The sequence below is a fragment of the Streptomyces sp. CNQ329 genome (assembly GCF_000482585.1).
In genome coordinates, this window is sequence record NZ_AXVU01000036.1 from 1 (window position 1) to 57,377 (window position 57,377).

Here is a 57,377-nt window from a genome sequence, read left to right on the forward strand (position 1 = left end):
GCCCGGCGACCGCCCGCCCCCGGCGCCGCCGTACCCCGACCCGCCGCGCCTCACGCATACCCGCAGCCCGGTGCGGTACCCCGGACGCGCTGCGCGGGGGGCGGGGCACATCTGGAACCGCCGATCCACCACCCGTCGGGTCGATCCCCGCGGCTGCAAGGAGCAGATCGCGCGGGACTCGCGCATGAGGCCGTCGTCGGGTCCATCCCCGCGTGTGCAGGGAGCAGCGACGCGGAGCTGATGGCCCGGCACGCCCGCCAGGGTCCATCCCCGCGTGCGCGGGGAGCAGCAAGGCGCCGTTCTTGACCTGGAACAACGCCCAGGGTCCATCCCCGCGTGCGCGGGGAGCAGTCAGGCAGGAGCAGGCCGAGGACGAAAGGGCCGGGTCCATCCCCGCGTGCGCGGGGAGCAGTTGATCCACAGTTGGGCTGCGGGGCTGGACCCGGGGCCATCCCCGCGTGCGCGGGGAGCAGTACCGGGTAACAACTAACGACTCACGACGCTCGGGGCCATCCCCGCGTGCGCGGGGAGCAGATCTACGAGGACGGGCAGCCCGCGATGCTGTGGGGGCCATCCCCGCGTGCGCGGGGAGCAGCGTCGGCAGCTCGTTCAGCAGGTTGTTGTCGAGGGTCCATCCCCGCGTGCGCGGGGAGCAGACTCGCTGGCCTGCATCTTCATCGATCAGGGAGGGCGTCCTGAGCAACAAACAGAGATTCGGACATTTCCACCATCTGGCCGCAGGGACTCTCTGTTGCAGACAGGTTCGCGGGGACGGACTCTGCACGCTACGGCACGAGTTCAGCCTCAACCAAGTAGCAGGATCACCCACCGAACCCCAGCGCCCCGCCCGGCACCCACCGGCCAGGCGCCGCCCCGCACGACGGTACGGCCCTTGTGCCGTCGTGCGGGGTCCGGTCACGCTCCGCGCAGGACCGCGCCCGTCTCCTCCGCCGCCCGGGCCACCGCGGCGTCGCGGGCGGCGCCCGCTTCCTCGGCGGTCAGCGTGCGGTCGGCGGCGCGGAACCGCAGCGCGTAGGCGAGCGACTTGCGGCCCTCGCCCACCTGCTCGCCGGTGAAGACGTCGAACAGCCGCACCGACTCCAGCAGATCCCCCGCGCCCGCGCGCAGCGCCCCGGCGACCCGCGCCGCCGGCACGTCCGCCGCCACGACCAGCGCCACGTCCTGCGTGGCCACCGGGTACGTGGAGATGCGCGGCGCCTGCACCGGCCCGCCGCCGGCGATCTCCAGCAGATCGAGCGAGACCTCCATCGCGCACGTGCGCTCCGGCAACTGCAGCGCCTTGACCACCCGCGGGTGCAGCTCCCCGGCGTGGCCGACGACCCGCCGCTCGCCGTCGATGACCGCGAAGAGCGCCGCGCACCTGCCCGGGTGCCACGGCGCGTGCCGGTCGGCCTCCACCGCAAGCTCCACGCCCGCCTCCCGGGCCACCGTACGGGCCGCCTCCACCGCGTCCGCCCACTCGGCGGGACGGCCCGCGCCCCACCAGCCGGCCCGTTCGCGGGCACCGGCGAGGATGACGGTGGCGCGGCGCGGCTGTTTGGGCAGGGCGGCGTCGGGCCGGGCGATTTCCTCGTCGGTGGGCCGCCGGTCGACCGGCAGCCGGACCGGCGCGGTCTCGTGGCCGGAGGGCCGGAAGACCAGTCCGGTCTCGAAGAGCGCCAGGTCCGCGGCGCCGCGTCCGTGGTTGCGGCGCAGCGCGGCGAGCAGGCCGGGCAGCAGCGTGGTGCGCAGCGACGGCTCCTCGTCGCTGAGCGGGTTGTCGAGGGTGACGGTACGGCGGCGGGCGTCGTCCGGCTCCAGGCCGAGGGCGTCGAGGGCCGCCTCGCCGAGGAACGGGTAGTTCAGCACCTCGACGTAGCCCGCCCCGGCCAGCGCCCGGCCGGCCCTGCGGTGCAGCCGCTGCCGGCCGGTCAGGCCGCGGCCGGCCGGCGGCCGGGGCAGCGTCGACGGCAGGTTCTCGTAGCCTTCGAGCCGGATGACCTCCTCGGCGAGGTCGTTCGGCGAGGCCAGGTCGGGGCGCCAGGACGGCACGGTGACGGTCAGCTCGTCGGCGCCGTAGACGTCGCAGCCGACCTCCTGCAGCCGGCGCACCACGGTCTCGCGGCCGTACGTCACGCCCGCCACCCGGTCGGGGTGGTCGGCCTTCATCCGTACGGTACGCGGCCCGCCGAGCGCGGTGATCTCGGTCACGCCCGCCTCGGCGGAGCCGCCCGCCAGCAGCACCAGCAGGTCCACGGCGCGCTGCGCCGCGGCCGGGCCCGCATGCGGGTCCACGCCGCGTTCGAAGCGGCGCGACGCCTCGGAGGTGAGGCGGTGACGGCGGGAGGTACGCGCGATGGAAACGGGGTCGAAGTGCGCGGCCTCGATGACGATCTCGGTGGTGCCCGCCACGCTGCCGAGCAGGTGGTCGCGCACCGCGGCCTCGGCGATCTCGGTGTCGGCGCCGCCCATCACCCCGGCCAGCCCGATGGGGCCGCGGTCGTCGGTGATCAGCAGGTCCTCCGGGTCGAGGGTGCGCTCGACGCCGTCGAGGGTGGTGAGCTTCTCGCCGGGCGTCGCGCGGCGGACGCCGATCGGGCCGTCGAGCCGGGCGCGGTCGTAGGCGTGCAGCGGCTGGCCGATCTCCAGCATCACGCAGTTGGTGACGTCCACGGCGAGCGAGATCGGGCGCATGCCGGCCTTCTGCAGCCGGCGCTGCAGCCAGATCGGCGAGCGCGCCTCGGGGTCGACGCCGGTGACGACGCGGGCGGTGAACCGGTCGCAGCCGCGCAGGTCCTCGACCTTGACCTTGTAGCCGTAGTCGTTCGGCGCGGGCACGTCCAGCAGCGCCGGGTCGCGCAGCGGCAGGCCGTAGGCGATGGCGGTCTCGCGGGCGACGCCGCGCAGGGACAGCGCGTAGCCGCGGTCGGGGTTGACGGCGATGTCCAGGACCTCGTCGTTCAGCTCCAGCAGCTCGATGGCGTCGGTGCCCGGCTCGTACTCCGGCGGCAGCACCAGGATGCCGTCGTGGTCGTCGCCGATGCCGAGCTCGCGCGCCGAGCAGATCATGCCCTCGGAGACCTTGCCGTACGTCTTGCGGGCGCCGATCTTGAAGCCGCCGGGCAGTTCGCCGCCGGGCAGGATGACGACGACCTTGTCGCCGGCGGCGAAGTTGCTCGCCCCGCAGATGATGTTCTGCGGGTCGCCCGTCCCGTTGGCGTCGCCCACGTCCACCTGGCAGTAGCGGATCGGCTTCTTGAACTCCGTCAGCTCCTCGATCGCCAGCACCCGGCCGACGACCAGCGGGCCCGTCAGGCCCGCGCCGAGCCGCTCGACGGTCTCGACCTCCAGCCCTGCGCTGATCAGCTTCGCCTGAACGGCGCGGCCGGTCTCGCCGGCCGGCAGGTCGACGTACTCCCGCAGCCACGAAAGCGGGACTCGCATCAGATCTCCATCCCGAACGGCCGGGTGAAGCGCACGTCACCTTCGACCATGTCTCGCATGTCCTCGACGTTGTGGCGGAACATCAGCATCCGCTCGATCCCGAACCCGAACGCGAACCCGCTGTAGCGCTCCGGGTCGATTCCGCAGGCGACCAGCACCTTCGGGTTGACCATGCCGCAGCCGCCCAGCTCGATCCAGCCCTCCGAACCGCAGGTGCGGCAGGGCCGGTCCGGATTGCCGACGGACTCGCCGCGGCAGACGAAGCAGACCATGTCCATCTCGGCGGACGGCTCGGTGAACGGAAAGTGGTCCGGGCGCAGCCGGGTCCGCATGCCCTCGCCGAAGAGCGAGGAGACCATGTGGTCCAGGGTGCCCTTGAGGTCGGCCATCGTCAGGCCCTCGTCCACGGCCAGCCCCTCGACCTGCATGAAGACCGGGGTGTGGGTGGCGTCCAGCTCGTCGGTGCGGTAGACGCGGCCGGGGCAGATGACGTAGACCGGCGGCTCGCGGTCGAGCATGGAGCGGATCTGCACGGGCGAGGTGTGGGTACGCAGCACGACGCCGGACTCGCCGTCGCGCGGCCGCTCCTCCGCCCCCTCCGGCCGCGGGCCGCGGACGAAGAAGGTGTCCTGCTCGCTGCGCGCGGGGTGGTCAGGCGCGATGTTGAGCGCGTCGAAGTTGAACCACTCCGCCTCGACCTCGGGGCCCTCGGCCACCTCCCAGCTCATCGCCGTGAAGATGTCCTCGACCCGCTCGGAGAGCGTGGTCAGCGGGTGCCTGGCGCCGGCGGGGAAGCGGTCGTAGGGCAGCGTGACGTCCACCGCCTCCTCGACCAGCACGCGCGCGTCCCGCTCGGCCTCCAGCTCCTCCTGCCGCCGCTTGAGGGCCTGGCCGACCTCGCCGCGGGCCCGGCCCACGCGCTTGCCCGCGTCCGCCTTGGCGTGCGGCGGCAGAGCGCCGATCTCCCGGTTGGCCAGCGCCAGGGGTGAGCGGTCGCCGGCGTGGGCGGTCTTCACCTCGCGGAGCTGTGCGAGGTCGCCGGCCGCGGCGATGGCGGCCAGCGCCTCGTCGCGTACCCGGTCGATCTCTTCAGGTTTCAGTGCCTCGACCTCGACAGGGTCGTACGACTTGTTCGGTGCCGACATCTCTTCCCGTGCTTCCGGTTGGCTGGCTGCGCCCCGACCCGGCGGCCGTGGCGGGGTCGGCGAGCGAGGTCGCCGAAGGGCCGGGGGTCGAGTCTAGAGCCTGTCTCACAGACCCTGACGCGCGTGGACGTGGGTGGGGGCCCGCGGGCGGCGGCCGCTGCTCAGGCGAGGTGGGCCGGGGCGCCGACGGGCAACGTAAATCGGAAGCGGGCGCCGCCGCCGGGGGCGGGGCCGACCGTGATGACCCCGCCGTGGGCCTCCACGATGCCCTTGACGATGTACAGCCCCAGGCCGGTGCCGCCGCGCTTGCTGCCCCGCCAGAAGCGGGTGAAGACGCGGCTCATCGACTCCTCCGGGATGCCGGGGCCTTCGTCGCTCACGGTGACCTGGGTGCCTTCCCTGCCGTGGTTGAGAGTGGCGGGTGCCACCTCGATGGTGACAAGTCCCTCGCCGTGCCGCACGGCATTTTCCAGCAGGTTGCCCAGCACCTGGTCGACCTTGTCGGGATCGGCCCACAGGTCGGGCAGCTCGCCGGGTACCAGGGTACGGAAGCGGGCCGGGTCCTGGCCCGCGGTGGTCTGCGCCTCCACGTGCCGGTGCACCGCGGCGACCACGTCGACGCGCTGCTTGCGCACCTCCAGCCGGCCGGAGTCGATCCGGGAGATGTCCAGCAGCTCGGCGATGAGCCGCGTGACGCGGTTGGCGTCGGCGTGCACGGTCTCCAGCATCAGCCGCTTCTGGTCGTCGGTGAACCGCTCCCACTTCGCCAGCAGCGTGGCGGTGAAGCCCTTCACGGACGTCAGCGGCGAGCGCAGTTCGTGCGCGACGGTGGCGATCAGCTCCGCGTGGCTGCGCTCGCTGCGCCGCCGGGCCTCCGTGCCGCGCAGGGTGAGGACGAGCTTGCGCACCGGGCCCGTGGGCCCGTCGCGTACGTAGCGGGCGGCGACCAGCACCTCGCGGTTCCCGGGCAGCAGCAGATTGCGCTCCGGGTGGCCGGTGCGGATGGCCAGGCCCCCGTAGGGGTCCGTCAGCCGCCACCAGCGGCGGCCCTTCAGGTCCTCCAGGGGCAGCGCCTCGGTGAGCGGGCGGCCGAGGACGGCGGCCGGCTCCAGGGCGGTGATCCGCGCGGCGGCGGCGTTGAAGCGCACCACGACGCCGTCCTCGTCGGCCACGACGAGACCGTCCGGCAGATCGTCGGGCGCACAGCCGAGGTCCATGGCCTCGGGCCCGTCATCTGCACTCTCCACCCCGTGAACCCCCTCCCGCAGACCGGGCGTTGGCCTGCCCGTACGGTCGACTCGCGGACCTAGAGCGGTCACCTTACCGGGCGGAGCCGACGGGACGGCACCCGCCGATCGGGCGGTGCGCCCGGGCCGAGGCGTAGAGGCACACGGCGGCGGCGGTGGCCAGGTTGAGGCTCTCGGCGCGGCCGTGGATCGGCACGCGCACGACGGCATCGGCGAGCGCCCTGGTCTCCGGGGGCAGCCCCCATGCCTCGTTGCCGAAGACCCAGGCGGTGGGGGCGGCGAGGGCGCCGTCGTCCAGCTCGTCGTCGAGGTCCCGCTCGCCCGCCCCGTCCGCGGCCAGCAGCCGCACGCCGGCGGCGCGCAGCGCGGCGGCGGCGCGCTCGGCGGGCACGCCGGTGACGACGGGCAGGTGGAAGACGCTGCCGGCGGAGGCCCGTACCGCCTTGGGGTTGTACGGATCCACGGAGGCGTCGGTGAAGACCACGGCGTCGGCCCCGGCGGCGTCGGCGCAGCGCAGTACGGTGCCGGCGTTGCCGGGGTCGCGGACGTGCGCGAGGACGGCGACGAGGCGGGGGCGGGCGGCGACGACACCGGCCAGGGGCACGTCGAGGAACCGGCAGACACCGACCAGGCCCTGCGGCGTCACGGTCTGCGAGAGCCCGGCGACGACCTCCTCCGCGGCGGTGTGCACGCGCACCCCCGCGCCGCGGGCCGACCCGACGATCTCCGCGTGCCGCTCCCCGGCTTCGGGGGTGACGAAGAGTTCCACCAGCGCCGGGCCGTCGCCGCCTGGCCCTCCGGTCCCGTACGCCACCGCCTCCCGGACGGCCTGCGGCCCCTCGGCGAGGAACCTGCGCTCCTTGGCCCGCCCGCTGCGCCGCAGCAGCTTGCGGGCGGCGGTGACGCGGGCGGAGCGCGGCGAGATCGGCTCGGGGGTGCCCATGGACGGCGGGATGACCTTTCGTACGGCAGGTGCTGGCGGCGGAACGCCCCGCACGGACGGCAGAACCCGCAGGCCGGCGCGGCCTGCGGGTTCTCGGTACGTACCGCGCGAGCGCGGCGGCTCAGGCGGCGGACTTCGGCGCGTTGACGTCGCTGGGGAGCGCCTTCTGCGCCACCTCGACGAGCGCGGCGAAGGCACCGGCGTCGTTCACGGCCAGGTCGGCCAGCATCTTGCGGTCCACCTCGACGCCCGCGGCCTTCAGGCCCTGGATGAAGCGGTTGTAGGTGATGCCGTTGGCGCGGGCAGCGGCGTTGATCCGCTGGATCCAGAGCTGCCGGAAGTCGCCCTTGCGCTTCTTGCGGTCGTTGTAGTTGTAGACGAGGGAGTGGGTGACCTGCTCCTTCGCCTTGCGGTAGAGGCGGGAGCGCTGGCCACGGTAACCGCTGGCCTGCTCGAGGATCGCCCGGCGCTTCTTCTGGGCGTTGATTGCCCGCTTGACGCGTGCCACTTGTTCACTCCTTGGGGCTGGGTCGCGTCGGCTGCGCGACCCGGAACGGCTGGGTCCCGGTCTCTTGAGTCGTCCTGCGCCCTGCCGGTGCAGGGCGGCGGCTCACCTGCCGAGAAGCTTCTTGACCTTCTTGGCGTCGGCCTTGGACAGTTCGACCGTGCCGGCGAGGCGCCGGGTGAGAGTCGACGGCTTGTGCTCCAGGTAGTGGCGCCGGTTGGCACGCTGACGCAGCACCTTGCCGGAGCCGGTCACGCGGAAACGCTTCTTGGAACCACTGTGGGTCTTGTTCTTCGGCATCTCGCCGTTCACTCCTCGTCTTCGGCGCCTCCCGCCGCCCCGTAAAAGGGCATGCGGAAGCGTCAGACTGCTTCGTCCTACGTCTTCGGACCCGGGGCGGGTCCGCGATCAGGCCTCGGCGCGCTCCGCCGGAGCGTTGTCGTCGCCCCTGCGCTCCGCCTTGCGGGCGGCCTGGGCCTCCCGGGCTTCGGCCATCGCCTCGGTCTTCTTCTTGTGCGGACCGAGGACCATGATCATGTTGCGGCCGTCCTGCTTGGGGTTGGACTCCACGAAGCCCAGCTCCTGCACGTCCTCCGCAAGCCGCTGCAGCAGCCGCCGGCCCAGCTCGGGACGGGACTGCTCACGACCGCGGAACATGATCGTGATCTTGACCTTGTCACCCTGCTTGAGGAACCGCTCGACGTGACCCTTCTTGGTGTCGTAGTCGTGCGGGTCGATCTTCGGCCGGAGCTTCATCTCCTTGATGACCGTGTGCGCCTGGTTCTTGCGCGCCTCACGGGCCTTCATGGCCGACTCGTACTTGAACTTCCCGTAGTCCATCAGCTTGCACACCGGAGGACGGGCGTTCGCCGCCACCTCGACCAGGTCGAGGTCGTACTCCTGGGCAAGCTCCAGAGCCTTGGCGAGCGGGACGATGCCCACCTGCTCGCCGCTGGGGCCGACAAGTCGCACCTCGGGGACGCGAATCCGGTCGTTGATGCGGGGCTCGGCGCTGATGTGGCCTCCTCATTTCCACCACGCGACTGCCTGGCGGGCAACCACGTCACGTTCTCTTCCGCGGACCACCCGGCGCGGGGCACGAAAAAACCCCGGACAAGGACACAAGTGCGACTCCTGCCGGGGAGCACCACCACGGAGCCAGCCGCGGGGCGCTTGGGACCGGTGACCCGCCGACCGGGGGCCGGAAGGTGGGAGATCGGAGCCTCCACTTGCGGGCCGGTCGCTCCTCTTTCCTGCGTGGTGCGTCCGGCCGGTCGCTGTCCAGCATACCAGTGCCCGGCGAGACCCTGCACCTTTGTGCCCGCCCCCGCGGCGCGGCACGGGCGGTGGTCAGCCGATGACCGGACCCGTGTACGCCTCGCCCGGCCCGCGGCCCGGCTCGTCCGGGTGCTCGGAAGCCTCGCGGAAGGCGAGCTGCAGCGACTTCAGCCCGTCGCGCAGCGGCGCGGCGTGGTACGAGCCGACCTCCGCGGCGCCCGCCGTGACCAGCCCGGCGAGCGCGGTGATCAGCTTGCGGGCCTCGTCCAGGTCCTTGTGCGCGGCGCCTTCCTCGGCGAGCCCGAGCTTCACCGCGGCGGCGCTCATCAGGTGCACCGCCACCGTCGTGATCACCTCCACGGCGGGGACATCGGCGATGTCGCGGGTCATCGCGTCGAAGTCGGGTCCTGCGTCGGCGCCGGGACCGGTATCGCTCATGGGGGCTCGCTTCCTCGTACGGGACCGGAGGCCACCCTAACCAGGGCCCGCGCCGCGGTCCGGGGCCGGGGGCGCGGGCGCCGGTTCAGCGCAGCGTCAACGGCTCGCCGGGCAGCGGGGTGCCCGGCGGCAGCAGGGCCAGGTCCAGGCCGCGGACCAGCCGGGCCCGCAGGGTGGCGTCGGCGGCCAGCGCCTCCGCGACGCCGCGGGCGACCTCGGCGGGGGCGGCGCCGGGGTCCGGGACGAGCGCCAGGGTGCCGTCGGCTTCGCCGGCGCGGGCCAGGGACGCGGCCCGTACCGCCGCGACGCCGGCGACCACGGCGGTCACGGCCGCGACGACGCCCGGGTCGGCCAGCGGATCGGTGCTGCCGCGGCCCTCGGCGGCGGCGAGCAGCGCCGGGCCGGTCAGCTCGTACGGCACGGGGCCGGCGACGTCGAGGACGACGGTGTCGGCGCGCTCCGCGACGGCGGCGCGTACGGCCTGGGGCAGCGGCACGGCCACGGGGCGGGCGGCGGGGTCCCAGCGGGCGAGCGCGGCGGTGGAGGTGAAGGCGGGCAGCGCGCGCCGGCCGCCGGGGACTTCGAGGGTGGGCACCGCCATGTCGCTGCTCTTCTCCCGGCGCAGGCCGTCGTCCCCTTCCTCGGCTTCGCCGAGCAGCGCGACGACGGGGACCAGCACCCGCGTGCCGGCGAGGGCCGCGAGCACCCGGGATCCGGCCCCGGGATCGTCGGGGGCTTCGGCGTACGCGGTCAGGGCGGCGGCGACGCGGGGCTCGGCCGAGCCGTCGTCGCCGGCGAAGCCGGGATCAGGAATGTTCTTCAGCGACACCCGATGAGCCTAGCGGTGGCCCGTGGCCGGCCTGCGGGCGCGGTCCGCCGGGCGGGGGCGCGGGCGGCGGCGGTCCGGCCGGCGGTGCCGCGAAGGGCGAGGGTGCGGGGCCGCGCCGGGCGCCGGCCGCACGCGCTCGCGGGCCGCGCCACAGGAACCACGCGCCGGCGATGAGCCCCACGCCCACGACGCCCGCGGCGAGCGCGAGGCCGTTGGGCCCCTCGTCCTCGGCGGTGACGAGCACGGGCGCCGAGCCGAAGCGCTTCTCGCCGTACGCGGCGGCCTTCGGCTCCTGCGGCGCGGCCTTCAGCTCGCGCGCCGCCACGACGGCCGCCGCCGCGTCCACCCGGCCCGCGCCCAGCTCGTCGCTGCGCCCGCCCGCGGGCGGGTCCTGCGCGGTGTCCCGCAGCAGGTCGCGGATCTGCCAGGGGGTGAGGTCGGGGTTGGCGGCGCGGACCAGCGCGGTGACGCCGGAGACGAACGCGGCGGCGGCGCTGGTGCCCCAGCCCTCGTAGTAGCTGCGGTCGGGGTCGGCGATCGCCACGTCGACCCCGGGGGCGGCGACGGTGGCGTACCAGCGTCTGGTGGAGAAGTCCGCGCGCTCTCCGGAGCGGTCGACGGCGGTGACGGCGATGACGCCGGGGTAGGCCGCCGGGTAGGAGATGCGGTCGCCCTTCTCACCGCTGTTGCCGGCGGACGACACCACGGTCACACCCTTGCGCAGCGCGTACTGCACGGCGGCGTCCTCGCCGGGCTCGGGGTGCGCGGACTTGCTGTCGTCACCGAGGGAGAGGTTGATGACGTCGGCGCCGTTGTCGACGGCCCAGCGGATGCCGTCGGCGAGCGCGCTGCCGCGGGTGTCGCGGGCCTTGCCCCGCTGGGCGTCGCCGTCTTCCAGGATGACCCGTACCGGCAGGATCTTCGCCTCCGGCGCGACGCCCGTGACGCCCTCGGTGGCGCCGGGGCCGTGGCCGTGCGCGGCGATGATGCCGGCCATGGCGGTGCCGTGCCGGGCCCAGGAGTCGTCGCCGCGCCGGGCGCCGAAGCCGACGAAGTCCTTGCCGTCCAGCACCTGTCCGGTGAGGTCGGGGTGGCCGGCGTCCACGCCGGTGTCGAGTACGGCGACGGTGATGCCCTCGCCGCGGGTGGTGTTCCACGCTTCGGGGGCGCGGACGTCGTCCAGGCCCCACTGGAGCGGCTGGAGGCTGTCGGCGTGTGCGGGGGTGGGGCCGGTGCCGAGCAGGGCGGCGGCGGTCAGCGCCGCGAGGAGCGCGGCGGCGCGGCGGCGTCCGGGGAACGGCCGGGTCACCGCGGGGACTCCGTCGCCTCGGCGGAGGTCTTGCGCAGGCCGCGCTCGACGCGGTCGGCGATGCCCTCGGCGTCGTGGCCGAGGCCGGCCTGCGCGGGCGCGGTGGTCGCGGTCGGGTGGACGGCCTCGTTGGCGGGCTGGGGGTCGGTGACGGTGCGGCCGTCGCCGAAGCCGGTGACGGCGTACACGACGACGGGCGCGTCCGAGAGCACACGCACGGTCCAGGTCGCACGCTGTGCGTCGCCGAAGCCGGCGGCGGGGCCGGTCTCCGTGCCGTAGGCACGCGGCAGCATGTCCGGCCGGGCGTCCAGCTTCCGGTCCTCGAAGCGTTCCTCGAACCGGCCCATCTTCCCGGCGCCGGCCGCGGTGAAGACCAGGCCGACGGTGGTGACGCTGCTGCGGGTGGCGTCGGCGTACGTGGCGCGCAGCAGCTTCTCGCAGCCGACGCGGCGCAACTCCCGCGCCAGCGCCGGGTCGAGGCCCTGCTTGCAGTCCGCGGGCGGGGCGACGGCGACGCGTACCCAGACGCGGTCGGCGCCGCCGGGGCCCGCGCCGTCGCCTTCGAGCCGGGGCGGGAAGAGGGTGTCGACGGGGGTGGCGTGCCACAGGCCGCGGGCCGTCTCGTACGCGCCGGGCCGGGCCTCGGCCGCCGGCCCGTCGCTGAGCAGGCTGCCGGTGGCGGCGCCGGCGACGAGCCCGACGCCGGTGACGAGCGCGACGGCGGCGGCCACCGTGCGCGCGACGGTCCGCCGTTCGGCAGGCGGCTCCGGCTCGGGGCGCGGGACGTCGGAGGGGAGCACGGATGCCATGTGCAGGGGGGCGCCTACGGGCTTGGGGGGGACGGCGGGCCTGGGCGGGGCGTACGGCCGCGGCGGGTGGCGCGGCGGGCCGGACGCCGACGGCGCGGACGGCGTGCGCGACGCGGACCCGGTGGTCCCAGTGGATGCGGCGGACCCGGCGGACGCCGCGGAGAATCCAGACGGTGCGGGCGCCGGGGACCGCGAGGTGGTGGCGGACGTGGCGGCCGGCGGCGCGGATTCGGCGGCGGGCGCGGGCCGCGGGGGCCGTACGGACCCGGCGGCCGGGGCCGGCCCGGCGGCCCGTGCCGCGGACCCGGCGGGTCCCGCGGGCTGCCCCGGCCGTGCGGCCTCGGTGCTCTTGGGCGCCTGCGCCGCGGGCGGCGGTTCCGGCGACGGCGGGGCCGCGGGAGTCTGCTCTGCGTCGGTGCTCAACAGCCCCCTCACTCCCCTCCTGTGAGTAGCCCCGGATGACCTGCCGACAGGCGCTCGCGACACTCTACTGGGCTCCCGCGACGGACGGTGCGCCGCCCGAGCACCTCCTCCTGTCCGTACCCACTACCGCCTCCCGGCCACGCGGTGGCAGGCTTCCCCCATGCCGGACCACACCGCCCTCCGCCCGGATCACGCGGCCCTGCGCGCCCGCTACGACCGCGCCACCGCCCACCTCGACGCACCCTTCGCCGCCGTCGACACCGAGGCTTTCGACGCCAACGCGGCGGGGCTCGTGCGCCGCGCCGCGGGCAAGCCGGTGCGGGTGGCGAGCAAGTCGGTCCGCAGCCGGACGCTGCTGGAGCGGGTCCTGGCCAAGCCGGGCTTCGCCGGCGTCATGTCCTTCACGCTCGCCGAGTCGCTGTGGCTGGCGCGCTCCGGCTTCGGGGACATACTGCTGGCCTACCCGTCCGCGGACCGCGCCGGCTTCGCCGAGCTGGCCGGCGATCCGAAGCTCGCCGCGGCGGTGACGGTGACGGTGGACGACCCGGCGCAGTTGGACCTGGTGGACGCCGCCCGCGGGCGCGGGCGCGAGGAGATACGCGTCTGCCTGGAGCTGGACACCTCGCTGCGGCTGCTCGGCGGCCGGGTGCGCGTCGGTGCCCGCCGCTCGCCGCTTGCGGACGCGGCGGCGCTGGCGGCGGCGGCCCGCGCGGTGGTGCGCCGGCCGGGCTTCCGGCTGGTGGGGCTGATGGCGTACGAGGGACACATCGCCGGCGTCGGGGACGACGTCCGCGGGTCGCCGGTGCGGTCGCGCGGGGTGCGGCTGATGCAGGCGGCGGCGCGCCGGCAGCTCGCCGCGCGCCGGGCGGAGGCGGTGGCGGCGGTGCGCCGGCTTTCGGACCTGGAGTTCGTCAACGGCGGCGGTACGGGCAGCGTGCAGTCCACCGCCGCGGAGGACGCGGTCACCGAGATCGCCGCCGGCTCGGGGCTCTACCAGCCGCGGCTGTTCGACAACTACACCGCGTTCGACGGCCGCCCCGCCGCCGTCTTCGCGCTGCCCGTGGTACGCCGCCCCGGTGTCGGCGTCGTCACCGTCCTCGGCGGCGGCTACCCCGCCTCGGGACCCGCCGGCCGCGACCGGCCGCCCGTGCCGTACCTGCCGGAGGGATTGCGCTACGACCGGCAGGAGGGTGCCGGCGAGGTGCAGACACCGCTGCTCGGCCCGCCCGCCGACGACCTGCTGATCGGCGACCGGGTGTGGTTCCGGCACGCCAAGGCGGGCGAGCTGTGCGAGCGGTTCGACGCGCTGCACCTGATCGAGGGCGAGCGGGTGACGGAGACCGTCCGGACGTACCGCGGCGAGGGCCGTACGTTCCTCTGACGCGGCCCGCGCCTACAGCGGCGTGACGTACGCGCCCGCGATGCCCCCGTCGACCAGGAACTCCGCGGCATTGACGAAGGACGCGTCGTCGCTGGCCAGGAACGCCACCGCCGCGGCGATCTCCTCCGCCTCCGCGAAACGGCCCGCGGGAATGTGCACGAGCCGCCGGGCGGCGCGCTCCGGATCCTTGGCGAACAGCTCCTGCAGCAGCGGGGTGTTGACCGGCCCCGGGCACAGGGCGTTGACGCGGATGCCGTCGCGGGCGAACTGCACGCCCAGCTCACGGGACATGGCCAGCACGCCGCCCTTGGAGGCGGTGTAGCTGATCTGGGAGGTCGCGGCGCCCATGACGGCCACGAACGAGGCGGTGTTGACGATGGAGCCGCGGCGCTGGCGCTGCATATAGGGGATGGCGGCCTTGCAGCACAGGTAGACGGAGGTGAGGTTGACCTCCTGGACACGGCGCCAGGCGTCGAGGCCGGTGTCGAGGATGGAGTCGTCCTCGGGCGGCGAGATGCCGGCGTTGTTGAACGCGACGTCGACCGAGCCGTAGGTGTCGTACGCGGACCGGAAGAGCGCCTCGACGTCCTCGGGGACGGTGACGTCGGTGCGGACGAACAGCCCGCCGGTGGCTTCGGCCGCCGCCTTGCCCGCGGTCTCGTCGACGTCGGCGCAGACGACGTGCGCGCCCTCCGCGGCGAGCCGGCGGGCGGTGGCCAGGCCGATGCCGCTGCCGGCTCCGGTGACGACCGCGGTACGGCCGGGCAGCCGGCGGCAGACGGAGGTCTGGTCGTTCATCGTGCTCACTCCTCGGTACTGATGAAGACGTTCTTCGTCTCGGTGAACGACGCCAGCGCGTCCGGGCCCAGCTCGCGGCCGAGCCCGGACTGCTTGAAGCCGCCGAAGGGCGTCCAGTAGCGCACGCTGCTGTGCGAGTTGACCGAGAGGTTCCCGGCGGCCACGGCGCGCGAGACGCGCACGGCGCGGGCGGTGTCGCGGGTCCACAGCGAGCCCGCCAGGCCGTACGGGCCGGTGTTGGCCAGGCGCACGGCCTCGGCCTCGTCGTCGAAGGGGTGGACGACGGCGACGGGGCCGAAGACCTCCTCGCGGCTGACCGGGTCGTCGGGCGGCGCGTCGGTGAGGACGGTGGCGGGGTACCAGTACCCGGGCCCGTCGGGGACGGTGCCGCGGATGGCGGCGGGGCGGGACTCGGGGACGTGGCCGCGGACCCGCTCGCGGTGGGCGGCGGAGATCAGCGGGCCCATCCGTGTCGCGGGATCGGCGGGGTCACCGGCGGTGAAGGCGTGGACGGCGGGCTCCAGCAGGGCGAGGAAGCGGTCGTACACGCGGCGCTGGACGAGGATGCGGCTGCGTGCGCAGCAGTCCTGGCCGGTGTTGTCGAGGAACGACGCGGGGGCGGCGGCCGCGGCGCGCTCCAGGTCGGCGTCGGCGAAGACGATGTTCGGGCTCTTGCCGCCGAGTTCGAGGGTGACGCGCTTGACCTGCTCCGCGCAGCGCGCGGCGATGTGCTTGCCGACGGCGGTGGAGCCGGTGAACACGATCTTCGCCACGTCCGGGTGGTCCACGAGCGCCGCGCCCGCGATCGCTCCCGCGCCCGGCACGACCTGGAACAGCCCCTCCGGCAGGCCCGCTTCGAGCGCCAGCTCGGCGAGCCGGAGCGCGGTCAGCGGGGTGGTCTCGGCGGGCTTGAGCACGACGGCGTTGCCGGCGGCGAGTGCGGGTGCGGTGCCCCAGGCGGCGATGGGCATGGGGAAGTTCCACGGGGCGATGACGCCGACGACGCCGAGCGGCTCGGCGAAGGTGACGTTGAGCCCGCCGGCCACCGGGATCTGGCTGCCGGTGAGCCGCTCCACTCCCCCGGCGGCGTAGTCGAGGAGGTCGCGCACGTTGCCCGCCTCCCAGCGGGCGGCGGCGAGCGGGTGCCCGGCCTCGGTGACCTCCAGCCGGGCCAGCTCCTCGATCCGGGCGTCGACCTCGGCGGCGAAGCGGCGCAGCAGCCGGGCGCGCTCGCCCGGGGCGAGGGCGGCCCAGCCCCGCTGGGCCCCGGCCGCGCGGGCGACGGCGGCGGCGACCTCGGCGGGGCCGGCGGCCGGGACGGTGGCGACGGCCTCCTCGGTGGCGGGGTTGACGACGGTGTGCTCGTGCGGCGCGGCGGGTGGTGCCGGTGCTGCGGGTGCCGATGCTGCCAAGGGATTGGACCTCACATGCGCTCGAAGGACCGGATGCGTTCCCAGTCGGTGACGGCGGTGTCGTACGCCTCCTGCTCGACCCGCGCCATGTTGCGGTAGTGCCGTACGACGTCCTCGCCGAACGCCTCGCGGGCCAGGGTGCTGCCGCTCCACAGCTCGGCGGCGTCGCGGAGGGTGGCGGGGACGTGCGCGGCGTCGCCGGTGTAGGCGTTGCCGGTGCAGGGCTCGGGGAGTTCGAGCTTCCGCTCGATGCCGTGCAGCCCGGCGGCGATCATCCCGGCGACGGCGAGATACGGGTTGACGTCGCCGCCCGGCAGCCGGTTCTCCAGCCGCAGCGAGCCGCCGTGGCCGACGACGCGGACGGCGCAGGTGCGGTTGTCGGGGCCCCAGGCGACGGCGGTGGGGGCGAAGGAGCCGGGGCGGAAACGCTTGTAGGAGTTGATGTTCGGGGCGTAGAGGAGGGTCAGCTCCGGCAGGCAGGCGAGTTGCCCGGCGACGAAGTGCCGCATGGTCTCGGACATGCCGTACGGGTCGGACCGGTCCTCACCGGCGGCGAAGACCGGGGCACCGTCGGCGTCGCGGACGGACAGGTGGATGTGGCAGGAGTTGCCCTCGCGCTCGTCGTACTTGGCCATGAAGGTCAGCGCCGTGCCCTCCTGGGCGGCGATCTCCTTGGCGCCGGTCTTGTAGATGCTGTGCTGGTCGCAGGTGGTCAGCGCGTCGTCGTAGCGGAAGGCGATCTCGTGCTGGCCGAGGTTGCACTCGCCCTTGGCGGACTCCACGGTCATGCCGGCGGCGGCCATCTCGTTGCGGATGCGGCGCAGCAGGGGCTCGACGCGGCCGGTGCCGAGGACGGAGTAGTCGACGTTGTACTGGTTGGCGGGCGTCAGGCCCCGGTACGCGCTGTTCCACGCCTGCTCGTAGGTGTCCTTGAAGACCATGAACTCCAGCTCCGTGCCCGCGTACGCGGTCCAGCCGCGTTCGGCGAGCCGGTCGAGCTGGCGCCGCAGCACCTGCCGCGGCGAGGCGGTGACGGGGGTGCCGTCGTGCCAGGCGAGGTCGGCGGTGACCATGGCGGTGCCGGGGTTCCAGGGGACGAGGCGCAGGGTGCCGAGGTCGGGGTGCATGGCGAAGTCGCCGTACCCGCGCTCCCAGGACGACATCTCGTAGCCGTCCACCGTGTTCATGTCGGCGTCCACGGCGAGCAGGTAGTTGCAGCCCTCGGTGCCGTTTGCCAGGACCTCGTCGAGGAAGAACGGGGCGGCGAAGCGCTTGCCCTGGAGCCTGCCCTGCATGTCCGTGAAGGCCAGGACTACGGTGTCCAGCTCACCGGCGTCGACGAGCCGGCGCAGCTCGGGTACGGGCAGCGCGGGGGTGCGTGCGGAGTCGGTCACGGGAGCGGTCTCCTCTTCTACGGACGTCTTAAGGTATGCATGGATACCTTTGGTTGGGAAGTAGGTAGGACGAACGGGTCACAGGGCGGGGGTCGGGATGGGAGCTTCCACCGGCGCGGCGGACGGCGACGGGCTGCGGACCGTACTGCGTCCGGTGCGGGCGGGCAACGGCTTCGAAGAGGCGCTGGAGCAGATACTGCAGGTGCTGCGCCTGGGCCTGGTGCCGCCGGGCGAGCGGCTGCCCGCGGAGCGGGAGCTGGCCGAGCGGCTGCGGATCAGCAGGGTGACGCTGCGGGACGTGCTGAAGGTGCTGCAGGACGAGGGCCTGGTGGAGAGCCGCCGGGGGCGCTACGGGGGCACGTTCGTGCGGGCGCGCACGACGGCGCACCTCGACGCGCAGAAGGAGCTGCGCCGGCGCGCGGAGCGTACGGACCTGGAGGACGTCCTCCGGTTCCGCGAGGTGCTGGAGACGGGCGCGGCGGAGCTGTGCGCCGGCACCGAGATGACGCCGGAGCAGCGGGGGCGGCTGGACGCCGCCCTCCGGGCCACGCAGGACGCGCCGCTGGGCGACTACCGGCGGCTGGACACCATGCTGCACCTCACCCTTGCCGAACTGGCCGGCTCGCCGCGGCTCGCGGCCCAGTACGCCGCCGTACGGGCCACCGTCAACGACCTGCTGGACTGCATCCCGCTGCTGGTGCGGAACCTGGAGCACAGCCAGGCGCAGCACGCCGCGCTCGTCGGGGCGGTGCTCGACGCCGATCCGGACGCGGCCCGTGAGGTGATGCGGGAGCACTGCGCCGGCACGGCGGCGCTGCTGCGCGGCTTCCTGGGCTGAGCGCGGCCGGCGCCGCGCGGCGTTACAGGACGTTCATGCACGGGGCTTGCGCTCGTCACACCGGCGCCGCAAAGGTATGGGACCACACCATTACCGGGTCCCCACCGTCCGTTGAGGCAGGAGCGGCACCATGAGCGAAGGCACCGAGTCCCGCACCGCACCGCCAGGCCCGCGGGCCGCTCCCGAAGCCGGGGCCGCCCCCGGCGCGGCGGGTTCCGGCGCGGTCCCGCACGCCGCCGAGGACGACGCCTACCTCAAGCGCCGCGCGCTGCGCGCCGGCAGCGCCGGGCCGCTGCTGCTCACCGGCCTCGGCGTGGCGTACGTCGTCTCCGGCGACTTCTCCGGCTGGAACTTCGGTCTGGCCGAGGGCGGATTCGGCGGCCTGGCCATCGCCGCACTGCTGATGGGCGTGATGTACGCCTGCCTGGTCTTCGCCCTTGCCGAGCTGGCCGCGGTGCTGCCCACGGCGGGCGGCGGGTACGGCTTCGCGCGCAAGGCGCTCGGCCCCTGGGGCGGGTTCATGACCGGCACGGCGATCCTCATCGAGTACGTCCTCGCGCCGGCCGCGATCGTCATCTTCATCGGCGACTACGTCGAGTCGCTGGAACTCTTCGGGCTCACCTCCGGCTGGCCCGTCTACCTCGCCTGCTTCGTCATCTTCCTCGGCATCCACCTGTGGGGCGTCGGCGAGGCGCTGCGCTTCAGCCTGGTGGTGACGGCGATCGCGGTCGCGGCGCTGCTCATCTTCGCCGTCGGTGCCCTCACCGAATTCAGCGCCGGCTCGCTGAACGACATCCCCGTCGACTCCGATGCCTTCGGCTCGGGCTCCTGGCTGCCGTTCGGGATCATGGGCATCTGGGCGGCGTTCCCGTTCGGGATGTGGTTCTTCCTGGGCGTCGAGGGCGTGCCGCTGGCGGCGGAGGAGACCCGGAACCCGTCCCGTACGCTGCCGCGCGCCATGGCCTTCGCGATGGGCGTGCTGCTGCTGCTCGCCGTCGTCACCTTCATCGCGGCGGCCGGCGCCCGCGGCTCCGCCGCCGTACAGGACGCGGGAAACCCGCTGGTGGAGGCGCTGCAGCCGGACGGTGAGGCGACGGCGCTCAGCCGGTTCGTCAACTACGCGGGCCTCGCCGGGCTCGTCGCGTCGTTCTTCTCCCTCATCTACGCCGGCTCGCGCCAGCTCTTCGCGCTCTCCCGGGCCGGCTACCTGCCCCGCGCCCTCTCCCTCACCTCCCGGCGCAAGGCACCGTACCTGGGCCTGCTCGTGCCCGGCGCGATCGGCTTCGCGCTGGCGGCCGGGACCGGGGACGGGGCGCGGATGCTGAACGTCGCGGTGTTCGGGGCCACGATCTCGTACGCGCTGATGGCGCTCTCGCACGTCGTCCTGCGCCGCCGCGAGCCGGAGCTGCACCGCCCGTACCGCACACCGGGCGGCGCGGTGACGTCCTCGGTGGCGTTCGTGCTGGCGCTGTCGGCGCTGGTGGCGACGTTCCTGGTGGACAAGTGGGCAGCGATGATCGCCGGCTGCGTGTACGCGGTGGCGGTCGGCTACTTCGCTCTCTACAGTCGGCACCGTCTGGTCGCGGCGGCGCCCGAGGAGGAGTTCGCCGCGCTGGCGGAGGCGGAGGCGGAGCTGGAGCGCCCCGCCGGGAAGGAGAAGTGATGGCCCGCCCGCTGATCGGCATCTCCACCTACCTCCTCGACGAGGCCCGGTGGGGCCAGTGGCGCCTGCCCGCCGCCCTCCTGCCCGCCGGGTACCACCGCCTCGCCCAGCGCGCCGGCGGGCTGGCCGCGCTGCTCCCTCCCGACGCCCCCGCAGCCGCGCCGGAGACGCTGCGCCGGCTGGACGGCCTGGTCATCGCCGGCGGCCCGGACCTGGACCCGGCCCGCTACGGCTCCGCGGCGGACGCGCGTACGGACCCGGTCACCCCCACGTCACGCGAGCGGGACGCCTGGGAGCTGGCCCTGATCGACGCGGCGCTGGCGGCGGAGCTGCCGCTGCTGGGGATCTGCCGCGGGGCGCAGTTGCTGAACGTCGCGTGCGGCGGCACTCTCCGCCAGCACCTGGACGGCCACCGCGAACGGCCGGGCGTCTTCGGCGAGCACGAGATCAAGCCGGTCCCCGGCACACGGCTCGCGGCGCTGATGCCGGAGGCGGTGACCGTCCCGGCGTACCACCACCAGTCGGTGGCGGAGCTGGGCGCCGGGGTGATCGCGTCGGCGTACGCCGCGGACGGCGTGGTGGAGGCCCTGGAGCTGCCGGAGGCCGGGACCTTCGCGCTGGGGGTGCAGTGGCACCCGGAGATGGGCGAGGACGTGCGGGTGATGCGGGGTCTGGTGGAGGCGGCCGGCTGACCGGCTCAGCCCGCGGGCTTGACGACGATGCCGCCGTATTCGTAGACGGGCTTGGCGTGCTTCGTCGTGCCGAGGTAGGGCCTGAGGGCCGCGTCGACGGGCGCCAGCGGCGGCTGGAACGGGTCGGGCCGCCAGTCGGCGAGATCCACGAACCCCGGCTCGACCGGCTCCAGACCCTCGACGAGGGCGTCGACCTCGGCGGGCGTCCGGGTCTGCCACGGGATGCCCTTGGCGCGGACGCTCTCGGTCATCGCGGCGCTCATGGCGGGGTCATCGGACACCACCTGCGACAGGCACAGGCAACTGCCGGGCCGGCCTCCGCGGCCGGCGCGCGGCTACGTGGCCTTGCCGGACTGCGTCAGGGACAGCAGGTCCCGGGCCGGGCCCGTGGGGCGCTGGCCCCGGGGCCAGACCGCCCGCAGCGCCCGGGTCAGTTCCAGGCCCGTCACCTCCACCGCCGCCAGCCGCCGGGCCGAGACCTCGTCCGCCACCGCCAGCTCCGACAGCACCGCCGGACCCGCCCCCGTGACCGCCGCCGACTTCACCGCCGTCGTGGACGCCAGCTCCAGCAGCGGCACGCCCAGCCCGCCGTACGGGGCCAGTGCCTCGTCCAGCACCTGCCGCGTACCCGACCCCTGCTCCCGCAGCACCAGCGCCGCCCCCGCCAGCTCCGCCGGCGGCAATCCCCGCCGGCGCAGTGCCCACGGATGCGACGGTGCGACCACGACCAGCAGCCGGTCATGTCCGATGACCGCGTCGTCCAGCCCTTCCGGTGCGCCCGTCCCCTCCACGAACCCCAGGTCCGCCGCGTTGGAGCGGACCTGCGACGCCACCGCCGCCGAGTTCCCCGCCTGCAGCGACACCGCCGTCTCGGGCCGCGACGCGCGCAGGGCGACCAGCCACCCCGGCAGCAGGTACTCCGCGACGGTGAGGCTCGCCGCCACCCGCAGCCGCGAGTCGCGCCGCGCGCGCAGCGCCGCCGCGCCCGCGTCGAACGCCTCCGCCGCCTCCACCACCCGCCGGGCCCACTCCGTCACCACGCCGCCCGCGTCGGTGAGCCGCGAGCCTGCGGGCGAGCGGTGGACGAGCGCGACGCCGAGCTGCCGCTCCATGGACCGGATGCGGGCGCTGGCGGCGGGCTGGCTCACGCCGACGGCCTTCGCCGCCCGCCCGAGGCTGCCGAGCCGGGCGACGGCGAGCAGCAGTTCCAGCGCCGCCAGGTCCGGCACCCGGCGGGCCAGCGACGGCTCCGGGGCGTCCCCGGCCTCGTACGCGCTCATAACCCCAGCTTATGAGCCGAGAGGAAATCGGCCCCTACCGGGCGCCCGCGGTCCCGCCGAGGCTGGTGCCATGGCCGCCACCACCGCGCTCGTCCGCCCGCACCCGAACGCCACCGCACGCGCGGGGCACAGGCTGTCCACCCGCGATCTCGGCCCTCAGTGGTACGCCGGCGTCATGGGCACCGCCATCGTCGCCACCGCCGGCGCCGCGGTCGGCCTGCCGGCCGCCGCGCTCGTGCCCGTCTGGGTGCTGTCCGCCGTCCTCCTCGCCACGCTGCTGGCCGCGCGCGCCGTGCACTGGACCCGGCACCCCGACCGCGCCCGGGAACAACTCGCCGATCCGGCGGTCGCGCCGTTCTACGGGTGTCTGTCGATGGCCCTGCTCGCGGTCGGCGCCGCGACGACGGCGGTGGGCGGTCGGGTCACGGGCGCGGATGCGGCGTTCGCCGTGCACGCCGGGCTGTGGGCGGCGGGCACCGCGGTGGGGCTGGTGGCGGCCGTGGCGGTGCCGTATCTGATGGTCGTGGGTCACCGGGTGCGGCCGGGCGCCGCCTCCCCGGTGTGGCTGCTGCCGGTGGTGGCGCCGATGGTGTCGGCCGCGACGGGCCCGGCGCTGGCGCCGCGGCTGCCGGCCGGGCAGTGGCGGGAGTCGCTGCTGCTGGGGTGCTTCGCGATGTTCGGGCTGAGCCTGCTGGCGACGCTGCTGATACTGCCGCTGGTCTTCGCCCGGCTGGTGGACCGGGGGCCGCTGCCGCTCGCGCTGACGCCGGCGCTCTTCCTGGTGCTGGGGCCGCTCGGGCAGTCGACGACGGCCGCGGGGGCGCTGGCCGGCGGCTCGGCGGCGGTGCCCGCGGCGTTCGCGACGCTGTACGGGGTGCCGGTGCTGGGGTTCGCGCTGCTGTGGCTGGCGCTGGCGGGGGCGCTGGTCGTACGGGCCGTGCGGCGCGGTATGCCGTTCGCGCTCACGTGGTGGGCGTTCACGTTCCCGGTCGGCACCTGCGTGACGGGTGCGGCCGGCCTGGCGGAGCACACGGGGCTCACGGCGTTCCGCGGGCTGGCGGTACTGCTGTACGGGCTGCTGGCGGCGGCCTGGCTGACGGCCGCGGTGCGTACGGGGACGGCGGTGGCCCGCGGTGATCTTCTCGCGGCCCGGAGCGAGCCGTAAGCCGGCCGACAAGGCAGGACGGGACAGGACGGGACAGGCGACAGTGCGTGAACGGGCGGACGCCCCGCCGCCCCCTGGAGAGGGGACGGCGGGGCGCCCGGACGGTGTGGCGGCCGTCGGTCAGGAAAGCGGTGCGATCCTGTCGACGACCTCGGGGTTGTCGTCCATCCACGTGCGGGCGGACTCCTTCTCCTTGCCCTCTCCGCCGTTCTGGATCTCGACCTCCAGCGAGGACAGCTCCTCCTCGGAGAGCTTGAAGTCCTTCAGCCACTTGTGGAACTCCGGGAAGTCCTCGGCGAAGTCCTTCTTGGCCACGGTGTGGATGTCGTCGCCCTTGCCCCAGGCCCCCTTCGGGTCCTCCAGCTTGGTCAGGTCCCACTTGCCGTAGGCCCAGTGCGGCGACCAGAGCGTCACGACGATGGGCTCCTTCTTGTCGTACGCGCGCTCCAGCTCGGCGAGCATCGAGGAGGTGGACGAGGAGACGACCTCCCAGTCCTCCAGGCCGTACTCGTTGACGACCTTGTCCTTCAGGATCCCCATCATGCCGGCGCTGGCCTCGATGCCGATGATCTTCCCGCCGAACTCGCCCTTGTGATCCTTCAGATCCTCCAGCGACTTGACGTCCTTCATGTACGACGGAACGGACAGCTCCAGCGTCGTCGGCCCGTACCAGGAGCCGATGTCGGTGAGGTCGTCGCCGAATCTCTCCCAGTACTGCTCGTGCGTCACCGGCAGCCAGGCGTCGAACTGCACGTCCATCTGGCCTTCGGCGAGCGCGGTGTACAGCGGGCCGGGGTCGAGCTGCTTGACGTTGGTCTTGTAGCCGCGGTCCTCCAGCACGTTCTGCCACAGGTACGTGGACGCGATGGCCTCGTCCCACGGGAAGTAGCCGAGGTTCACGGTCTTGCCGGCGTCCTTGCCCTGGGTGCCGCCGCCGCTGCCGCCCTCCGGCAGCGGGGCCATCTTGTCGATGTAGCCCTTGTTCTGCTCCAGCCAGTCGCGGACGGCCTGCTGCTCCTTGCCCTCCCCGGCTTCGACGATCATCTCCTCCAGGCTGGTGAGCTCCTTCTCCTTCATGGTGAAGTCGCGCAGCCACCCGGCGACGACGGGCTCGTCCTTCGCGAAGCCCTTGCGCGCGGTGGTGTGCACGTCGTCACCGGAGCCCCAGGCGCCCTTCGGGTCCTCCAGCTTGGTCAGGTCCCACTTGCCGTACGCCCAGTGCGGCGACCACAGCGTCACGACGACCGGCTCCTCCGCCTCGTACGCGCGCTCCAGCTCGGCAAGCATCGAGGAGGTGGACGAGGAGACGACCTCCCAGTCCTCCAGGCCGTACTCGTTGACGACCTTGTCCTTCAGGATCCCCATCATGCCGGCGCTGGCCTCGATGCCGATGATCTTCCCGCCGAACTCGCCCTTGTGATCCTTCAGATCCTCCAGCGACTTGACGTCCTTCATGTACGACGGAACGGACAGCTCCAGCGTCGTCGGCCCGTACCAGGAGCCCATGTCCTCCATCTTGTCGCCGAACTTCTTCCAGTACTGCTCGTGGGTCACGGGCAGCCAGGCGTCGGTCTGGAAGTCGACCTGGCCCTCGGAGACGGCGGTGAAGAGCGGACCCGGGTCGAGCTGCTTGGCCTCGGCCTCGAAGCCGCGCTGCTCCAGCACCTCTTTCCACAGGAAGGTGGAGGCGATGCCCTCGTCCCACGGGATGTAGCCGATGTCGATCTGCCGGCCCTGGCCGACGTCCGTGGACGCGGCCTGCGGGGTGCCCCCGTCGTCGTCGTCGGAGTCGGCCAGGTTCAGCCCGCCGGCGAGCAGGGCCAGCACGACGATGCCGACGGTGGCGATCGCGGTGGTGGGCTTGTAGTGCAGGAACTTCCACCGGTCGACCGCGGCCGCGGTCTTGGCGAGCGCGCGCCGGCCGAGCGGCGAGACGCGCTGGTTGAGCGCGCCGGTCATCCGGTCCAGGTACATGGCCAGGATGACGACGACGAGACCGCTTTCGAAGCCGGTGCCGATGGCGACCCGGGTGACGGCGTTGTAGACGACCTCGCCGAGGCCGCCGCCGCCGACCATGCCGGCGATGACGACCATCGACAGCGCGAGCATGATGACCTGGTTGACGCCGGCCATGATCGTCGGCAGCGCCAGCGGCAGTTGCACGCGGCGCAACGTGTCGGCGGGCCTGGTGCCGAACGCCTGGGCGGCCTCGACGAGTTCCGCGTCGACCTGGCGGATGCCCAGCTCGGTCATGCGCACACCGGGCGGCATGGCGAACACGATGGTCGCGATGATGCCCGGGGTGATGCCGATGGAGAAGAAGATGACGCCCGGGATCAGATAGACGAAGGCGGGCATCGTCTGCATGAAGTCGAGCATCGGCCTGACGGCGGCGCTGACGACCTTGTTACGGGCCGCCCAGATGCCCAGCGGCACCGCGACCACCACGGTGATCAAGGTGGCGACCAGCACCATCGACAGGGTCTCCATGGCCTCCGGCCACAGCTGCACCGAGTCGACGACGGCGAAGCCGGCGAATGCGAGCACCGCCGGCAGCGGGCCGCGCAGCCAGAAGGCGATCACGGCGAAGATGCCGGCCATGACGAGCGGTTCCGGCGCGTCGAGGACCGCGTTGACGCCGTCGTACATGCCGGACAGGACCGTGTCGATGAAGTCGAAGAGCCAGCCGAGGTGGTCCTTGAGCCAGTCGACGACCGACTCGACGCGGGATCCGAAGTCGATCTCAGGCACCGGCGGTCACCCTCTCGCCCTCGTCGTCGCCGGCCTGGTCGCCGAGGATGGACAGCAGCCGGCCGCGCTCCACGAGTCCGACGAGGTCGCCGTCCGCGTCGGTGACGCCGACGGCGTCGTCGCCGGTGGCGAACGGACCGAACAGCTCCGCGACGGGGGTGTCCTCGGTGACGCTGACGGGGGCGGCGGCGCGCAGCTCGTTCGGGGAGAGGCCGTCCTGCGGCTCCTCCATGATGGAGCCCGCGGTGAGCACGCGCGTGCGGTCGACGTCCTCGACGAAGCGGCGGACGTAGTCGTCCGCGGGCCGGACGAGGATGTCCTCGGGGGTGCCTATCTGGACGATGCGGCCGTCGCGCATGACGGCGATGCGGTCGCCCAGGCGCATGGCCTCGTTCAGGTCGTGGGTGATGAACACGATGGTCTTCTTCAGCTTGGACTGCAGCTCGATGAGCTGGTCCTGCATGTCCCGCCGGATCAGCGGGTCGAGGGCGCTGAAGGACTCGTCCATGAGCAGCAGGTCGGCGTCGGTGGCCAGGGCGCGGGCCAGCCCGACGCGCTGCTTCATGCCGCCGGACAGCTCGTCGGGCCAGTGATGCTCCCAGCCCTCCAGACCGGTCAGCTTCAGGGCCTCGGTGGCGCGCTTCTCGCGCTCCTGCCGGGGTATGCCCTGGACCTCCAGACCGTACGCGGCGTTCTCCAGCACACTGCGGTGCGGGAAGAGCGCGAAGTGCTGGAACACCATGCTGATCTTCGTGGAGCGCACGTCACGCATCTCGCGGTCGCTCAGCGACGTCAGGTCCTGACCGTCGAAGAGCACCCTGCCCGATGTGGCGTCGAGGAGCCCGTTGAGCATGCGCAGCAATGTGGACTTGCCGGACCCGGAGAGGCCCATGACCACGAATATCTCGCCCGGCTCGACGGTGAACGATGCGTCCACCACCGCCGCGGTCGTCCCCTTCTTGCGAAGTTTCTCCCGGTCCTCACCCGCCTCTAGCCTGGCGACCGCGTCTTCTGGCCGTTTGCCGAACACCTTGTACAGGCGTTCCGCCTGGAGCCTGCTCACATACACCTCACGCCTCGAACGGAAAAATCGACCTGCCTCCCCCGTCGGCAGGTCGTGGAGTGACGCGGGTTCTGCCCTGATGCTTACCGAATTGTCTGTGCATAGACCATCGGTTCACTCCACCTCCGCCGCTGCCCAGGAACCCGATGTCCAAACCACGGCGTGATCCAGTTCACATCGCGATCGCGTTTGGTCGCCGCGCATGCGGCATCATCAGGGGATGACCCGACGCCTGATGCTGCTCGACACGGCCAGCCTCTACTTCCGCGCGTACTTCGGCGTACCGGAATCGGTCACGGCCCCCGACGGCACCCCCGTGAACGCCGTGCGGGGGCTGCTCGACTTCATCTCCCGGCTCGTCGCCGACCACCGCCCCGACGACCTCGTGGCCTGCATGGACGCCGACTGGCGCCCGCAGTGGCGGGTGGACCTCATCCCCTCGTACAAGGCGCACCGGGTCGCCGAGGAGCACCCCGGCGAGGCGGAAGCGGACGAGGAGGTGGTGCCGGACACGCTGTCGCCGCAGGTGCCCGTCATCGAGGAGGTGCTGGACGCGCTCGGCATCGCGCGGGTGGGAGTGGCCCCGTACGAGGCGGACGACGTGATCGGCACCCTGACCGCACGCGCCACCGGGCCCGTGGACATCATCACGGGCGACCGCGACCTGTTCCAGTTGATCGACGACGCCCGGGGGGTACGGGTGGTCTACCCCGTCAAGGGCGTCGGCAACGCGACCGTCATGGACGGTGCGGCGCTGCGCGCGAAGTACGGTGTCGACGGCTCCGGCTACGCCGACCTGGCCCTGCTGCGCGGCGACCCCAGCGACGGCCTGCCGGGGGTGCCGGGCATCGGCGAGAAGACCGCGGCCAAGCTCCTGGACGCCTACGGCGACCTCGCCGGCATCATGGCCGCCGTCGACGACCCCGCCTCGCGGCTCACCCCGGCGCAGCGGCGCAAGCTGGCCGAGTCACGGCCGTACGTGAAGGTGGCGCCGAAGGTGGTGCGGGTCGCGGCCGACGTACCGCTGCCGGCGTACGACGCGGCGCTGCCGCGGACGCCGCGGGACCCGGAGCGGCTGGCGGCCCTCGGGAAGCGGTGGGGGCTCGGGGGGTCCCTGGAGCGGCTGCTGACGACGCTGCGCGGCTGACGGCCGGGCGAGGCGGGGCACGCCGGGGATGCTCCCGGCCGCGGACAGGCACCCGGGGTGTTAGGTTAGGTAACCCTAACTTCCTCTCTGTCCCGGAGGCTCACGTGCCAGACCGCCCCGCCGGCCGGAAGCGCCAGGTCCACACCGCCCGCGTGGTGCGCACCGAACACCTCACGCCGCACATGGTGCGCGTGGTCCTCGGCGGCGAGGAGTTGTCGGGCTTCACGGCGGGCGAGTGGACCGACCACTACGTCAAGCTCCTCTTCCCCGCACCGGGCGCGGAGTACCCCGAGCCGTACGACCTGGAGGCCATCCGGCGCGACCTGCCCCGCGACCGGTGGCCGCTGATGCGTACGTACACCGTGCGCGGCTGGGACGCCAAGGCGCGGGAGCTGGCGCTGGACTTCGTCGTGCACGGCGAGGCGGGCGTGGCCGGGCCGTGGGCGCTGCGTGCCCGCCCGGGCGAGGTGGTGCGCTTCCTCGGCCCCGGAGGCGCCTACGCACCGAGCCCGGCCGCCGACTGGCACCTGCTGGCCGGCGACGAGAGCGCGCTGCCGGCCATCGCCGCGTCGCTGGAGCGCGTACCCGACGGCGCCGTGGCGCACGTGCTGATCGAGGTGGCCGACGCGGCCGAGCGGCAGCCGCTGGCGGCGCCCGAGGGCGCCGGCGTCACCTGGCTGTACCGCGACGGCCGGCCGGTGGGCCGCGCGCTCGTCGAGGCGGTGAGGGCGCTGGACTTCCCGCCCGGACGGGCGCAGGTCTTCGTGCACGGCGAGGCCGGGATGGTCAGGGAACTCCGCCGGCACCTGCGGCTGGAACGGCGGCTGCCGCGCGAGCAGTTGTCGATCTCCGGCTACTGGCGGCTCGGCCACGACGAGGACGGCTGGCAGTCCTCGAAGAAACAGTGGAACGAGGCCGTCGAACGCGAGCAGGAGGGCACGGAGCCGGCCGCCGGCTCCACGCCCTGAGTCCGCCCGCACCGGTAGCCGGCCGGCGCGGTCGCCGGCTGGGGGCGGGGCGGCCGACCGTCCCGCTCAGCCCACCGAGCTGTACGCCACGACGCCGCGCAGCAGCTTGTCGACCGCCTTGCGGGCGCTGCCCGCGACCGTGCTCTCGGGGGCGGCCGCGCCGGACAACTGGCCGAGCACGTCGATCAACTGCTTGCACCAGCGCACGAAGTCACCGGGCGGCATGTCCGCCTCGCGCAGCACCTCGTCCAGGCTGCGCCCGGACGCCCACTGGTACGCGGCCCACGCGAAGCCGAGGTCCGGCTCACGCTGGCCGACGCCCTCGGTCTGGCTGATGCGGTGCTCCTCCTCCAGGGCGTCGAGCCGACCCCAGATGCGCACCATGTCGCCCAGGGCCCGCTTGGCGCCGCCGCCGGGGAGTTTCGGCGGCAGCGCGTCGTCGGACTGCCGGGTCTCGTAGACCAGCGCGGAGGCGCAGGCGGCCAGCTCGGCGGGGCCCAGGCCCTCCCAGACGCCCTCGCGCAGGCACTCGGCGGCCAGCAGGTCCAGCTCGCCGTAGAGCCGGGCGAGGCGGCGGCCGTCGTCGGTGACCTGCTCGCCGCCGCCCTTCTCGGCGATGTAGCCCAGCTCGGTGAGGAGGGCGTAGACCCGGTCGAAGGTGCGGGCGATGGTGTTCGTCCGGCCCTCGATGCGGCGCTCCAACTGGCGGGTGTCACGCAGCAGCCGGTGATACCGCTCGGCCCAGCGGGCGTGGTCCTCGCGTTCGTCGCAGCCGTGGCAGGGGTGGGCCCGGATCGCCTTGCGCAGCCGGGCGATCTCGGCGTCGTCGGCGGCGGCGGCGCGCTCCTTGCGGTGCCGCCGCGGCTCCAGGTGGCCCGCCTTGGTGCGCAGCGCGGACGCCAGGTCGCGCCGGGACTGCGGGCTCTTGGGGTTGAAGGACTTGGGGATGCGCATCCGCTCCAGCGGCTCCACGGGCACCGGGAAGTCCATCGCGGCCAGCCGCTTGACCTGCCGGGCGGCCGTGAGCACCAGCGGGCGGGGGCCGTCGTGCTGTTCCAGCCCGCGGTGGCCGTTGGTGCGGCCCGCGGGCGTGCCGGGGTCGAGGACGAGGGCGAGGCCGGCGAACTTGCCGGTGGGCACGTGGATCACGTCGCCCGGGCGCAGCTTCTCCAGCGAGCCCGCGGCGGCGGCGCGGCGCTGGGCGGCGCCCTGGCGGGCCAGCTCCGTCTCGCGGTCCTTCAGGTCACGGCGCAGCCGCGCGTACTCCTCGAAGTCACCGAGGTGGCAGGTCATCGCCTCGCGGTAGCCGGCCAGGCCCTCCTCGTTCTTCTGCACCTGGCGGGAGATGCCGACGACGGACTTGTCCGCCTGGAACTGCGCGAAGGACATCTCCAGCAGCTCGCGCGTACGGTGCCGGCCGAACTGGGCGACGAGATTGACCGCCATGTTGTACGAGGGGCGGAAGGAGGAGCGCAGCGGATACGTCCGGGTGCCGGCCAGGCCCGCGACGTACTCCGGGCTCATGCCCCGCTGCCACAGCACCACGGCGTGGCCCTCGACGTCGATTCCGCGGCGCCCGGCGCGGCCGGTCAACTGCGTGAACTCGCCGGGCGTGATGTCGGCGTGGGTCTCGCCGTTCCACTTCACCAGCTTCTCCAGCACCACCGAGCGCGCCGGCATGTTGATGCCCAGGGCCAGCGTCTCGGTCGCGAAGACCGCCTTGACCAGGCCCTTGGCGAACAGCTCCTCGACGACCTCCTTGAACGTCGGCAGCATCCCGGCGTGGTGCGCGGCGATGCCCCGCTCCAGGGCCTCCAGCCAGTCGAAGTAGCCGAGCACGTGCAGGTCTTCGCGGGGGATCGCCGCCGTGCGCAGCTCGGCGATCTCGCGGACCGCGGCCCGCTCCTCCTCGTCGTTGAGCCTGAGGCCGGCGTAGAGGCACTGCTGTACGGCGCCCTCGCACCCGGCGCGGCTGAAGATGAACGTGATCGCCGGCAACAGGGCCTCGGCGTCCAGCCGCTCGATGACCTCGACACGGCTGGGCGTCCAGACCCGGCCGCGGGAACGCCGCTCCCGCTCCCGGTCGGCCTCGCGGCCCCGGCCGCGGCGGCGGTCGCGGGGGCCGGGCGGGCGGGAGTACTCCTGCCGGGCCAGCCGCAGCAGGTCCGGGTTGACCGCCTTGGCTGACTCCTTCCTGCCGCCCGCGCCGGTGCGCTCCTCGAACAGGTCGTACATCCGGCGGCCGGCCATCACGTGCTGCCACAGGGGCACGGGGCGGTGCTCGGAGACGATGACGGCGGTGTCGCCGCGTACGGTGTCGAGCCAGGCACCGAACTCCTCGGCGTTGGAGACCGTCGCCGACAGGGAGACCAGGGTGACGGACTCCGGGAGGTGGATGATCACCTCTTCCCAGACGGCGCCGCGGAAGCGGTCGGAGAGGTAGTGCACCTCGTCCATGACCACGTAGCCGAGGCCGAGGAGGGTCTGGGAGCCCGCATAGAGCATGTTCCGCAGCACCTCGGTGGTCATGACGATCACCGGGGCGTCGGAGTTGATGGTGTTGTCGCCGGTCAGCAGGCCGACGTTCCCGGGGCCGTAGCGCCGGACGAGGTCGCCGTACTTCTGGTTGGACAGCGCCTTGATGGGCGTGGTGTAGAAGCACTTGCGGCCCTGCTCCAGCGCGAGGTGCACGGCGAACTCGCCGACGACCGTCTTGCCGGAGCCGGTGGGCGCCGCGACCAGCACGCCCCGGCCGTCCTCCAGGGCCCGGCAGGCGTCGAGCTGGAAGGGGTCGAGGGCGAAGTCGTACAGCCCGCGGAAGGAGCCGAGTGCGGTGGCTTCCTCGGCGGCCCGGCGGCGGTGCGCCGCGTACGCCTCGGCGGGAGGAATGTGCTCGTCGGTCATCGTGAGTACGAGCCTACCGGGCGCCGCCGACAGCGCACCCGATCTTTCCGGACCGCCCCAGGTCAGCCGGTCGGGCGGCGGAGCGCGCCCGGCGCCCGGCCGGCGGCTCAGCGCACCAGCAGCCGGGCGGCGCCCGGCACGCACTCCGCGGTCAGCGGCAGCGGCCCCAGCGGCTCCCCGTCCGCGTACCCGGTGACGTCCGCGGCGGTCAGCGACACCCGTGCGGCCCGGTGCACGGTGACGGCCGGATGGGTCAGGTGCGTGCCCTTGTAGACCCGCGGGAAGACGCGCAGCAGCGTGCGCCGGCTGCACCGGCCGACGACGGTGATGTCGAAGAGCCCGTCGTCCATCCGCGCCTCGTGGCAGATCCGCATGCCGCCGCCGTACGACGGGCCGTTTCCGACGGCGACGAGGGTCGCCTCGATCTCGGTCTCGGGACCGTCGTCGAGCCGCATCTTGTACGGGATCGGGCGGAAGGACGCCAGCTCGGCGAGCATCGCCACGTCGTACTTGAACCGGCCGGGAGGCCAGCTCATCCGGTTGCCGCGATCATTGACCCGGGAGTCGAAGCCGGAGGCCAGCACGGTGGCGAAGTACGTGTCCCCCGCCTTGCCCAGGTCGATCGCCCGGGTACTGCCGGACTCCAGGGCGCCGACGACGGCCTCCGCGGCGGCGGCCGGGTCGCGTACGGGCAGCCCGGTGGCGCGGGCGAAGTCGTTGCCGGTGCCCACGGCCACGATGCCCATGGGCACCTCGGTGCCGGCCACGGCCTGCAGGGCCAGGGCGGCCATGCCGTCGCCGCCGACCGATATGAGCGCCCCGGTGCCCGCGCCGACGGCCTCGCGGGCGCCGGCGAGCGCGGTGGCGGCGTCGCGGCCCTGGACGGTGGTCACCTCGTAGCCGGCGTCGCGCAGCGCCCCGGCGACGACGGGGGCGGCCTTGGCGCCCCGGCCGCGGCCCGCGGTGGGGTTGACGAAGACGGTGATATCGCTGGTCACCCGCGTGACCCTAGCGGTCACGTGGCGTCGTCGTAACCATTTCTGCGGGGCGCGCTGTCCCCGCTCCCGGCGCCGCCGGCGCTGTCGGCCTCACCGGTGGACTGCTCCGGCAGCGACGCCGAGGCGCTCACGGGCTCCACGTCGCCCACGTCCTCGGGGGTGAGGTCGAGGTCGGACGCCTCGTCGTCCGCCGGGCCACGGGCCGCGATACGGGCCCGGCGGCGGTCGTTGAGCAGGGAGAACCCGGTCGCCAGGAAGTACAGCACGATCACCGGGCCGGCCAGCGCGAACATGCCGATCGGGTCGGTGCTGGGGGTGGCGATCGCGCCGAAGGCGACGATGCCGAAGATCATGGCCCGCCACCAGCCGAGCATGCGGCGCCCGGTGACGGCGCCGCCCATGTTGAGCATCACGAGCACGAGCGGCAGCTCGAAGGCGAGCCCGAAGACCACGACCATGCGGGTCAGCAGGTCGATGAACTCCGGCAGCGGCAGCAGGTTGGTGGCGTTCTCCGGGGTGAACTCGAGGAGCACCTCGGCCGTGGTCGGCAGGATCTTGTACGCGAAGAAGGCGCCGCCGACGAAGAGCGGCACGCCCGCGGCGACGAACCCGAGCGAGTACTTCTTCTCTTCCTTGTGGAGCCCGGGGGCGAGGAACGCCCACAACTGGTAGAGCCAGATCGGCGTCGAGAGCACCATGCCGGTCATGAAGGAGACCTTCAGCATGATGGTGAACGGCGAGATGAGGCCGTTGACCGTGAAGGAGGCGCAGTCCTCCTCCTTGCCGATCTCCGACGCCTGGAGGTCCTCCGGGCAGCCGACGGATTCGAGCACCGGATCCATCAGGAAGTCGACGATGTCCTGATAGAAGAAGAGCGCGGCGATACAGACGATGAGAATGGCCCCAACGGCCTTGACGAGCCGGTCGCGAAGCTCCCTGAGGTGCTCCGCCAGGGGCATGCGCCCCTCGGGGTCCTTCTCCTGGCGCTCCTTGCGCTCTTTACGGCGGGCAACGCTTAGCAACCCACGTCCTCATCTCGTGCCGCGAGGCCGTCTCCGGCCGCGGTGTGCCCCTGCGGATTCCTCAGCGCTGCGACTGTGACTGCTGCGGCTGCTGCTCGTTCACCTGCGGCTCGCTGACCGGGCGGGAGCTGGTCACGTCGCCGGGGGCGGCCTGGATGGTCTTCGGCGCGGGCTGCGGCGGGTCGGCGGGAGCCGCCTCGTCCGTCTTGCCCTCGTTCTTCATCGCCTTGGCCTCGCTCTTGAGGATGCGGGCCGACTTGCCCAGCGAACGGGCCATGTCCGGAAGCTTCTTCGCGCCGAACAGCAAAATGACGACGACGAGAATGAGGATGATCTCGGTAGGGCCGAGCCGTCCGAACATATGCGTCTACCTTCTCACCGAGGCTGCGTGGGTTTGGGCGTGATTGATCGTAACCCCCAGGGGTGAACCCCGGGCAATCCCCCGACGTACACCAATCGTGGCTCCCGCCTCGCACCGGAGCCGCGACCTGCAGCCTACCTCTCGAAATCCGTTCCGGGGAGGTCGTGTGGCGACCCCGCCCGCCGTGCGACGTCCGCCGCGGAGCGTTCGAGGTCGCGTGACGCGCGGCTGACCTGCTGCGCCGCCTCGTCCAGCCGGCGGGCCAGCCGGTGCGCCTCCAGCGCGACTCGAGCGGCGGGAAAGGCGAGCACGACGAGCCCGAGAAAGCCGAGCGCGACGGCGGTCATGGGCCACAGCATGGGCGAAGCCTAGCCGTCGCGGCGGCTGCGGAGGACACCGGCACCGCGGCAGATCATGCCCTGTACGCACTCTTCGTTACTTATGCCGGAATTATGGGATGTGTTACTCGACGTCGTATGCGGCAAGCGCCCTGACCGCCGCGTCACGCGCGCTGTCCGCCAGGTCGCCCGGCGCGACGATCCGCCCGTCCCGGCCCAGCCGCAGCGCCAGTCTGCGCAGCGATGCCGGGTCCGGCGCGCGCAGCGAGATCCGCAGGCCGCCGTCGGGCAGTTCCTCCGCACTGTCGTGCGGGTAGTACTCGGCGACCCAACGGCCGCCCGGTCCCACCTCGATGACGACCTCGGGGTCCTCCGCGGACGGCTGGACGATGCCCTCCGACAGGTCGCGCAGCTCGACGGGCGGCGGGTCGGCCGGGGCATCGAGGATCCGGATCGCCGCGACGCGGTCGAGCCGGAACGTACGCCGGGCCTCCGACAGCCGGCACCACGCCTCCACGTACGTGTGCCCGACGGAAACGAGCCGTATCGGGTCGATCTCCCGCTCGGTCAGCTCGTCCCGCGACGGCGAGTAGTACCGCAGCCACAGCCTGCGCCGCTCGGAGATGGCCCGGTCCACCTCGGCGAAGACCCCGCCCTCGGACTCGAACGTCACCGACAGGCTGGAGCTGGCCGCCGCGGACTCGCCGGCCGCGGCCTCCAGCTTCGCGGTGGCCCGCAGCAGCGCCTGCCGGTCGCCGGCGCGCAGCCCCGGCAAGGTGGCCACGGCCCGGGCCGCCACCAGCAGGGCGGTGGCCTCATCCGCGGCCAATCGCAGCGGCTCGCCGGTGCCGGTGGACTCGGGGTTGCGGAACCAGATGCGCTCGCCGTCGGTGTCGATGTCGAGCAGATCGCCGCCGCGGAAGCTCGTCCCGCACATGGGCAGCACGTCCAGGTCGGCGATCAGCTCGTCCTCGGTGACGCCGAAGGCGCGGGCGACGTCCGAGAGGTACGCGCCGTTGCGCTCGCTCAGATACGTCACCAGCGACAGCATCCGCCTGGTCTGGTCGATGGCACTGGCCACTGCTCCCCCGTCCTCCCTCAGCCCTTGGCCACGGCGCGCAGCCGGTCGATGACGTCGGCCCGCAGCTCGGCGGGCTCCAGGACGACCACGTCGGGCCCGAACTCCACCAGCCAGGCGTCCAGCCCGTGCCCGTACGGGATCTCCAGCTCGTCCCAGCCGGGCCGCACGGCCTCGCGGATGCCGTACGCGCGGGCGCGCAGCGGGTAGCCGGCGCCGGCGCGCAGCCGGATCAGGGCCGAGCGGTCGGCGCTCTCGCCGGCCCAGCGCTCGACGGTCTCGCGCACGGTCACGCGGTCCGGCACCTCGGCCGTGAAGCCACGCCCGCGGTTGCGCACCCGGCCGGTGATGCGGGAGAGCCGGAAGACCCGCTCGGCGTCGCGGCCCCGGTCGTGACCGACGAGGTACCAGTGGCCACGCCAGCACTCCAATTGCCACGGTTCGACGTGCCGGTCCTCCGGGCGGGCCGCATTGGCCTTGCGATACGGGAAGACGACGGGCCGCCGGTCCCGGCAGGCGAGCATCAGCGGCTCGAACGCCGCCTCACGTACCGGAATCCGCGGCTCCAGCGCGCTGCCCTGCTCCACCGCGCCGGCCTCGGGGCCGTCGGCCGCTCCGGCGAGCGGCATCCCGGCGGCGCGCAGCTTCTGCAGCGCGCCGCTGGCCGCGCCGGCGAGCCGGGCCTGCTGCCAGACTTTCGCGGCCACTCCGAGGGCGGCGGCCTCCTCGGCGTCCAGGGTGACGGGCGGCAGCCTGTTGTTGTCCCGGCGGGCCAGATAGCCCGGCTCACCGTCCAGGCCCTCGACGGTGTCGATGACCATCCCCAGCTCGCGCAGGTCGTCCTTGTCCCGCTCGAACATCCGGTTGAAGGCGTCCTCGCCGGAGGCGTCGGAGCCGAACGCGGCCCCGCGGCCGGGTCCGAAGGCTTCCACGTACGCCTCGATGGAGGTGCGCAGTTCACGCTTGCTGAGCGGGCGGCCGGTGCCGAGCAGGCACAGCGCCAGGCACATCAGCCGCTCCGCCTTGGCGATCGCCATCGAGGGGGTCTCCTTAGTGCGCGTCCGGGGCAGCGAGCGGCTGCCGCCGGCGACCGTCGTCCGCACGTGTCGCTCGTGTTCGCAGACGACGACCGTACTCCGCCTGGGCCCGGCGGCCAAAGCGAAGGCCCTCGCCTCACGGCGAGGGCCCTGCGCTCTGCTGTGTGCGGACGGTGCCGTCAGACCGCGACCAGGTCGCAGACGAAGATCAGCGTCTCGCCCGGCTTGATCCGGCCGCCCCCGGCGCCGGCCTCGCCGTAGGCCAGGTGCGGCGGGATGGTCAGCCGGCGCCGGCCGCCGACCTTCATGCCCGCCACGCCCTGGTCCCAGCCGGGAATGACCTGGCCGGCACCGAGCTGGAACTGCAGCGGCTTACCGCGGTTCCAGCTCGCGTCGAACTCCTCACCGCTGGAGAAGGCGACGCCGACGTAGTGGACGGAGACGGTGTCACCGGCCTTCGCGACGGGGCCGTTGCCCTCCCACAGGTCCTGGACCTCCAGGTCGGCCGGGGGCGGGCCCTCGGGGAAGTCGACCTCGGGCTTTTCGATGCTCACGGAAGAACACTCCTCGCGCATGAGTGACGGTGACTGGGCTGCCAAGTCTCGCAGACGCCCCCGGGCGGCGGGCCCGCCGCCTCCCCGGTGGAACGCCGGTGGTGGACCGTCCGGCGAACACCGGACACCTGCGGCCGTCGCCGCCCCGGTCGGGGCGGCGACGGCCTGCACGGTCCGGGCGGGCCCACGGGCACCGGGGCGGCTCCGGGTCCGGCGGGACGCACGGCCATACCCCCACAGCACCGTCCCGGGGACCGGGACGGTGCTGTCAGAGGGGCCGCCTACCGTTGTGCGGGAGTGCGGGTGAGGTGTGGGCGGGGCGACATCCGGAGGCCGTCCGGCCCCGGGCGCCCCCCGGTCCCGCCCGAGCCCGGGCCGGCCGGGCGGACCGCAGGTCAGACCGTGCCGAGGATGTCGACGACGAAGACCAGCGTCTTCTTCTCCAGCTCGTGGCCCTTGGAACTGCCGTAGCCCAGGTCCGGCGGGATGACCAGCAGCACCCGGTCGCCGACCTGCTTGCCGACGAGCGCCTTGTCCCAGCCCTTGACGACCGAGCCGGTGCCGATCTGGAAGGTGGCCGCGCCGGCGTTGTCCCAGGAGGCGTCGAACTTCTTGCCGTCCTCCCAGGCGTAGCCGGTGTACTGGGCGACGAGCCCCTGGCCGGCCTCGACCTCGGCGCCCTTGCCCTTGATGAGGACCTGCTCCTGCAGCTTCTCCGGGGCGTCCTCGCCGTCCGGGATGGTGATCTTCGCGGCCTTGCCCGCGGGGACCTCGATCTCCGGCATGCCGTCCCGCGGCTCGGCGGACTTGCCCTTCAGCTCGGCCTTGGGGTCGACCTTCCCGGCGCCGGCGACATCGATGACCCAGACCAGGCCGTCGCTCTTCCCGATGCCCGACTCCGGATTGAGGCTCTCACCGACGAGCGCGCCCGCGGTGCCCTCGACCAGCAGGCGGCTGCCCACCGTGTGGCCCTCGACGGAGTCGAGGACGTCCGGCGGCAGGGACTGGTTCGGCTCGCCGACCTTCCCCATGAGCTGCTGGTGCACGGCGCCGGCGCCCTGCCGGCCGCCGCCGCCCGCGGCGGCGGCGGCCCAGGTGCTGCCCAGGTCCTCGTCGTCCTTCATGGTCTTGCCGGCGAAGTCCAGCCGGACCTGGTCGCCGTCGCCGACCTTGGCTCCGTCGCCCTCGCTGAGGACCTTGACGACGACCTCGTCGGACGCCTTGGCACCGTCCGGGACGTCGAACTTCGGCTCCTCACCGAAGGCGCCCGTGACCTTGGTCACGGCGCCGGCCTTCCCCCCGTTGTCCGAGTCGGAGGAGTCCTCGGAGCCACAGGCCGCGGCGAACAGCAGGGCGGGCACGACGAGCGCCGCCCCCGTGCGGATCAGTTTGCGATGTGTCATGGGTCCAACTCGTGTAGGGGGTCCGGGCAGCTCCGGCCACTCTACGGCCTTTGCACCCGGATCCCCGTCATCGCACCCGTCCCGTGCACCTCGCGTGCCCCGTCTACATTCCGGCGATCAGCTTTTCCACCCGGTCGTCCACGGAGCGGAACGGGTCCTTGCACAGCACGGTCCGCTGCGCCTGGTCGTTCAGCTTCAGATGCACCCAGTCCACCGTGAAGTCGCGGCGCTGCTCCTGCGCCCGGCGGATGAAGTCGCCGCGCAGCCTGGCCCGGGTGGTCTGCGGCGGGACCGATTTGGCCTCGAAGACCTTCAGGTCGTTGCAGACACGGGCGGCCTGGCCCCGCTTCTCCAGCAGGTAGTACAGCCCGCGGCGGCGGTGGATGTCGTGGTAGGCGAGGTCTATCTGCGCGATCCGGGGGTGGGAGAGGGTGATGTTGTTCTTCGCCCGGTAGCGCTCGATGAGCTGGTGCTTCATCACCCAGTCGATCTCCGTGCCGACCTTGGCGAGGTCCTGGGAGCGGATCGCCTCCAGCGTGCGGCCCCACAGCTCCAGGACGCGCTCGACGACGCCGGTGCGGATGCCGCGGCGGTCGACGAAGTCCACGGCCTTCTCGTAGTACTCCTGCTGCACCTCCAGCGCCGACGCCTCGCGCCCGCTGGCGAGCCGCACCTTGCGCTGCCCGGTCATGTCGTGGCTGACCTCGCGGATGGCCCGGATCGGGTTCTCCAGGGTCAGGTCGCGCATCACGGTGCCGGCCTCGATCATGCGCAGCACGAGGTCGGTGGCGCCGACCTTGAGCAGCATGGTCGTCTCGGACATGTTGGAGTCCCCGACGATGACGTGCAGCCTGCGGTAGCGCTCGGCGTCGGCGTGCGGCTCGTCACGGGTGTTGATGATGGGCCGGGAGCGCGTCGTGGCGGAGCTGACGCCCTCCCAGATGTGCTCCGCGCGCTGGCTGACGCAGTAGACCGCGCCGCGCGGCGTCTGCAGCACCTTGCCCGCGCCGCAGATGAGCTGCCGGGTGACGAGGAACGGGATGAGGATGTCGGCGAGCCGGGAGAACTCGCCGTGCCGGGCCACCAGATAGTTCTCGTGGCAGCCGTAGGAGTTGCCGGCGGAGTCGGTGTTGTTCTTGAAGAGGTAGACGTCGCCCGCGATGCCCTCTTCGTGGAGCCGGCGCTCGGCGTCCACCAGGAGGCCCTCGAGGATGCGCTCGCCCGCCTTGTCGTGGGTGACCAGCTCGATGACGTTGTCACACTCGGGAGTTGCGTATTCGGGGTGCGAGCCGACGTCCAGGTACAGGCGTGCACCGTTGCGCAGGAAGACGTTGCTGCTGCGGCCCCAGGATACGACTCGGCGGAAGAGGTAGCGCGCCACTTCGTCCGGGGACAGGCGGCGCTGCCCCCGGAACGTGCACGTGACGCCGTACTCGTTCTCAAGCCCGAAAATGCGGCGGTCCATGCCTGAACATTACGCCTGTCGCTCTGTTTCGAAACCGGGTGCAGCTCCGCCGATTCGATCTTTTTCGACCGGCGGGGCCGTGCGGCCCGTGCGCACCAGAATCCGCACGAAGCCGGTCAGCACCAGCAGCGCCGCCGCACCGCCGAGTCCGACGACCGCGAAGCCGCCGGTGTCGCCGCCGTGCTCGACGGCCGGGCCGCTGATCGCCGTGCCGGCGGCGGCGCCGAACCCGAAGGTCGTGACCAGCCAGGAGAACGCCTCCGTGGAGGTCCCGCGCGGCGCGTGCCGGTCGACGACGACGAACGAACAGGCGAGCGCGGGGGCGAGGAACAGGCCCGCGACGCCGGAGAGCAGCGTCATCCCGACGGGGCCGGGAGTGAGCATCAGCGGCAGATAGCCGGCCGCCAGACCCGCCAGCAGCAACTGCAGCCGCCGCTCGGCCCGGCCCGGCCACTGCCGCGCGCCGTAGACGACACCGCCGGCGAGGGCACCGGCGCCGAGCGCGGAGAGGAGGTACCCGCCGATCGCGTCGTCTCCGCGGGCGTCGGCGTACGCGACGGAGGCGACGGCGGTACCGCCGAGGGCGACTCCGACGAAGAAGAACGCGCCGAGGATCACCAGCAGCCCCGGCGCGCGCAGGGCACCCAGCCAGTGCGCCTCGCGCGGCTCGGAGCGCCACCGGCGGGCAGGCGGCGAGAGGACGACCCACAGGGCGCCCAGGACGCCCAGGACGCTCAGCACGAGCAGCGCGGCGGCCTCGGAGGCGGTGGCGACCAGCAGGGTGACGATCAGCGGCGCGACCGCGAACATCACCTCCTGCGCGACCGCGTCCAGCGCGTACGCCCCGTGCACCCTGTCCTCACGCCCCAGCACGCTGGGCCACAGCGCCCGCAGCGCGCCCTCCAGGGGCGGTGTGAACACTCCGGCGACCAGGACGGCGGCACAGGCCAGCGGCAGCGGATCGATGCCCACGACGGCGAACAGGGCCATGCCGGCGGCGGACAGCAGGGCGCTGGGCAACAGCACGCGCGGCTGGCCGCGCAGGTCGACGGCGCGGCCGAGCAGGGGCTGCCCGATCGCGGTGGCCAGGCCGTAGCCCCCGGAGAGGATGCCGCCGAGGGTGTACGAGCCGCCTTCGGCCCGGACGAACAGCACGATGGCGAACGCTGCGGTGGCGTTGGGCAGCCGCCCGACGAGCGTTCCGGTGAGCAGCCGGCCGACGTGTCTGACGCGCAGCAACTCGGCGTATCCCCGCAGCACGGCCCCTCCCGAGACGCCGAAGTGTTACGTATAACGCCGTAGGTTATACGTAACACGGGCGAGGGTCGACCCCGTACGCCGGAACGGGACGAGGAGGCACCATGCGGGGCGCGCACGAGGACGGAGGGCGCGCGCCGGCCCCGCGGCCGGGGGCGGGCCGGGGCGGCGGCGTCACCAGCCGCGACGTCGCCCGGGCCGCCGGTGTCTCCCAGGCGGCCGTCTCGCTCGTCCTCGGCGGCAAGTGGCGCGGGCGTGTCTCCGCCGCCAAGGCCGACGCGGTCCGCGCCGCCGCCCGCGCATTGGACTACCGCCCCAACGCCGCGGCCCGCACCCTGCGCACCGGCGGCACCCGCACCGCGCTCCTCGTCGTCCCCGCGCTCACCAACGAGTTCTTCGCCGGTGTCCACACCGGCGCCGCCCGCGCCGCCGCCGCCCACGACTTCGGCGTCGTGCTCTACCCCTCCCCCGAAGGCATCGGCCCCGCGCGCGACCCCTTCGCCGCCGCGCACACCGCCGTCGACGGCGTCATCGCCTCCTCGATGGCCACCGACGCCGTACGGGCCCTGCGCGCCGGCGGGCTGCCGCTCGTCATGCTCGACAGCGACCCCGCGGACACGGACGCCGTCGCCACCGTCAACGCCGACGTCGCCGACGGCATGCGCCAGGTCGCCCGGCACCTGCTCGACCTGGGCCACCGGCGGATCACCCACGTCGCCGCCGGCATCGACTCCTGGACCTTCGCCGCCCGCGGGCGGGCGCTGGCCGACGCGCTGGCCGACGTGCCCGGCGTCCGGCTGCGCGCCGAACCCGCCGAGCTGTCCGTCTCCGGCGGGCTGGCGGCGGCACAGCGGGCCCTCACGGGCCCCGCGTCGGACCGGCCCACGGCCCTGGTCTGCGACGACGACCTGCTCGCGGCCGGCGCCCTCAAGGCCGTACGGCGCCTCGGGCTGCGGGTGCCGTACGACGTGTCGGTGACCGGCTTCGACGACCTGGCGCTGGCCACCGCCGTCGAGCCGGAGCTGACCACGGTGCGGCTCCCGGCCGCCACCGTGGGTGCGGCCGGCATGACGGCGCTGCTCGACACCCTCGCGGGCCGCAGGGCGGGCAGCACGACGGTCCCGGCCCGGCTGACGGTCCGCACCTCCACGGCCCCGGCACCGGGCTCCTAGGCCGCCTGCGGGCCCGGCCACCGGAGCGGCGCCCCCTGGAGCGGGGCCACCGGAGGCGGGTGCGGACACGGCGACGGGCGGGCCCGTGGCCGGGCCCGCCCGGTCGCAGCCGTACCGCTACTTCTTCTTCTTGCCGGCGCCGTTTCCCGGCTTCTCCGCCGTACCGTCCGCCTCCGCCGCGCCGTCCGCGCCGGAGGCACCCGCCGGACCGTCCCCGTCCTCCTCCAGCAGCCGGGAGAGCTGGCTGCCGAGGATCCGCCGGAACTTCCGCTGCTGCGGCCGGTTCCGGTCCAGGACCGCGACCTCGAGCTGCGTCGACGTCAGCTCCCGCTCACCGCCGTTGTTGTCCCGCGCCAGCGACTCCGCCGCCAGCTTCACCCCCTCCGCCAGCGTCATGCCCTCGCGGTGCCGCTGGTCGAGGTAGCTGCTGATCTGATCGGAATTGCCCCCGACCGCGACCGAACCATGCTCGTCGACGATCGAACCGTCGTGGGGCAGCCGGAAGATCTGGTCGTCGGCGGGGGTCTCCCCCACCTCCGCGACGATCAGCTCCACCTCGTACGGCTTCTCCGCGCCGCTGGAGAAGATCGTGCCGAGAGTCTGCGCGTAGACGTTGGCGAGGCCGCGGGCCGTGACGTCCTCGCGGTCGTACGTGTACCCGCGCAGATCGGCGTAACGGACGCCGCCGATACGCAGATTCTCGAACTCGTTGTACTTGCCGACGGCGGCGAAGGCGATCCTGTCGTAGATCTCGCTGACCTTGTGCAGGGCCCGGGACGGGTTCTCGGCGACGAAGAGGATGCCGTCGCTGTACTGCAGCACCACCACGCTGCGCCCGCGCGCGATGCCCTTGCGGGCGTACTCCGCGCGGTCCGCCATGGCCTGCTGGGGTGAGACATAGAACGGTGTCGACACCGGCTTATCCGTCCCTCTCTGCTCGTTGAGAAATCTCGTGGGGCCGCGCGCCTGCTAGAGCACGGAAGCGCGCGGGCCGTCGGGCTGCTCCAGCCGGCCGTCGACCACCGAGCGGGCGATCTCGGAGACCTCGGCGTCGGGCAGCCTGCGGAAGCCCTCGTCGGTGATGGACGTGACGATGGGGAAGATACGGCGGGTCATGTCCGGCCCGCCGGTGGCGGAGTCGTCGTCCGCCGCGTCGTACAGCGCCTGGACGACGACGGTGGCGGCCTGCTCCTCCGTGAGCTCGTCGGTGAACAGCTTCTTCAGGGCACCGCGCGCGAAGACGGACCCGGAGCCCACGGAGGCGTACCCCCGCTCCTCGGTCCGGCCGCCCGTCACGTCGTACGAGAAGATGCGGCCCTTCTCCCGCGCCGGGTCCCAGCCGGCGAAGAGCGGCAGCACCGCCAGCCCCTGCATCGCCATGCCCAGGTTGGACCGGATCATCGTGGACAGCCGGTTCGCCTTGCCCTCCAGGGAGAGCTGCGCACCCTCGACCTTCTCGAAGTGCTCCAGTTCCAACTGGAACAGCCGCACCATCTCGACCGCGACACCCGCGGTGCCCGCGATGCCGATGGCCGAGAACTCGTCCGCGGGGAAGACCTTCTCGATGTCGCGCTGAGCGATCATGTTCCCCATCGTGGCGCGCCGGTCCCCGGCGAGGACGACCCCGCCGGGAAAGGTCACGGCCACGATGGTGGTGCCGTGCGGCGCCTCGACGGCGCCCTTCACGGGCGGCAGCTCCCGATTGCCCGGCAGGGCCGTCGGAGCGTGCTCACCCAGGAAGTCCATGAACGAGGACGAGCCCGGGGTCAGGAAGGCGGCTGGCAGACGCCCGGTGCTCCGAGGGTTGGCTTCCACGCGAATCCTTCCGGGTACGGCGGCCCGCCCCCCACGGGCCGAGCCGGTGACTTGCGCCGGGCACGGACCTTACCCGTGCCCGCGTCCGGGCGTCCGCCCGGATGCTCCCGGACGGACGCCCGGGGCGGCTACTCGCCGCCCTTTTGCACGAACGAACGTACGAAGTCCTCGGCGTTCTCCTCCAGGACGTCGTCGATCTCGTCGAGAACGGAGTCCACGTCCTCGGACAGCTTCTCCTGCCGTTCCTTCAGGTCCTCGGAGACCTCGGCGTCCTGCGCCTGCTCCTCGACCTCTTCCTGGGACCGCGTGGCCTTCTGCTGACCACCGCCGGTGTCCTTGGTCGCCATTTCCCTCACCCCGCTCGGTGTCGCCCGATGGTCCTGACTGCGTCGCCTACAAGATCCGACCCTACAAGCTGGGGCCGACATCGGCCCGGTGCTCTTTCAACGCCGGAAGGCCACCCGGATGATTCCCCTCCGCGCCACCTTTAGCCCGGTCCGTCCCGGATCAGCCGCCCGAGAGGACCCGGACCAGCTCCTCCGCCGTGCGGCAGCGGTCCAGCAGCTCCTTCACGTGGTTGCGGGTACCCCGCAGGGGTTCCAGCGTGGGGACCCGCTGGAGGGAGTCGCGGCCGGGGAGGTCGAAGATGACCGAGTCCCAGGAGGCCGCCGCGACGTCGTCCGCATACTGTTCGAGACAGCGCCCGCGGAAGTACGCCCTGGTGTCCTCCGGCGGCTTCTTCACGGCCCGCAGCACCTCGTCCTCGGTCAGCAGCCGCTTGAGCCGGCCGCGGGCCGCCAGCCGGTTGTACAGGCCCTTCTCGGGACGTACGTCGGCGTACTGCAGATCGACCAGGGCGAGGCGGGCCGCGTCCCAGTCCAGTTCGTCCCGGCGGCGGTAGCCCTCCAGCAGCTCCCGCTTGGCCAGCCAGTCCAGCTCGCCGGAGAGGCTCATGGGGTCGGCTTCCAGCCGGTTGAGGGTGTCCTCCCAGCGGGTGAGCACGTCCGTGGTCTGCTCGTCCGCGTCCCCGCCGAAGCGCTCCTCGACGTACTTGCGGGCCAGCTCGCAGTACTCCATCTGGAGCTGTACGGCGGTGAGCGTGCGGCCGCTGCGCAGCACCACCTGGTGACGCAGCGTGGGGTCGTGCGAGACCTGGTGCAGGGTGCGCACGGGCTGATCGACGGCCAGGTCGACGGCGATGAAGCCGTCCTCGATCATCGACAGCACCAGGGCGGTGGTGCCGAGCTTGAGGTAGGTGGAGATCTCGGACAGGTTCGCGTCGCCGATGATGACGTGCAGCCTGCGGTATTTCTCGGCGTCGGCATGGGGTTCGTCGCGGGTGTTGATGATGGGGCGTTTGAGTGTGGTCTCCAGGCCGACCTCGACCTCGAAGTAGTCGGCGCGCTGGCTGAGCTGGAAGCCGTGGTCATTGCCGTCCTGGCCGATGCCGACGCGGCCGGCGCCGGTGAAGACCTGGCGGGAGACGAAGAAGGGCGTGAGGTGGCGCACGATGTCCGAGAAGGGGGTTTCCCGCTTCATCAGGTAGTTCTCGTGGCAGCCGTAGGACGCGCCCTTGTTGTCGGTGTTGTTCTTGTAGAGGTGGATGGGCTGGGCACCGGGCAGTTGACCCGCGCGTTCCGCGGCCTCGGCCATGATGCGCTCGCCCGCCTTGTCCCAGAGGACGGCGTCGCGGGGGCTGGTGACCTCGGGGGCGCTGTACTCGGGGTGGGCGTGGTCGACGTAGAGCCGGGCGCCGTTGGTGAGGATGACGTTGGCGAGGCCGATGTCCTCGTCCGTCAACTGGCTGGCGTCGGCGGCCTCGCGGGCGAGGTCGAAGCCGCGGGCGTCCCGCAGCGGGTTCTCCTCCTCGAAGTCCCAGCGGGCGCGGCGCGCCCGGTGCATCGCCGCCGCGTAGGCGTTGACGACTTGGGATGAGGTGAGCATGGCATTGGCGTTCGGGTGGCCCGGGACGGAGATTCCGTACTCCGTCTCGATGCCCATTACTCGCCGTACGGTCATGCGGCCCTCCTTGCCCGGTGCCGTCCGCGGCCCTGGACGGCACTCAAGTACCGCTGCGTCTGCGGCATGTGTGGTCCCCGCGGCGGCGATGCGCTGCGCCGCGCGCCGGTACGGAAGAGCCTAGAACGCCTTGACGGCAGTGGGGAGATCATTACAGCCTTTGCTCCGGTCCGTTTGCCCCCGTGGAAATGCGTGTCCGGCTGCGGGCGGCCGTGTGGTGCCCCCCGCAGCCGGATTCGCCGCATTTACAGGTACTGACCGGTGTTGGCCACCGTGTCGATCGACCGGCCGGTGTCCGCGCCCTGCTTTCCGGTGACGAGGGTGCGGATGAACACGATCCGCTCGCCCTTCTTTCCGGAGATACGGGCCCAGTCGTCGGGGTTGGTCGTGTTGGGCAGGTCCTCGTTCTCCTTGAACTCATCGACGCAGGCGGCGAGGAGGTGGGAGACGCGCAGACCCTTCTGGTTGTGGTCGAGGAACGCCTTGATGGCCATCTTCTTGGCGCGGTCCACGATGTTCTCGATCATTGCGCCGGAGTTGAAGTCCTTGAAGTAGAGGACTTCCTTGTCACCGTTGGCGTAGGTGACTTCGAGGAACCTGTTCTCCTCGGACTCGGCGTACATCTGCTCGACGACGGACTGGATCATCGCCTCGACGGTGGCCTCGGGAGAGCCGCCGTGTTCGGACATGTCCTCGGCGTGCAGCGGCAGGGTCCGGGTGAGGTACTTGGAGAAGATGTCCTTGGCGGCCTCCGCGTCCGGACGCTCGATCTTGATCTTCACGTCGAGCCGGCCGGGGCGCAGGATCGCGGGGTCGATCATGTCCTCGCGGTTGGAGGCGCCGATGACGATGACGTTCTCCAGGCCTTCGACACCGTCGATCTCCGAGAGGAGCTGCGGAACGATGGTGTTCTCCACGTCCGAGCTGACGCCGGAGCCGCGGGTGCGGAAGAGCGAGTCCATCTCGTCGAAGAAGACGATGACGGGGGTGCCCTCGCTGGCCTTTTCACGGGCTCGCTGGAAGACCAGGCGGATGTGCCGCTCGGTCTCGCCGACGTACTTGTTGAGCAGCTCGGGGCCCTTGATGTTGAGGAAGTAGCTCTTGCCGGCGGGGCGGCCGGTGTGTTCCGCCACCTTCTTGGCGAGGGAATTGGCGACCGCCTTGGCGATCAGCGTCTTGCCGCAGCCGGGCGGGCCGTAGAGGAGCACGCCCTTGGGGGGCCGCAGCTCGTGCTCCTTGAAGAGGTCGGGGTAGAGGTACGGCAGCTCGACGGCGTCCCTGATCAGCTCGATCTGGTTGCCCAGGCCACCGATCTTGGTGTAGTCGATGTCCGGAACCTCTTCGAGGACCAGCTCCTCGACCTCGCTCTTGGGGATGACCTCGTAGACGTACCCGGAGCGGGGCTCCAGGAGCAGGGCGTCGCCGGCCCGGATGGTGGTGTGCAGGAGCGGCTCGGCGAGCCGCACCACCTTCTCCTCGTCGGTGTGCCCCATCACGAGGGCGCGCTCGCCGTCCTCCAGGATCTCCTTCAGGGTGACGATGTCACCGGAGCGCTCGAACTCCATGGCCTCGACCACGTTCAGCGCCTCGTTGAGCATCAGCTCCTGCCCGCGGCGGAGCTCGTCGAGCTCCACGTTGGGGCTGACGTTCACCCGCAGCTTGCGGCCGCCGGTGAAGATGTCCGCCGTGCCGTCGTCACCGGCCTGGAGGAAGACTCCGAAGCCGGCGGGCGGCTGAGCCAGCCGGTCGACCTCTTCCTTCAGGGCGACGATCTGGTCGCGTGCCTCACGGAGAGTGTTGGCCAGGCGCTCGTTCTGCGCGGACACTCCGGCGAGGTTGGTCTGCAACTCGACGATGCGTTCTTCGAGGATCCTCGTGTGACGCGGCGAGTCGGCGAGCTTTCGTCGCAGGACGGCGATCTCCTGCTCAAGGTAGGCGACCTGACCGGCAGGGTCGTCGGACCCTCGACCCGGCCGGATGCCGCGGTTGGTGTCGTCGTCGTGGGCTGCCACGGTCCTCACCTCCTCCAAGGGGAGCTGGACGCTTCCTGACCCTACCTGGCCGCGTCCCACTTGAAACCCCTAGATCACAAAGACGGTCGGGGTGCATCCGATCTTCACCCGTGCGCCCGTCCTCACGCCAGGCAAATACCCATCCAGCAACATCGGAAAGCAGCCATTTGTTTCCTCTGCAACGCTCAACACCCACCCAGGGTGCCTGGAATTGCAGCGGAACCACGACTGCTTCCCCGCGGGTTCCGGGGACCGGCGGCATTGCGGTGCGGGAGAGGGGGCGGCGGCGGGGTCAGACCTGGGTGCCGGGGACGGGCTCCGCGGTGAGCTCGAAGCGGCCGTCCTCCCACGTCCAGGTCACGTTGCGCTGCTTGTCCGGCTTGCTCCGGGGGACGTCCGGCGAGGAGTAGCCGAGGAGGGTGGCCGAAATCTCGTTTTCGCGGACAGCGAATTCCCCGACGCTCATGCCCTCGGCCGGGTCGAGCAGTGTCGCGGTCACACGCGGTGACACACCGGGCCTGGTGGCGGACACGAGGTACATCCCGCTGGGCGGGGAGCCCGCGGCGGCCCGGCAGCGCACCACGGCGACCGTCTCCGCGCGCCCGTCGCCGTCGAAGTCCGAGGAGCCCTGCTTGAAGACCTCCGGCTCGGTGCCCGCGCAGTCGACCGGGTAGTGGGCGGCGCGTGCCTCCGGCCCGGGGGCGGGTCTGCCGCCGTGGTCGCCCTTGCCGTCGTTGCCGGCGGCGACGGTCGGGGGCTGGATGAGCGCCGCGAGGGCGATGACTCCGGCCATGGCGGTCGCGGTGGCGACCCAGTGCACCGGGCGGGGGTGCGTGTGCGGGAGGTCGGCGCCGGGCAGAGGCTGCACGGGTGAGGCTCCTGGGAGGGCTGGGAGGGCCGTGGGGAGGCCAGCATGGTGTCACATACCGGCCGCCCGCGGAACGACCCCTGCCGCTTCTGTGCCGCCTCAGTTCCCCGCCGAGGCCCGCTGGCCGCCGGGCCCGGTGTAATCCTCCCCGTACGCCCCCTTCGCCGGCCGGCGGCGGCGCAGCGGCGGCTCGACGCCGTCGGCGAGCCTGCGGGCGGTGAGCAGGAAGCCGGTGTGGCCGATCATGCGGTGGTCCGGGCGTACGGCGAGGCCCTCGACGTGCCAGTTGCGCAGCATGGTCTCCCACGCCTGCGGCTCGTTGAAGCTGCCGTGCTCGCGGATGGACTCCACGGTGCGGGCGAGCTGGGTGGTGGTGGCGACGTACGCGCAGAGGATGCCGCCGGGCACCAGGGCCTTCGCAACCGCGTCCAGGCACTCCCAGGGCGCGAGCATGTCCAGGATGACGCGGTCGACGTCGGTGTCCGCAAGGTTGTCCTGCAGGTCGCCGACGGTGAGCTGCCAGGCGGGGTGGGGGCCGCCGAAGTAGCGCTCCACGTTCTGCCGGGCGACGTCGGCGAAGTCCGCGCGGCGCTCGTAGGAGTGCAGCATCCCGCTGTCACCGACGGCGCGCAGCAGGAAGCTCGTCAGCGACCCGGAGCCGACCCCCGCCTCGACCACGCGGGCACCGGGGAAGACGTCGGCGAACGCCAGGATCTGGCCGGCGTCCTTGGGGTAGACGACGGCCGCTCCGCGCGGCATGGACAACACGTAGTCGGGGAGCAGGGGGCGCAGCGCGAGATACGGGACGTTGCCCGTGGTGCGCACGACGGTTCCCTCGGGGGCGTCGATCAGCTCGTCGTGCGGGAAGGAGCCCTTGTGGGTGTGGAAAGCCTTCCCGGCTTCGAGCGTGAACGTGTAGTGGCGGCCCTTGGGGTCGGTGAGCTGTACCTGGTCCCCGACCTGGAAGGGCCCGCGGCGGCGGGCGGCACCGGTCGGCTCGGACATGCCGCTCACCCTACCGGCCTGCGTGGGTCAGGGCTGCGGCCGGGCCATGGCGGCGACGAAGGCCCGCTCGACGTCGGCGGTGGCCAGCACCCCGTAGATGTGGCCGGTCTCCTCCAGCACGAGGTATTCGCTGTGCGGGCTCTCGCGCAGGTGCTCCAGCAGTTGTTCGCCCGTCAGCTCGGCGGAGAGCTTCATCTCGTCCGTGAGGTCCTGGGAGAGCGAGCTGACGGCCACCCAGGGGCGGCGGTGGGTGGGTGTCTGGGCGATGGCGGCGCCCCGGACGACGCCGGTGGGATCGCCGCGGCCGTCGACGACGATCAGGGCGCGGGCGCCGGCGGCGTCGGCCCGGCGCAGCGCCTCGGAGAGCGGGGTGTCGGCGGTGACGGGCGCGGCCCGGCGGGTGAGGGCGCGGGCGCGCAGCTCCGGCAGCCGCTCGCGGAGCCGGGCCATGCGCAGGCTGTTGCCGGCGCCGGTCCAGATGATCGCGGCCAGGATCGCTGCCAGCAGGGCGTCGGTGACGGTGTCGAAGCTGCCGGGGTCGGAGGCCCGGGAGTGGGTGAAGAGCGGGAGGCCGATGAGCGTGGCCACGGCCAGCGCGCGGCCCACCCAGGCGGCGACGACCGTGCCGGTCATGGGTTTGCCGCTGACCTTCCACACCACGGCGCGAAGCATCCGGCCGCCGTCCAGCGGCAGGCCGGGCAGCAGGTTGAACACGGCCACGATGAGGTTGGAGATCGTCAGCGCGGCGAGCAGCACCGCGGGCACGGTTTCCCGCTCGACGAACTGGAGGGCGCCGTAGAAGCCGCCGGCGAGCACCAGGGAGAGCAGCGGCCCGGCGAAGGCGAGCCAGAACTCGCGGCCGGGGGTCTCGGACTCCTTCTCGATCTCCGAGACGCCGCCGAAGAACTGGAGCTGGATGCGGCGGACGGGCAGTTTGTAGTGGAGGGCGACGCGGGTGTGGGCCAGCTCGTGGACGAGCACGGAGGCGTAGAACGCGACGGCGAAGAAGAGCGCGATCACGTAGCGCAGGGCGCCCAGCTCGGGCAGGATCCGTTCGAGCTGGCCGCCGAAGACCCAGGTGATGAGGGCGGCGACGAGGAACCAGCTCGGGGCGACGTACACGGGCACGCCGAAGGGGCGGCCCATGAGGATGCCGCCGCCGCGGCCGGGCCGATCGCCCCTGCGCTCCTCGCTCACGACTTCCACTCCTGCCCGCTCGCGGTGCTTGTTCTCCTGCCCTCCGGTCCGGCCTGCATCGTATGCCGCCGGATGTCGGTCCCGGGCCCTAGGGTCGTACACCATGAGTACCCGCACCGACACCGGGAACCACCCCGCGGACCCCGCCCCCACGTCGCCCGGGGAGCCCGCCGGGCGAGACGTGCCCCGGGCCCCGGAGCCGCCCCGGGCGCTGTCCCCCTCCCGCGCCGCGGACTTCATGACGTGCCCGTTGATGTACCGCTTCCGGGTGATCGACAGGCTGCCGGAGAAGCCGCGCGCCTCGGCCGCCCGCGGGACGCTGGTGCACGCGGTGCTGGAGCGGCTCTTCGATGATCCCGCTGCCGAGCGTACGCCGCCGCGGGCGCGGGCGCTGGTGGCGCCGGCGTGGGAGCGGCTGCTCGCGGAGCGGCCGGAGCTGGCGGAGCTGTTCACGGACGGTGACACCGAGGGCGGTGGGGAGGGGAGCGGCGGGGACGCGGCCGGGGACGGGGACGGCGGGGTGGCCGCCGGGGCCGCGGAGCGGCTGGCGGAGTGGCTGGCCGGGGCCGAGCGGCTCGTCGAGCGGTGGTTCACGCTGGAGGACCCCGCCCGGCTGGAGCCCGCGGACCGGGAGCTCTACGTGGAGACCGTGCTGGCCTCCGGGCTGAAGCTGCGCGGCGTCATCGACCGGGTCGACGTCGCGCCGACCGGCGAGGTCCGCGTGGTGGACTACAAGACCGGCAAGGCGCCCCCGCCGGAGTTCGCCGCGGACGCCCTCTTCCAGATCAAGTTCTACGCGCTGGTGCTGTGGCGGCTGCGGGGCAGCGTCCCGCGCCGGCTGCAGTTGGTGTACCTGGGCAGCGGCGACGTGCTGACCTACGACCCGGACGAGGCCGATCTGCGCGGCGTGGAGCGCAAGGTGCTCGCCCTGTGGCAGGCGATCGTGCGGGCGACGGAGAGCGGCGACTGGCGGCCGAGGCCGGGCCGGCTGTGCGGCTGGTGCGACTTCAAGGACTCCTGCCCGGCCTTCGGCGGCACCCCTCCCCCCTATCCGCTGACCGCCGTCGGCCTGGGCCTGCCGCGGCCCCGCCCGGCCGGGGAGGCCGACGGCGCGCAGGGCAGAATGGGCACCGCCTGACACGTCGGTCAGGCCGAGGAAGAGGAGACCCTGTGGCCATCCGCGTCCTGCTCGTCGACGACCAGCCGCTGCTGCGCACCGGCTTCCGCATGATCCTGGAGGCCGAGCAGGACATCGCCGTCGTCGGTGAGGCCGGCGACGGGCTCCAGGCGCTCGACCAGGTCCGGGCGCTGCAGCCGGACGTGGTGCTCATGGACATCCGGATGCCGCGCATGGACGGCGTGGAGGCCACCCGGCAGATCACCGGCGCCGGCCGGGACGGGCCCGCCAAGGTGCTGGTGCTGACCACCTTCGACCTCGACGAGTACGTGGTGGAGGCGCTGCGCGCCGGGGCCAGCGGCTTCCTGCTGAAGGACGCGCCGGCCGGGGAGCTGGTCCAGGCGATCCGCGTGGTCGCCGCGGGGGACGCGATGCTGGCCCCGAGCATCACCAAGCGGCTGCTCGACAAGTTCGCGACCAAGCTGCCGACGGGAGAGCAGGAGGTGCCGGACACCCTGGACACGCTCACCGAGCGCGAGGTGGAGGTGCTGAAGCTGGTCGCCCGCGGCCTGTCGAACGCGGAGATCGCCGCCGACCTCTTCGTCAGCGAGACGACCGTCAAGACCCATGTGGGCCACGTGCTGACCAAGCTGAGCCTGCGCGACCGGGTGCAGGCCGCGGTGTACGCGTACGAGAGCGGGCTGGTGCGCCCCGGCGGTTCCTGAGCGACGGCCGGGAGCCCCCCGTGCGAGAGGCTCCCGGCCGCGTACGCATGTCAGGCGCGCCGGCCGGTCACTCCGAACCCTTCGAGATCTCCCAGAAGCGGAAGACCGTCGAGGCGTCGAGCGTCCACTCCAGGCCGAGGATGTTCTCCCGCGCGGCGGCGTACTGCTTGCCCTGCCACAGCGGTATCACGGGCAGTTGGTCGGCGACGATGTTCTGCAGCTCGCCGTAGGCGTCCACCGTGGCCGTACGCTCCGACTGGGCCGCGGTCGCCGGTATCAGCTCGCTGGTGATCCGGCCCGGGTTGTAGTTGTTGGACAGGACGTTGCCCTCGCCGAAGAACGGCGCGGTGAAGTTGTCGGGGTCCGGGTAGTCCGGCACCCAGCCCTTCACGTAGACGCCGTACGAGCCCTCCTCGACGCCCTTTTCGAACTCGTCCAGCGGCACGGACTCCACGTCCGCCTCGAACAGGCCGCTGTCGTTGAGCTGCTCGGCGATCAGCTCGAAGGACGGCACCGTGCCGGGCCCGTAGCGCTCGGGCGTGGCATACAGCGTCACGCGCACCTTCTCGTCGATGCCCGCCTGCCGCAGCACCTGCTCGGCCCTGGCCGGATCGGGGCGATCGCCGTAGGTGTCGTAGAAGGCGGTGTTGTGGCCGGTGATACCGGCCGGGACGATCGAGTACAGCTCTTCGGCCGTGCCCTCGTAGACCTCGCGGACCAGCGCGTTGCGGTCGATGAGGTACGCGAACGCCTTGCGCACGGCGGGGTCGCCGGCGACCGGGTCGTCCATGTTGAAGACCAGGTGCTGCACCTCGGCGCTGGTGCCCTCGACGAGCTGGATCTTCTGGCCGGCCCCGGCCTGGTCCTGCAACTGGGCGATGTCCTTCATCGCCAGGCCGCGGTAGGCCAGGTCGATGTCGCCGCTCTCCAGGTCCTGCTTCAGCTTGTCGTCGCCGCCGCCCCCGCCGTACAGCCTCAGCGTCATCCCGGAGTTCTGCACCTTGGCGGTGCCCTTGTAGCCGGAGTTGACGGAGAACTCGGCCTCCTTGCCCTCCTGGTAGGAGTCCAGCTTGTACGGTCCCGACCCGACGGCCTTGCCGTCCTCGCGCAGCTTGTCCCCGGGGTAGGACTCGCTGTCGACGATCGAGCCGGCGCCGGAGGCGATCTTCATGGGGAAGGTCGCGTCGGGGTAGTCCAGCCGGAACGTCACGGTCAGCTCGTCGGGCGTCTCGATGTTGCCGATCGAGTCGAGCATGACGGCGGGGCCCGCCGGGTCGTCGATGCCGATGGTGCGCTCGAAGGAGAACTTCACGTCCTCGGAGGTGAGTTCGGAGCCGTTGGAGAACTTCAGCCCGTCCTGGAGGGTGCAGGTGTAGACGCGGCTGTCGGAGTCCTCGAAGGCGCACTCCTCCGCCGCCTCGGGCTCGGGCTCCGTGGACCCCTTGGGGAAGCTCAGCAGGGACTGGAAGACGTTGTTGAACACCAGCCAGGAGCCGACGTCGTAGCCCGCTGCGGGGTCGATGGCCGTGACCTCGTCGGTCATTCCCATCACGACCGCGTCGCCGGAGCCGGCCCCCGATCCGGAGTCCGAGCCGCAGCCGGCAGCGAGCAGTACGGTGGCCATGGCGGCGCCGAGGGGTGGGGCGAACCGCTGGACAGCCTTCTTCACGTGTGTGGGTTCCTTCACTCGGGTCGGTTCTCTGCCCGGCGCGGCACCGCCGGTGGGCCCTACTCGCTCAGTCCGCGCCGCAGCTCCCACAGCTGCAGCGTCGACGACGAGTTGAGCGCCCATTCCGCCCCCGTGACGGTGTCGCGCGCCGCGATGTACTGCTTGCCCTGCCAGAGCGGGAGGTACGGGACGTCGGTCGCGAGGACGTCCTGTATCCGCTCGAAGCTGTCCGTCGTACGCTCCCGCTGTGCCTCCTGGCGGGTCCGCGGGATCAGGTCCTCGATGACGGAACTCTCGTAGTTGTTGAAGGTGAAGTTCTCCTCGCCGACGAACGGCCCGGTGAACGTGTCGGGGTCGGGGAAGTCGGGATACCAGTGCAGGCCGTAGACGGCGTACCGATTCTCCGCGTAGTTCTTCTTGTACGTCTCCCAGGTGTCGCCCTTGAGGGTGGCCTTGAACAGGCCGGACTGGTTGAGCTGGTCACGCAGCTCCTCGAACTCGGCCTTCGTCGTCTCGCCGTAGTGGTCGGTGGTGTAGTTCAGGGTGAGTTCGACGGGGGTCTCGACGCCGGCGTCCCGGAGCAGCTCGCGGGCGGCGTCGATGTCCGGGCGATCCCCGTAGGCGTCGTGGAACGCGGTGTTGTGGCCGACGATGCCGCGCGGGATCATCGCGAAGAGCGGGTCGACGGTGCGCTGGTAGACCTCGCGCGCGAGCTTCGTCCTGTCGATCACCTCGGCCGTCGCCTGGCGCACGGCCCGGTCCTCGACGGTCGGGTTCTCCACGTCGAAGACGAGGTAGGCGATCTCCGCGCCGGGCGTCTCGAAGAGGCTGACGTCCCCGTCGGTGCCCTCGTCGAGACGGTTGATCTGCTCCGGCTTCAGGCTGCGGCCCATCACGTCGATGTCGCCGCCGGAGATGGCTTTCTCCATGCTCCCGGAGGTGTCGAAGTAGCGGACCTCGACCGCGTCGTTCTGCGGCTCGACCTCGCCCTTGTAGGCGTCGTTGCCGGTGTAGACGGCCTTGGTGGCGACGTCGTCCTCGTGCTCCACCTTCAGGCTGTAGGGGCCGGAGCCGGCGATCTCGAAGCCCTTGTGGAGCTTGTCTTTTTCGTAGACCTCGCTGTCGACGATGGCCGCGGCGGGCGTGGCGAGCTTGAGGGGGAACGTCGCGTCGGGCGACTTGAGGTGGAAGACCACGGTCAGCTCGTCCGGTGTCTCCACCGTGTCGACGTTGGCGAGCAGCGGGAACGGGCCGTTGGGGTTCTTGATCTCGAGCATCCGCTCGACGGAGAACTTGACGTCCGCCGCCGTGAGGTCGTGGCCGTTGGTGAACTTCAGGCCGTCGCGGAGCGTGCAGCGGTACTGCTCGCTGAGCCGGTCGGCGAAGACGCACCGCTCGGCGGCGTCCGGCTCGGGCTCCGAGCCCGTACGCGGCATCCTCATCAGCGTCTGGAAGGTGTTCTGCAGAATGTTCCAGGAGTTGATGTCGTACGCCGTGGCGGGGTCGAGGGGGGCGGGGTTCTCCTTCGTCAGCTCCAGCTTGTCGGTCGTGCCCACCACGATCGCGTCGCCGCCCCCGCCGGAGCCGCCCACCACTCCGCAGGAGGCGACGATCGGAGCGAGCACACCCACCAGCGCGGGCAGCACCAACGACTTACGAATCATGGTCGACTTTCTCCCTCAGGCGTCCCCGGAGAGATTAGCCGGAGCACCCAGCCGGGCTCGGCCGCAGGGAAGTTGAGAAAGAATCACGCGCCGATTACGCCCGGCGTCCTTCCGATAACCGGACGCGGGAACATTGGCCGCGAACCCGAATCAAACCGGGCACAGGGCGGCGCACCCCAGGCCTGTGAGAACCTCTCCAGCACAAGACCGTTCACCTGTCGAGGGCTGTGTGCGTGAGAAAGGTCACCACGGCGAATCCACGCCGTGAAGCGGCAATGGGGTAACGGCTTTCGTTACGCAAAATGCATGGACCGCTGCGCGGAGTTCTCCGCCGCTTTCTCACTGGAGGCGGTCGACTACGGAGCGGAGAAAGGGGAGATCGACTTCCGTGAGGGAGCGCACAAGGTGCCTCCCCGGCGCGGGCTCGATCGGCGCCACCGACGGTACCGCCACGACGGCGCAGCCGGCCGCCTCCGCCGCCGTCACCCCGGTGAGGGTGTCCTCGATCACGGCGCAGCGCCGCGGGTCGGCGCCGAGGGCCGTCGCGGCGTGCAGGTACGGGTCGGGGTGCGGCTTCGTGCGCGGGATCTCGTCGCCCGCCACCGAGAGGTGGAACTCGTGGCCGAGCGCGCGCAGCATCCGGTCGATGATGCGCCGGTGGGAGGCGGAGACCAGGGCCGTGGGCACGTCGTGCGCGGCGAGTTCGGTGAGCAGCCGCCGGGCGCCGGGCATGAGGGGCACGTCGCCGTCGATCAGCTCCTCGAACCGGGTGTTG

51 protein-coding genes and 1 CRISPR repeat array (1 of these 52 running past the window's edge) are annotated in these 57,377 nt (G+C 72.6%); of the genes, 11 read left to right on the forward strand and 40 right to left on the reverse strand.

Features of this window, described 5'->3' with window-relative positions; translation table 11 throughout:
• Positions 1–202 precede the first annotated feature (202 nt).
• Positions 203–656: a CRISPR direct-repeat array (repeat unit 25 nt; unit sequence CCATCCCCGCGTGCGCGGGGAGCAG).
• 259 nt (positions 657–915) lie between these two features.
• From pheT to I003_RS0122305, 11 genes are all read right to left on the reverse strand, one after another.
• A complete protein-coding gene (pheT, locus tag I003_RS0122255) occupies positions 916–3,444 on the reverse strand; it encodes a phenylalanine--tRNA ligase subunit beta (RefSeq protein ID WP_027773533.1) in 2,529 nt (842 codons plus the stop codon).
• Positions 3,444–4,589: a phenylalanine--tRNA ligase subunit alpha gene (pheS, locus tag I003_RS0122260; RefSeq protein WP_027773534.1), complete on the reverse strand. Its 1,146-nt coding sequence runs from the start codon at positions 4,587–4,589 to the stop codon at positions 3,444–3,446. Before pheS ends, pheT begins: the two co-directional genes overlap by 1 nt.
• A gap of 161 nt (positions 4,590–4,750) precedes the next feature.
• Positions 4,751–5,836 (reverse strand): ATP-binding protein, encoded by a 1,086-nt coding sequence (locus tag I003_RS0122265; protein ID WP_027773535.1) that lies wholly within the window; start codon positions 5,834–5,836, stop codon positions 4,751–4,753.
• Between the two features lie 73 nt (positions 5,837–5,909).
• Positions 5,910–6,779: a TrmH family RNA methyltransferase gene (locus I003_RS0122270; protein WP_027773536.1), complete on the reverse strand. Its 870-nt coding sequence runs from the start codon at positions 6,777–6,779 to the stop codon at positions 5,910–5,912.
• A gap of 121 nt (positions 6,780–6,900) precedes the next feature.
• Positions 6,901–7,287, reverse strand: coding sequence for a 50S ribosomal protein L20 (gene rplT, locus I003_RS0122275; protein WP_027773537.1), 387 nt, complete (start codon positions 7,285–7,287; stop codon positions 6,901–6,903).
• Positions 7,288–7,389: 102 nt separating this feature from the next.
• Entirely contained in the window at positions 7,390–7,584 is a 195-nt protein-coding gene (gene rpmI / locus I003_RS0122280) for a 50S ribosomal protein L35 (RefSeq protein ID WP_018852864.1), read from the reverse strand.
• Between the two features lie 108 nt (positions 7,585–7,692).
• Positions 7,693–8,301, reverse strand: coding sequence for a translation initiation factor IF-3 (gene infC / locus I003_RS0122285; protein ID WP_078564259.1), 609 nt, complete (start codon positions 8,299–8,301; stop codon positions 7,693–7,695).
• A gap of 333 nt (positions 8,302–8,634) precedes the next feature.
• A complete protein-coding gene (locus I003_RS0122290; protein ID WP_027773539.1) occupies positions 8,635–9,000 on the reverse strand; it encodes a DUF1844 domain-containing protein in 366 nt (121 codons plus the stop codon).
• A gap of 85 nt (positions 9,001–9,085) precedes the next feature.
• Positions 9,086–9,829 carry an SseB family protein gene (locus I003_RS0122295; RefSeq protein ID WP_027773540.1) on the reverse strand — a complete coding sequence of 248 codons (744 nt, stop codon included), beginning with the start codon at positions 9,827–9,829 and terminating at the stop codon, positions 9,086–9,088.
• The gene (mycP, locus tag I003_RS0122300; protein ID WP_027773541.1) at positions 9,807–11,138 is read right to left on the reverse strand and encodes a type VII secretion-associated serine protease mycosin; all 1,332 of its coding nucleotides are present in this window, start codon (positions 11,136–11,138) and stop codon (positions 9,807–9,809) included. The genes I003_RS0122295 and mycP overlap by 23 nt, the downstream gene beginning before the upstream one ends.
• Positions 11,135–11,947, reverse strand: coding sequence for a hypothetical protein (locus I003_RS0122305; RefSeq protein WP_051368380.1), 813 nt, complete (start codon positions 11,945–11,947; stop codon positions 11,135–11,137). Before I003_RS0122305 ends, mycP begins: the two co-directional genes overlap by 4 nt.
• Positions 11,948–11,969: 22 nt before the next feature.
• Between I003_RS0122305 and I003_RS0122310 the strand changes: the two genes are divergently transcribed.
• Both I003_RS0122310 and I003_RS0122315 read left to right on the forward strand, forming a co-directional pair.
• Entirely contained in the window at positions 11,970–12,395 is a 426-nt protein-coding gene (locus tag I003_RS0122310; RefSeq protein ID WP_027773543.1) for a hypothetical protein, read from the forward strand.
• 135 nt (positions 12,396–12,530) lie between these two features.
• A complete protein-coding gene (locus tag I003_RS0122315) occupies positions 12,531–13,751 on the forward strand; it encodes an alanine racemase (RefSeq protein ID WP_027773544.1) in 1,221 nt (406 codons plus the stop codon).
• A 12-nt stretch (positions 13,752–13,763) separates the two neighbouring features.
• Here I003_RS0122315 and I003_RS0122320 read toward each other — a convergent pair whose 3' ends face one another.
• Genes I003_RS0122320 through I003_RS0122330 form a run of 3 tightly spaced genes read right to left on the reverse strand, consistent with a single transcriptional unit; the run spans position 13,764 to position 17,355 of the window.
• Positions 13,764–14,549, reverse strand: coding sequence for a 3-oxoacyl-ACP reductase (locus I003_RS0122320; RefSeq protein WP_027773545.1), 786 nt, complete (start codon positions 14,547–14,549; stop codon positions 13,764–13,766).
• A 5-nt stretch (positions 14,550–14,554) separates the two neighbouring features.
• Complete coding sequence (locus I003_RS0122325; RefSeq protein WP_027773546.1) at positions 14,555–15,961, reverse strand: aldehyde dehydrogenase family protein; 1,407 nt, start codon at positions 15,959–15,961, stop codon at positions 14,555–14,557.
• A gap of 11 nt (positions 15,962–15,972) precedes the next feature.
• Positions 15,973–17,355: a glutamine synthetase family protein gene (locus tag I003_RS0122330; RefSeq protein WP_027773547.1), complete on the reverse strand. Its 1,383-nt coding sequence runs from the start codon at positions 17,353–17,355 to the stop codon at positions 15,973–15,975.
• A gap of 97 nt (positions 17,356–17,452) precedes the next feature.
• Between I003_RS0122330 and I003_RS0122335 the strand changes: the two genes are divergently transcribed.
• From I003_RS0122335 to I003_RS0122345, 3 genes are all read left to right on the forward strand, one after another.
• Positions 17,453–18,193: an FCD domain-containing protein gene (locus tag I003_RS0122335; protein ID WP_027773548.1), complete on the forward strand. Its 741-nt coding sequence runs from the start codon at positions 17,453–17,455 to the stop codon at positions 18,191–18,193.
• Between the two features lie 130 nt (positions 18,194–18,323).
• The gene (eat, locus tag I003_RS0122340) at positions 18,324–19,856 is read left to right on the forward strand and encodes an ethanolamine permease (protein WP_027773549.1); all 1,533 of its coding nucleotides are present in this window, start codon (positions 18,324–18,326) and stop codon (positions 19,854–19,856) included.
• Positions 19,856–20,548, forward strand: coding sequence for a gamma-glutamyl-gamma-aminobutyrate hydrolase family protein (locus tag I003_RS0122345; protein ID WP_027773550.1), 693 nt, complete (start codon positions 19,856–19,858; stop codon positions 20,546–20,548). The genes eat and I003_RS0122345 overlap by 1 nt, the downstream gene beginning before the upstream one ends.
• Before the next feature lie 5 nt (positions 20,549–20,553).
• Here I003_RS0122345 and I003_RS0122350 read toward each other — a convergent pair whose 3' ends face one another.
• Both I003_RS0122350 and I003_RS0122355 read right to left on the reverse strand, forming a co-directional pair.
• A complete protein-coding gene (locus tag I003_RS0122350) occupies positions 20,554–20,847 on the reverse strand; it encodes an SAM-dependent methyltransferase (protein WP_486584338.1) in 294 nt (97 codons plus the stop codon).
• A 36-nt stretch (positions 20,848–20,883) separates the two neighbouring features.
• Positions 20,884–21,828 (reverse strand): LysR family transcriptional regulator, encoded by a 945-nt coding sequence (locus I003_RS0122355; RefSeq protein WP_027773552.1) that lies wholly within the window; start codon positions 21,826–21,828, stop codon positions 20,884–20,886.
• Between the two features lie 70 nt (positions 21,829–21,898).
• Between I003_RS0122355 and I003_RS0122360 the strand changes: the two genes are divergently transcribed.
• On the forward strand, positions 21,899–22,993 hold the full coding sequence (locus I003_RS0122360; RefSeq protein WP_027773553.1) for an SLAC1 family transporter: 1,095 nt from the start codon (positions 21,899–21,901) through the stop codon (positions 22,991–22,993).
• Between the two features lie 120 nt (positions 22,994–23,113).
• Here I003_RS0122360 and I003_RS0122365 read toward each other — a convergent pair whose 3' ends face one another.
• Both I003_RS0122365 and I003_RS0122370 read right to left on the reverse strand, forming a co-directional pair.
• On the reverse strand, positions 23,114–25,744 hold the full coding sequence (locus tag I003_RS0122365) for an ABC transporter permease/substrate binding protein (RefSeq protein WP_027773554.1): 2,631 nt from the start codon (positions 25,742–25,744) through the stop codon (positions 23,114–23,116).
• A complete protein-coding gene (locus tag I003_RS0122370; protein WP_199784340.1) occupies positions 25,737–26,813 on the reverse strand; it encodes a betaine/proline/choline family ABC transporter ATP-binding protein in 1,077 nt (358 codons plus the stop codon). The genes I003_RS0122365 and I003_RS0122370 overlap by 8 nt, the downstream gene beginning before the upstream one ends.
• 229 nt (positions 26,814–27,042) lie before the next feature.
• Between I003_RS0122370 and I003_RS0122375 the strand changes: the two genes are divergently transcribed.
• Positions 27,043–27,954 carry a 5'-3' exonuclease gene (locus I003_RS0122375; protein WP_027773556.1) on the forward strand — a complete coding sequence of 304 codons (912 nt, stop codon included), beginning with the start codon at positions 27,043–27,045 and terminating at the stop codon, positions 27,952–27,954.
• Between the two features lie 104 nt (positions 27,955–28,058).
• A complete protein-coding gene (locus I003_RS0122380; protein WP_027773557.1) occupies positions 28,059–28,922 on the forward strand; it encodes a siderophore-interacting protein in 864 nt (287 codons plus the stop codon).
• A 66-nt stretch (positions 28,923–28,988) separates the two neighbouring features.
• Here I003_RS0122380 and I003_RS0122385 read toward each other — a convergent pair whose 3' ends face one another.
• The 11 genes from I003_RS0122385 to I003_RS0122435 all read right to left on the reverse strand — a co-directional run bounded on the left by I003_RS0122385 (position 28,989) and on the right by I003_RS0122435 (position 41,342).
• Positions 28,989–31,826 carry a DEAD/DEAH box helicase gene (locus tag I003_RS0122385; protein WP_027773558.1) on the reverse strand — a complete coding sequence of 946 codons (2,838 nt, stop codon included), beginning with the start codon at positions 31,824–31,826 and terminating at the stop codon, positions 28,989–28,991.
• Between the two features lie 107 nt (positions 31,827–31,933).
• Positions 31,934–32,824: a diacylglycerol kinase gene (locus I003_RS0122390; RefSeq protein WP_027773559.1), complete on the reverse strand. Its 891-nt coding sequence runs from the start codon at positions 32,822–32,824 to the stop codon at positions 31,934–31,936.
• Between the two features lie 17 nt (positions 32,825–32,841).
• Positions 32,842–33,783: a twin-arginine translocase subunit TatC gene (gene tatC, locus I003_RS0122395; protein WP_027773560.1), complete on the reverse strand. Its 942-nt coding sequence runs from the start codon at positions 33,781–33,783 to the stop codon at positions 32,842–32,844.
• A 124-nt stretch (positions 33,784–33,907) separates the two neighbouring features.
• A complete protein-coding gene (gene tatA / locus I003_RS0122400) occupies positions 33,908–34,207 on the reverse strand; it encodes a Sec-independent protein translocase subunit TatA (protein ID WP_027773561.1) in 300 nt (99 codons plus the stop codon).
• 134 nt (positions 34,208–34,341) lie between these two features.
• Positions 34,342–34,566 carry a hypothetical protein gene (locus I003_RS0122405; protein WP_027773562.1) on the reverse strand — a complete coding sequence of 75 codons (225 nt, stop codon included), beginning with the start codon at positions 34,564–34,566 and terminating at the stop codon, positions 34,342–34,344.
• Between the two features lie 103 nt (positions 34,567–34,669).
• A complete protein-coding gene (locus I003_RS0122410) occupies positions 34,670–35,596 on the reverse strand; it encodes a WYL domain-containing protein (RefSeq protein ID WP_037721449.1) in 927 nt (308 codons plus the stop codon).
• A gap of 47 nt (positions 35,597–35,643) precedes the next feature.
• Positions 35,644–36,660, reverse strand: a complete 1,017-nt coding sequence (locus I003_RS0122415) for a WYL domain-containing protein (protein ID WP_027773564.1) — start codon at positions 36,658–36,660, stop codon at positions 35,644–35,646.
• A gap of 179 nt (positions 36,661–36,839) precedes the next feature.
• On the reverse strand, positions 36,840–37,214 hold the full coding sequence (locus I003_RS0122420) for an FKBP-type peptidyl-prolyl cis-trans isomerase (RefSeq protein WP_027773565.1): 375 nt from the start codon (positions 37,212–37,214) through the stop codon (positions 36,840–36,842).
• A 395-nt stretch (positions 37,215–37,609) separates the two neighbouring features.
• The gene (locus I003_RS0122425; RefSeq protein ID WP_027773566.1) at positions 37,610–38,617 is read right to left on the reverse strand and encodes an FKBP-type peptidyl-prolyl cis-trans isomerase; all 1,008 of its coding nucleotides are present in this window, start codon (positions 38,615–38,617) and stop codon (positions 37,610–37,612) included.
• 103 nt (positions 38,618–38,720) lie between these two features.
• Positions 38,721–40,082: a Pup--protein ligase gene (gene pafA / locus I003_RS0122430; RefSeq protein ID WP_027773567.1), complete on the reverse strand. Its 1,362-nt coding sequence runs from the start codon at positions 40,080–40,082 to the stop codon at positions 38,721–38,723.
• 9 nt (positions 40,083–40,091) lie between these two features.
• Positions 40,092–41,342: an MFS transporter gene (locus tag I003_RS0122435; RefSeq protein ID WP_027773568.1), complete on the reverse strand. Its 1,251-nt coding sequence runs from the start codon at positions 41,340–41,342 to the stop codon at positions 40,092–40,094.
• Between the two features lie 101 nt (positions 41,343–41,443).
• On the opposite strand from I003_RS0122435, the gene I003_RS0122440 reads away from it, so the two are divergent.
• The gene (locus tag I003_RS0122440) at positions 41,444–42,511 is read left to right on the forward strand and encodes a LacI family DNA-binding transcriptional regulator (RefSeq protein WP_027773569.1); all 1,068 of its coding nucleotides are present in this window, start codon (positions 41,444–41,446) and stop codon (positions 42,509–42,511) included.
• A gap of 117 nt (positions 42,512–42,628) precedes the next feature.
• Here the strand turns inward: I003_RS0122440 and prcA are convergent, their stop codons facing one another.
• The 8 genes from prcA to I003_RS0122480 form a co-directional block, all read right to left on the reverse strand.
• Positions 42,629–43,426 (reverse strand): proteasome subunit alpha, encoded by a 798-nt coding sequence (gene prcA / locus I003_RS0122445; protein ID WP_051368381.1) that lies wholly within the window; start codon positions 43,424–43,426, stop codon positions 42,629–42,631.
• Between the two features lie 54 nt (positions 43,427–43,480).
• The gene (gene prcB / locus I003_RS0122450; RefSeq protein ID WP_027773571.1) at positions 43,481–44,326 is read right to left on the reverse strand and encodes a proteasome subunit beta; all 846 of its coding nucleotides are present in this window, start codon (positions 44,324–44,326) and stop codon (positions 43,481–43,483) included.
• Between the two features lie 128 nt (positions 44,327–44,454).
• Positions 44,455–44,673, reverse strand: coding sequence for a ubiquitin-like protein Pup (locus I003_RS0122455; RefSeq protein ID WP_018836875.1), 219 nt, complete (start codon positions 44,671–44,673; stop codon positions 44,455–44,457).
• A gap of 160 nt (positions 44,674–44,833) precedes the next feature.
• Positions 44,834–46,345 (reverse strand): depupylase/deamidase Dop, encoded by a 1,512-nt coding sequence (gene dop, locus I003_RS0122460; protein WP_486584337.1) that lies wholly within the window; start codon positions 46,343–46,345, stop codon positions 44,834–44,836.
• A gap of 245 nt (positions 46,346–46,590) precedes the next feature.
• Positions 46,591–48,357 (reverse strand): proteasome ATPase, encoded by a 1,767-nt coding sequence (arc, locus tag I003_RS0122465; protein WP_027773573.1) that lies wholly within the window; start codon positions 48,355–48,357, stop codon positions 46,591–46,593.
• A 292-nt stretch (positions 48,358–48,649) separates the two neighbouring features.
• A complete protein-coding gene (locus tag I003_RS0122470) occupies positions 48,650–49,225 on the reverse strand; it encodes a hypothetical protein (protein WP_027773574.1) in 576 nt (191 codons plus the stop codon).
• 99 nt (positions 49,226–49,324) lie between these two features.
• Positions 49,325–50,230, reverse strand: coding sequence for a tRNA (adenine-N1)-methyltransferase (locus tag I003_RS0122475; RefSeq protein ID WP_027773575.1), 906 nt, complete (start codon positions 50,228–50,230; stop codon positions 49,325–49,327).
• 27 nt (positions 50,231–50,257) lie between these two features.
• Positions 50,258–51,427, reverse strand: coding sequence for a site-2 protease family protein (locus I003_RS0122480; protein WP_027773576.1), 1,170 nt, complete (start codon positions 51,425–51,427; stop codon positions 50,258–50,260).
• Positions 51,428–51,530: 103 nt separating this feature from the next.
• Between I003_RS0122480 and I003_RS0122485 the strand changes: the two genes are divergently transcribed.
• Together I003_RS0122485 and I003_RS0122490 are read left to right on the forward strand one after the other, a co-directional pair.
• Entirely contained in the window at positions 51,531–52,565 is a 1,035-nt protein-coding gene (locus tag I003_RS0122485) for a PD-(D/E)XK nuclease family protein (RefSeq protein ID WP_027773577.1), read from the forward strand.
• 32 nt (positions 52,566–52,597) lie between these two features.
• Positions 52,598–53,269, forward strand: a complete 672-nt coding sequence (locus tag I003_RS0122490) for a response regulator transcription factor (protein WP_027773578.1) — start codon at positions 52,598–52,600, stop codon at positions 53,267–53,269.
• A gap of 67 nt (positions 53,270–53,336) precedes the next feature.
• Here I003_RS0122490 and I003_RS0122495 read toward each other — a convergent pair whose 3' ends face one another.
• The 3 genes from I003_RS0122495 to I003_RS0122505 form a co-directional block, all read right to left on the reverse strand.
• A complete protein-coding gene (locus I003_RS0122495) occupies positions 53,337–54,938 on the reverse strand; it encodes an ABC transporter substrate-binding protein (RefSeq protein ID WP_027773579.1) in 1,602 nt (533 codons plus the stop codon).
• Between the two features lie 59 nt (positions 54,939–54,997).
• A complete protein-coding gene (locus I003_RS0122500) occupies positions 54,998–56,602 on the reverse strand; it encodes an ABC transporter substrate-binding protein (RefSeq protein WP_027773580.1) in 1,605 nt (534 codons plus the stop codon).
• Positions 56,603–56,941: 339 nt separating this feature from the next.
• Positions 56,942–57,377, reverse strand: partial view of an HAD family hydrolase gene (locus I003_RS0122505; protein WP_027773581.1) — the 3' portion only. 299 nt of this gene lie beyond the right edge of the window; only the last 436 of its 735 coding nucleotides appear in the window; its start codon lies beyond the right edge, outside the window — the gene reads right to left on this strand; it ends in the stop codon at positions 56,942–56,944.

What these genes read in the sequence shown, in the direction of transcription:
- I003_RS0122290 (WP_027773539.1), bottom strand. Translation starts at nt 9,000, where the DNA reads ATGAGCGATACCGGTCCCGGCGCCGACGCAGGACCCGACTTCGACGCG.
- tatC (WP_027773560.1), bottom strand. Translation starts at nt 33,783, where the DNA reads ATGCCCCTGGCGGAGCACCTCAGGGAGCTTCGCGACCGGCTCGTCAAG.
- pheS (WP_027773534.1), bottom strand. Translation starts at nt 4,589, where the DNA reads ATGTCGGCACCGAACAAGTCGTACGACCCTGTCGAGGTCGAGGCACTG.
- I003_RS0122485 (WP_027773577.1), top strand. Translation starts at nt 51,531, where the DNA reads ATGAGTACCCGCACCGACACCGGGAACCACCCCGCGGACCCCGCCCCC.
- I003_RS0122455 (WP_018836875.1), bottom strand. Translation starts at nt 44,673, where the DNA reads ATGGCGACCAAGGACACCGGCGGTGGTCAGCAGAAGGCCACGCGGTCC.
- I003_RS0122385 (WP_027773558.1), bottom strand. Translation starts at nt 31,826, where the DNA reads ATGACCGACGAGCACATTCCTCCCGCCGAGGCGTACGCGGCGCACCGC.
- I003_RS0122500 (WP_027773580.1), bottom strand. Translation starts at nt 56,602, where the DNA reads ATGATTCGTAAGTCGTTGGTGCTGCCCGCGCTGGTGGGTGTGCTCGCT.
- eat (WP_027773549.1), top strand. Translation starts at nt 18,324, where the DNA reads ATGAGCGAAGGCACCGAGTCCCGCACCGCACCGCCAGGCCCGCGGGCC.
- I003_RS0122320 (WP_027773545.1), bottom strand. Translation starts at nt 14,549, where the DNA reads ATGAACGACCAGACCTCCGTCTGCCGCCGGCTGCCCGGCCGTACCGCG.
- tatA (WP_027773561.1), bottom strand. Translation starts at nt 34,207, where the DNA reads ATGTTCGGACGGCTCGGCCCTACCGAGATCATCCTCATTCTCGTCGTC.
- I003_RS0122355 (WP_027773552.1), bottom strand. Translation starts at nt 21,828, where the DNA reads ATGAGCGCGTACGAGGCCGGGGACGCCCCGGAGCCGTCGCTGGCCCGC.
- I003_RS0122335 (WP_027773548.1), top strand. Translation starts at nt 17,453, where the DNA reads ATGGGAGCTTCCACCGGCGCGGCGGACGGCGACGGGCTGCGGACCGTA.
- I003_RS0122475 (WP_027773575.1), bottom strand. Translation starts at nt 50,230, where the DNA reads ATGTCCGAGCCGACCGGTGCCGCCCGCCGCCGCGGGCCCTTCCAGGTC.
- I003_RS0122345 (WP_027773550.1), top strand. Translation starts at nt 19,856, where the DNA reads ATGGCCCGCCCGCTGATCGGCATCTCCACCTACCTCCTCGACGAGGCC.
- I003_RS0122270 (WP_027773536.1), bottom strand. Translation starts at nt 6,779, where the DNA reads ATGGGCACCCCCGAGCCGATCTCGCCGCGCTCCGCCCGCGTCACCGCC.
- I003_RS0122405 (WP_027773562.1), bottom strand. Translation starts at nt 34,566, where the DNA reads ATGCTGTGGCCCATGACCGCCGTCGCGCTCGGCTTTCTCGGGCTCGTC.
- I003_RS0122315 (WP_027773544.1), top strand. Translation starts at nt 12,531, where the DNA reads ATGCCGGACCACACCGCCCTCCGCCCGGATCACGCGGCCCTGCGCGCC.
- I003_RS0122440 (WP_027773569.1), top strand. Translation starts at nt 41,444, where the DNA reads ATGCGGGGCGCGCACGAGGACGGAGGGCGCGCGCCGGCCCCGCGGCCG.
- rpmI (WP_018852864.1), bottom strand. Translation starts at nt 7,584, where the DNA reads ATGCCGAAGAACAAGACCCACAGTGGTTCCAAGAAGCGTTTCCGCGTG.
- I003_RS0122410 (WP_037721449.1), bottom strand. Translation starts at nt 35,596, where the DNA reads ATGCTGTCGCTGGTGACGTATCTGAGCGAGCGCAACGGCGCGTACCTC.
- pafA (WP_027773567.1), bottom strand. Translation starts at nt 40,082, where the DNA reads ATGGACCGCCGCATTTTCGGGCTTGAGAACGAGTACGGCGTCACGTGC.
- I003_RS0122375 (WP_027773556.1), top strand. Translation starts at nt 27,043, where the DNA reads ATGCTGCTCGACACGGCCAGCCTCTACTTCCGCGCGTACTTCGGCGTA.
- I003_RS0122305 (WP_051368380.1), bottom strand. Translation starts at nt 11,947, where the DNA reads ATGGCATCCGTGCTCCCCTCCGACGTCCCGCGCCCCGAGCCGGAGCCG.
- I003_RS0122425 (WP_027773566.1), bottom strand. Translation starts at nt 38,617, where the DNA reads ATGACACATCGCAAACTGATCCGCACGGGGGCGGCGCTCGTCGTGCCC.
- I003_RS0122360 (WP_027773553.1), top strand. Translation starts at nt 21,899, where the DNA reads ATGGCCGCCACCACCGCGCTCGTCCGCCCGCACCCGAACGCCACCGCA.
- I003_RS0122415 (WP_027773564.1), bottom strand. Translation starts at nt 36,660, where the DNA reads ATGGCGATCGCCAAGGCGGAGCGGCTGATGTGCCTGGCGCTGTGCCTG.
- dop (WP_486584337.1), bottom strand. Translation starts at nt 46,345, where the DNA reads ATGACCGTACGGCGAGTAATGGGCATCGAGACGGAGTACGGAATCTCC.
- pheT (WP_027773533.1), bottom strand. Translation starts at nt 3,444, where the DNA reads ATGCGAGTCCCGCTTTCGTGGCTGCGGGAGTACGTCGACCTGCCGGCC.